The organism is Streptomyces tateyamensis, assembly GCF_003205575.1.
Classification (GTDB): domain Bacteria; phylum Actinomycetota; class Actinomycetes; order Streptomycetales; family Streptomycetaceae; genus Kitasatospora; species Kitasatospora tateyamensis.
In genome coordinates, this window is the sequence record NZ_PYBW01000025.1 from 55,044 (window position 1) to 100,184 (window position 45,141).

Below are 45,141 nucleotides of genomic sequence, written 5' to 3' on the forward strand. Positions count from 1 at the left end.
GAGCTGCGCGAGGTGGCGCTGGGCTCCTTCCGCCGCCGCGTCGGCCCGGTGGACGCCGACACCTGGGCCCGCACCGAACGAGCGGTGCGGGCCCGGGACTGAGGGGGCTGAGGCGGGGTCAGGCCCAGAGCTGACCCTGCAGCAGCTCGACCGCCGCCTCGGTGCTGTCCGCGGTGTAGATGCCGGTGGACAGGTACTTCCACCCGGCGTCCGGCACCACGAAGACGATGTCGGCCCGCTCGCCGGCCTTGGCCGCGCGGCGGCCGACGCCGATCGCCGCGTGCAGGATGGCGCCGGTCGACACGCCCGCGAAGATGCCCTCCTCGGCGAGGAGTTCGCGGGTGCGCCGGACCGAGTCGGCGGAGCCGACGCTGAACCGGGTGGTGAGCACCTCGGCGTCGTACAGCTCGGGCACGAAACCCTCGTCCAGGTTGCGCAGGCCGTAGACCAGGTCGTCGTAGCGCGGCTCGGCCGCCACGATCTGCACGCCCGGCACCTTCTCGCGCAGGAACCGGCCGACCCCCATCAGGGTGCCGGTGGTGCCCAGGCCCGCCACGAAGTGGGTCACGGTGGGCAGGTCGGCGAGGATCTCGGGGCCGGTGCCGGCGTAGTGCGCACCCGCGTTGTCCGGGTTGCCGTACTGGTAGAGCATCACCCAGTCCGGGTGCTCGGCGGCCAGTTCCTTGGCCACCCGCACCGCGGTGTTGGAGCCGCCGGCGGCCGGCGAGGGGATGATCTGCGCGCCCCACATCCGCAGCAGCTCGCGCCGCTCCTCGCTGGTGTTCTCCGGCATCACGCAGACCATCCGGTAGCCCTTGAGCTTGGCCGCCATGGCCAGCGAGATGCCGGTGTTGCCGCTGGTGGGCTCCAGCACGGTGCAGCCGGGGGTGAGCCGGCCGTCCGCCTCGGCCCGCTCGATCATGTGCAGCGCGGGGCGGTCCTTGATCGAGCCGGTCGGGTTGCGGTCCTCCAGCTTGGCCCAGAGCGTGACCAGCCCGTCCTCGTTGCCGGGGACCTGGGCGGAGAGCCGGGGCAGCCGCACCAACGGGGTGTTGCCGACCGCCTCCAGCGGGGAGTCGTACCGCATCAGCGCGAGCCGCCGGCCACGGCGGGCAGGATGGTGACGCTGTCCCCGTCGGCGACGGCGGTGGAGATGCCCTCGAGGAAGCGGACGTCCTCGTCGTTCAGGTACACGTTGACGAAGCGGCGCAGCTCGCCGTTGTCCAGCAGGCGGTCGGCGATGCCCGGGTGGCGGACGTTGAGGTCGGCGATGAGCTCCCCGAGGGTGGCGCCGGTGCCGTCGACGGCCTTGGCGCCGTCGGTGTAGCTGCGGAGGATGGTCGGGATGCGGACCTCGGTGGCCATGGCTGTGCTCCTGGGCAGTGGTGGTGGGCCGCAGGGCGCGGCGGGGACTGGCGGTACGAAGGTGCTCGGCGGAACTGTGCTCGTCACAGTGGGCGCTGGTGCACTCGCCGACCCGGACGGGTCGGCGGGTTCAGGCGTCGGGACAGATCGCCGCGGCGTGCCGGCACAGGTCGATGTGCAGGCGCGCCACGAGGCGGATGCCCGGGGCCTGATTGCTCACATCGACGGAACGCATGGGCTCATCGTATAGATTCCCGCCCCGGTTCCTCCATGCCCATCTCGCGCCTCGGATGATTTCGTGTCGCATGCTGGGATCCACCGGGAGTGCGAGAGCCCGCCACCGGGGTGGCGGGCCCTCCGGTCAGGCGTCCACCACCTGCACGTCTTCCTCGGTGATCACACCATCCACGATGCGGAACGAGCGGAACTGGAACGGGTCCGCCGCGCCGTTGCCCTCGGCGGTGGAGACCAGCACGTAGTGCGCGTTCGGCTCGGAGGCGTAGCTCACGTCGGTGCGCGAGGGGTAGGCCTCGGTCGCGGTGTGCGAGTGGTAGACGACCACCGGCTCCTCGTCCCGGTCGTCCAGGTCGCGGTAGAGCTTGAGCAGGTCGGCCGAGTCGAACTCGTAGAAGGTGGGCGAGCGGGCCGCGTTGAGCATCGGCACGAAGCGCTCGGGGCGGTCGGTGCCGGCCGGGCCGGCGACGATCCCGCAGGCCTCGTCCGGGTGGTCGGCGCGGGCGTGGGCGACGATCGCGTCGTGCAGCTCTCGGGAGATGGTCAGCATGCGGCCAGGATAGGCGCCGGCACCCACCGCCCGGCCCAGCCGTCCGTCAGCCGGTCATCGCCTCCAGCAGCGACTCCTGCATCGCGCCAAGCCACAGGTAGGCCATCACCAGCGGCTTGCGCTCGTCGGAGTCCGGCAGGTCGTAAAGGCCCTGCTCGTCCTCCTCGGTGACGTCCAGTCGGGCGCCCAGGGTCAGCCGCAGGTCGTTGAGCGCGCCGAGCCAGCGCGGGCACTCCTCGACCCCCGGCCGCAGCACGCCGGGCCCGCCGCCCAGGGTGTCCAGCGCGCGCACCACCGCGAGCGCGTCCTCGCGCTTCCTGGCCCGCAGGTCGAGTTCGGTGTAGCGGCGGAACTCACCGGCGAAGGCCTTGGTCTGCGCGTCCACCGGCTGCCCGGGCTCGCCGTAGGCATCCGGGAAGAGCCTGGCCAGCGCCGGGTCGCTGGGCGCCTCGGTCGGGCCCTCGGCGAACAGCGCGGCCAGCGGGTCCGCGCTCTCACCGCCCGGGCCGGGGCCGATCAGCTCCAGCATCTGGACCTCCAGCGAGCGCAGGATCGCCGCCTCGACCTCCTCCAGCGCGATCGCCGCACCGCCGTCGCCGGTCCGCTCGAACAACCCAGCCATAGTTCTGACAACCGTCCCGGTTCGCGTGTCTGTCGATCGGTCAGGCGCGCCGCGACCCGTTGCCGCGGCGGCGCGGGTGCAGCTCAGTCGTGCTGCAGGGTGGCCCACAGGCCGTAGCCGTGCATCGCCTGGACGTCCCGCTCCATCTCCTCACGGGTGCCGCTGGAGACCACCGCCCGGCCGCGGGTGTGCACGTCCATCATCAGCTTGCGGGCCTTCTCCTTCGGGTAGCCGAAGTAGGCCTGGAACACGTAGAGGACGTAACTCATGAGATTGACCGGATCGTTGTGCACGATGGTCACCCACGGAGTGTCCGGCTCCGCCACCGGAAGGCTCTCGGCCTCGGGGCGTTCGATCTCGGCCGGCGCGACACTCACGGCTGGCTCTCCTCACGGCGGTGCTCGACTGATCCTCTGACCTCCCATGCTGCCATCCGGGGGACCTCGGAGCGATTCCGACCCGGCCGTCGACACGGAAATCGTCAAACTGACGCTAAGTGGTAGTACCATCCTTCTTATGGACGCCCAGGCATTCGTGGCGGCGAAGTCCGCCCTGCCCACCTCGCCGGCAGCGGCTTCGACCGCGCTGCTCACCGACCGCTACGAGTTGACCATGCTGCAGGCCGCGCTGCGCAGCGGGGCGGCGCACCGCCGCTCGGTCTTCGAGGTCTTCACCCGACGGCTGCCCGAAGGTCGCCGCTACGGGGTGCTGGCCGGCACCGGCCGGGTACTCGACGCGGTGCAGAACTTCCGCTTCGACGCCGCCCAGTTGGACTGGCTGGCCGACCAGCGGGTGGTGGACGAGGCCACCCTCGCCTACCTGGCCGACTACCGCTTCGGCGGCGACATCCACGGCTACCCGGAGGGCCAGGTCTACTTCCCCGGCTCGCCGCTGCTCACCGTGGAGGGCAGCTTCGCCGAGGCCGTGCTGCTGGAGACGGTGATCCTGTCCATCCTCAACTACGACTCCGCGATCGCCGCCGCGGCCTCCCGGATGACGGCCGCCGCCGGGGAGCGGCCGTGCATCGAGATGGGCGCCCGGCGGGCCCACGAGACCGCGGCGGTGGCCGCCGCCCGGGCCGCCTACGTGGCCGGCTTCGCCGCCACCTCCGACCTTCAGGCCGGCTTCGCGCACGGGATCCCGACCACCGGCACCGCCGCGCACGCCTTCACCCTGCTGCACGACAGCGAGCGGGACGCCTTCACCGCCCAGCTGGCCTCGATGGGCACCGGCACCACGCTGCTGGTGGACACCTACGACCTGGCCGAGGCGGTGCGCACCGCCGTCGAGGTGGCCGGCCCGGGCCTGGGCGCGGTGCGGATCGACTCCGGCGACCTGACCCTGCTGGCCCACCGGGTGCGCCGCCAGCTCGACGAGTTGGGCGCCCGGGAGACCCGGATCATCGTCACCTCGGACCTCGACGAGTACGCCATCGCCGCGCTGGCCGCCGCCCCGGTGGACGGCTACGGGGTGGGCACCAGCCTGGTCACCGGCAGCGGCCACCCGACCTGCGCGATGGTCTACAAGCTGGTCGCCCGGGCCGGGTCGACCGAGGCCGACGCCCCGCTGGTGCCGGTGGCCAAGCGCTCGGCCGGCGCCAAGAGCAGCGTCGGCGGCCGCAAGTGGGCCGCCCGCCGCCCGGACGCCGACGGGGTGGCCGAGGCCGAGGTGGTCGGGACCGGCCCGCTGCCGGCCGAGCTCGCGCCGTTCGCGCTGCAGGTGCCGCTGGTCAAGGGCGGCGAGGTGGTCGGCCGCGAACCGCTGGCCGCGGCCCGGGCCCGGCACCTGCGCGCACGGGCCGAGCTGCCGCTGTCGGCCACCCAGTTGTCCAAGGGCGAGCCGGTCCTCGGCACCGAGCTGCGGCTGGGGTAGCCGGGGTGCCCGGCACTCCCTAGAGTGGCCCCACTCCCACCGAGAACCCGTTCCACCCAGACCAGCGAGGAAGCAAGCCATGCGCCGGGCCCTGATCGTCATCGATGTGCAGAACGACTTCTGCGAGGGCGGGTCGCTCCCGGTGGCCGGGGGCGCGGAGGTGGCCGCGGCGATCACCGAGCACATCGCCACCCACCGGCCGGAGTACGACCACGTGCTGGCCACCCGGGACCACCACCTGGACCCGGGCGCGCACTTCTCGGCCGAGCCGGACTACGTCGACAGCTGGCCGCCGCACTGCGTGGCGGGCACCGAGGGGGTGGGCTTCCATCCCAACTTCGCGCCCTCGGTGACCTCCGGCGCGATCGAGGCGGTGTTCGAGAAGGGGGCGCACGCCGCGGCGTACAGCGGGTTCGAGGGCTTCGACGAGCACGGCGGGCGACTGGCCGACTGGCTGCGCGAGCGGGAGGTCACGCAGCTGGACCTGGTGGGCCTGGCCACCGACCACTGCGTGCGGGCCACCGCGCTGGACGCGGTGCGGGAGGGGTTCGCGGTGCGGGTGCTGCTGGAACTGACGGCGGGGGTGGCCGCCGGGACCACCGCGGCCGCGCTGGAACAGCTGCGGGCGGCGGGGGTGGAGCTGACCGGCGAGCCGGTGCTGGGCTGAAGGCGGGGGCTGGGCTGAAGGCGGGGCGTGGGGGCGCGGGCCGGCGGGGGGGGGGGGGCGGCTCACTCGTGCGGGGTCAGCAGCTCCACCACGTCCTGGCCGCCCGCCAGGTGCGCCGCGTGCAGCTCGGCCGCCACGGCGCCCGGCTCGGCGGCCAGCCGCTCGCCGGCGACGTACACCACCCGCACCCCCAGGTACTCCATCCGGTGCTGTCCGGCCCGGGTCCAGGCCGCCTCGCCCTCGCTGACGCAGCGCAGCGCCGAGTCCACCTCGACCGCCACCGCCGCCCCGGGCCAGTACAGGTCAGGCACCGCAACGAAGGTGCCGCCGCGCATCCGCAGCTCGGGCTGGACCAGCGGCACCGGCAGCAGTTCCCCCGCTGCCAGTTCGAGCAGCTGACCCAGGACGAACTGGCGCTCGACAGCCAGCAGTTCGTCCATCGCCGCGCGGATCCGGGGGATCTCCACCAGGCACGCCTCGCGCAGTTCGGCGATCAGCTCGGTCGGGGTGCAGGCCCGCCGCCCGTCCGGGCCGGTGGCCGCCACCGCCTCGCGCAGCACCGAGCGCAGCAGCCGCGGGCCCAGCGCGCCGCTCTCCAGCGCCCCGTCCTCGGTCCACTCGCGCAGCGCGTCCGCCACCGCCCGGCCGACCGGCGCGCAGGCCAGTCCGTGCACCTCGCGGGCCTGGAGCTCGCGCGCGGTGCGCTGGATCCGCACCTCCCCCACGTCCCGCAGCCGGCGCTGCCGGGGCACCAGCACCTGCACCCCGGTGACCGCGGGCAGCCGCGGCACGGCGGCGAAGCCGTACAGCGCCAGCGCGGCCGCACCGGTGATCACCGCACCCTCGCGGTGGCCCTCCTGGCGCCCGTTCTGCGCCGCGTACAGCAGCGCCGCCCACATCCGCTGTTCGGGGGTAGGCGTGCCGGTCTGCAGCAGGTAGACCCGGGGCAGCAGGCGCTGCCAGGGGCCGCCGCGGCGGCAGTGCTCGCTCACCACCCGGGTCGGAACTCCGCGCGCCCGCAGCTGACTTGCCGTGATCACGTTCTGCTGCCGCCGGGCCAGCTCTTCGAGCGAGGGGGCGGCGGAGGGGATCTGGTAGCTCATGCGACAACCCTCCCCCGTCACCCGGTCGCCACAGCCCCAACCTGACGCACCGTTACGCAACCGTCGTCAAACCGGGACAGGCCCGCACTAAAGTCGCCATACCCTCACCCATTTGGAGTAATTGGGAGCAAAGTCATTGCAGATACGGTCAGCTGATGGTCGTTCTGGACCGCGCAGGTGGACGGCCATGACATTCGTCATGCGGCAATGGTGACCAGCCCCCACTGCCGGCCGGCCGATCCAGCAGGCATCATCGTGTTCACCGGGTGGGGCGAGGGGCCGCACCGGGATGATCGGGGGACATCGAAATGAGCACTGCCACGGGCGTCACCGCCTCGGATGCCGCTGCCACCGGCGGCACTGCCACCGAGACCGCCGCCGAGGCCCAGGACGCGGTCGGGCCGGCAGCGGAGGCCACCGGGGCGAAGGAGTCGCGCCAGGCCCGCCGGGAGCGCCGCCGCAACCGGCCCAAGGGGCTGGCCGCGGTCACCGAGCCGATCGAGGAGCTGCGGCTGCCGGTCTGGTACTTCGGCTTCGAGGCGGTCTTCGCCTCCGCCTTCGACCTGATCAAGGCCTACCCCGCCTGCTGGCCGGTGCTGGCGCTGCTGGTCCCGGTGAACCTGGCGGTCTCCTTCACCCTGCTGCGCAAGCGTCTGCGGCTGGCCGGGGCGCTGTGGCGCGGCAAGGAGACCCGCAAGCTCGCCATCGCCCTGCTGGGGCTGCGCGTGGGCAGCCACTTCGCGCTGAGCGCGGTCGGCGTCACGGTCACCGGCCGACTGGGCCACCTGGTCTTCGCGGTGGCGATGGGCGCGATCACCGTCTCCCTGCTCGCCTACACCCAGCGGACCGCTCTGCGGGCACTGGAGGCCTCCCGAGCCGCCGAGCAGCACTGACCGGGGCCGCCCGCGGGGGCGGGGTCCCTCGGCCCAACTCCCCTGCGAGCATTGCCTACCATCAGCACATGCCATATGACGAAACATCAGGTCTGAGCGCAGCACAGCTGCGCCTGGGCCGGCTGCCCGGCTACGTCCGGCGCCCAGACCCCGCCCGCCGGGCCGGCGAGCGGGGTTCGGCGTACAAGAAGGGCTGGGAGGTCCGCTTCACCGCCCGCAGCGAGGCGGAGATAGCCGAGATCCGCGAACTGCTCGTCGCAGCCGGATTCGTACCCGCCCGTCCGTTCTTCAAGGGTCAGCAACTCATTCAGCCGGTCTACGGCATGGCCGTGGTGCGCACCTACCTGGAGGCCCGCGAACTGGGCGTCTGACCGCCGACCGCCGACCGCCCACCGGTCGGCCCGTGGTCGTTGGCCGAGGAACGGTCTCGGTCAACGACCAGGGGCGGAGGGTGGGCGGTCACCCCTGGTGCGGCTCCAGGAACTCCAGGCGGTTGCCCAGCTTGTCGAAGGCGTAGCAACGATCGTGCCCCGGGAACTCCCCGTCCCACTGCACCGGGTGCCCGTGCGCCTCCAGCCGCTCCGCCAACGCGCGCAGCCCCCGCACCAGGATCCCCGGGTGCGCCTTGCGGGCCGGCACGAAGTCCTCCTCCACCCCCAGGTGCACCTCCAGGCCGCCACCCCGGAACCAGCAGCCCCCACGGGCCGCCAGTACCGGCGGCTTCTCCAGTTCGGTCATCCCCAGTACGCCGCCCCAGAACTCCCGGCACAGCGGCTCCGCCCCCGGCGGAACGGCGAGTTGGACGTGGTGCAGGCCGGAGAAGGCGATGGTGTCGTTCGTCATCCCACCCACCCTAGTGCGCCCCCGGTGCCTGCCGCCCCTTCCGCACCAGGAACCCCACCCCGGCCACCACCAGCGCGGCCACCACGCCCCCCGCCACGTAGAGCCACCCCGGCGTTCCCCCCGCCGCGCCCACCACGGGCACCGCCGAGGCCGCCACCGACTCCGGCGCCCCCTGCGACTCCACCCGGGCCAGCAGCGGATTGTCCCTGGGCCCGTCGTCCACAGCCGGATTCGCCGCCAACGACTTCGAAGGCGACGCGATCCCGTACCCGTACCGCTCGTTCGGGGTCACACTGCCGTCGGGAGGGGCAGCGGCACTGGTGATCATGCGACGGATCACCTGCCCGGCCGACAGGCTCGGGTACTTGGCCCGCACCAGCGCGGCGATGGCGGAGACGTAGGCGGTGGCGTCGGAGGTGCCGGTGGCGTAGCGGTAGTCGGTGGGGGATTTCGAACCGGCGTCCCGGATTTCCACGCCAGGTGCGACCACGGAGACCTCCGGCCCGCGGTCGGACTTCTCCCAGATGTTGCCCTTCCGATCGATCGCACCGACCGCGACCACCCCCGGAAACGCTGCGGGATAAGCAACCTCCGCACCAAGATTGCCGGATCCGGCTACCAGCACCACGTCATGAGAGAGCGCGTACTGAACTGCCGAGCGCGCATCCCGATCGGTTCGCAGTGCCGCTGCGAAGGACATGTTGACCACCTTCGCGCCACGGTCCACCGCATAACGGAGTGCCTCAGCGAACCTGAGCTCGGGCCCCGCGACCACTGTGTCTGCATCCCTGAGTCCTATCCGTACCGGAAGGATGCGAGCCTTCGGGGCAAGGCCCATAACGCCGGCCAGATCAGCGTGGCCATGGCCGGCAATCAGACTCGCCATAGCTGTGCCGTGACCCACGGCATCACGTTGGCCATTCGTGTTCTCGCCGGTGAAATCGGCACCCGGAAGTACCTGGCCAGTCAGATCCTGATGGTCTGCCAGTACCCCGGTATCCAGAACGGCGACGGTAACGCCTTCCCCCTCGCTGACCGGCCACACCTTGGTTGAGGCTTCGTAAGCTTGCAACGGCCACTGCTGATCCCTGATGTCGTCCGCGACAGCCGGGGCGGCCGCCAGCACCCACGTCAGCGCCCCGGCCGCGAGAACGGCCACGGCTCGCACCGGCCGACTGACCGCCATACCTGATGTCCCCCAACCTCGACGATCTCAGCCACTCATTCCACCACCCCTGGGCCAGGCAACTGGCCCGACACCCAGGTCCCCGAGTCCTCAACCAGGTACTCGGCCCGCACACCCTTCTTTCGCTTCCGGCGGCGCGATTCCTGGGGACTGACCGGCATCATCCCCACACCGGTCTCGGGTGACATGGCCGCACGGTCCTGCGCCAGGCGACTCCGCGCGCCGAGACCGGTGCCACCCTCGGTGAAGGCTTCAGATGTGCCACCGGCATATCGTCCGACCGGGCCAACCTCCGCACTCCCGATGGCGCCACCTGGTTGCCGCGCTCTCGGCCCTGGTCCTCGCTCGCCGCCAGTCAACTCCCGTTCGGGGAACTGTTTCCGGGGTCCGCCGCCGCGCCACCCGGCGCTGTTCCGGAACTCGGGGATCCCAGGAACAGGCTGTCCCACCGAACCGCTGAATCGCATCGGCGTGCGAACGTCAGGCAGACTCCCCGTCCCCGTCCCCGTCCCCGTTCCCGGCGACTGCGGCAGCTGAACTGACGATGGGCCAGTGGCTGCTGGCCCAGTGCCCATCCGGGTGACGCTGTCCAGTGCCGTGCCATCCGTGCCGGCTCCGAGCAACTGACTCATGTCCGTGGGGGCTGCAGGGGCGCCAACGGCCGTCGACTGGGGCAGTCTGGGCGCCGGAGCCGCGACACCACCAACGATCCCGGGCTCTCTACCAGTTGCACCGCCCGAGCCGCCGAGGCGCGCGGGCGCAGCGCGACGAGCCGCAACTGCCGGCTGCGTGGCCGGCGCCACCGCGATCGCACCACCAAGTGCTCCCAGGCCTGCGCCCATGACCAGTGCACTCATCGCAGCACCAACTGATGGGTCCGGCGGCGGAACCTCATCCTCAATCCCCGGTGGCGGTGGCGGCTTCAGCACCCTCGCCGCCACGCGGTACTTGTTCGCCAAGGTCTGCATCACCGCGACCGCCTGGGTCTTGCGTTCGTCGGCGAGGGGGATCTGGGTGCTGTCGCTGCGGTCGCCGATGGCGCTGTTCCAGGTGTCGGAGATCGCGTTGCCCATCTGGTCCCAGAAGTCGGGTTCTTCGGGCATGTCGTGCTTGGCCTGGTCCATGGCCTCGGACATCAGTTTCAGGGTGTTCGCGGCGTCGTTGGCGTAGGCGGCGGTGTTGTTGACGCTGTTGGTGAGCTTGGTCATCGCCTCGTAGAAGGCGTCGCTGCTGGCGCCCTCCCAGGAGTCCACGGCTGCTCCGGAGGCCGCGCCGAGGGCGGCGCGGATCTGCTTCAGGACGTCGGAGGCCCGCCGCCAGGGGTCGCTCGCGGACATGACGTCGCCCGAGTTGAGCGCCTCGGCCATGGCGCGCAGTTGGCCGTGGCTGTAGTGGTTGAAATCGGTGACCCCGCTGCTCACGATCGCCCCTCGCCCTTCCTGCCGGTCTGCTCGTCTGCCCTGCTGCCTAGCTGCGCTGACGGGTCACCAGGTGGGCAGTGCGGTCCCGCCGCTCGGCGCGCCCTTGTCCGCCGCCACCGTGCGCACCTTCGGTGGCGGGGCGGCGGGCGGGCTGGCGGGGGTGCCCAGCGACCAGCCGTCCGGACTCACCTTGAGCCGTTGAGCGGTGTGGTGCTCCTGCTCCTCGTAGCCGGTGGCGGTGAGGTCGGCCTTGCGCTGGGCCTCGTCGATGGCGGCGTGCAGGGCGGTGAGGACGTCGCGCAGGCCGTCGCGCATCATGTCGTACTGGTCGTGCAGTGCGGTCGCCTCCGCGAACTCGCCGAAGGAGCCGCGCCCGACACCCGACTTGGTGTGGGTGGCCGGACCGTCGGCGCTCTGCTGGAACTCCTCCAGCAGTCCGCGCACCTGGCCCGCGAAGGTCCGCAGGCCCGCCACCTCGACGCGGTAGCCGATGCCCGCGCCCGTCCCTGCACCCGTACCCGCGCCCCTACCCGCGCTGCTGCTCCCCTTGCCCGCCACGTCGCCGTGCCTCCCCAGCCGTCGTCAGGTCCAGATCCACGTCCAGGTGTTCAGCCTTCCCGAGGCTGCCGACCATTCAACGCAACGCCCACCCCTGCTGTCCACTACGCACCGTGCTGGTACGACCACAAGAGTGGATCTTCCTGGCACGCTTGCCGGCACGCTCGAGGCTGACGGCCGGCAACCTCAGCCAGTGGTCGGACAACCATTCCGGGCCAAGCCGTCCTGTTGCGTGCGGCCTACCTGATCACGGGCGATCCGCACCTGGCGCACGATCTCGTTCAGAGCGCCCTGGCGCCGGGCCGCTCCGGCACTCTGTCGGGCCGGCAGCTGCCCCCCGTCGCAACATTGGACGCGGCACCGAACGGCCCCGTGCGCTGCATCCTCGGACCGCGAGCTGTCGCGGCGATCCGGTTCGGCTACCGAGCGGGCCGGACGTCGAAGTCCGGATCGGGGTGGACAGCTGCCGCAATGCCCCCAAGGCAGCCGCGAGGTCAATGCCACCGCAGTCACGCTCCCGGTGCCTCCGGATGCCACCCCGACCCCGGCCTGACGCCCCGTCACTCCACCGGGTCCGCCACCGCCGCCGCCAGGGCCCGGCGGCAGAGTGAGTCGGCGCGCCGGGTGGTCTCCGGCAGGCGGAACTCGGGGGTCAGGGCCAGCAGCACCTCCACCGCCTCCGGCAGGCCGATCCGGTGGCCGACCGAGACGAAGACCGGCTTCACGCCCGCCCGGGTGCGCACCGCGCGGCCGACCTCGTCGCCGGAGGCGGGGTCGAGCAGCGGGGTCCACGCACCGCGGGCGGGGGCCGGCTCGGTGGCGGTGAAGAGGAACGGGGTCTTGGCGACACCCATGGTCGGCACGCCGGTCAGGACGCCCAGGTGGCTGGCGAGGCCGAGGCGGCGCGGGTGGGCCTGGCCGTAGCCGTCGCAGACGATCAGCGCGGGGGCCGCGGGCAGTTGGGCCAGGGCTTCCAGCACGGCGGGCACCTCGCGGAAGGCGAGCAGGCCGGGGATGTACGGGAACGGGACCCGGCCGACGGCGGTGGCCTCGGCGACGGGGGTGAGGTCGGGGTAGGAGAGCAGCACGGCGGCGGCCGCCACCACGTCGCGGTCGTCGTCGTAGGCCACGTCGACGCCGCAGACCAGTGCGCCCGAGGCCGGCCCGGGGCCGGTCAGCGAGACCAGCGGGCGCAGCCGCTCCTGTTCCGCGAGCGCGTCGGCCTCGGTGGTCGGCCATGGTGCGGTGATCGGGTCCATCGGGTCCCCCTGTGGAACGGACGGCGGTGCGGCCCACACGCTAGCGCGGGCCGCACCGCCGTCCGTCGCACCGGGCGGTCCGTCAGTTCGTGGAGACCACCACGGTCTTCGCCGCCTTGTCGTGCACGCACTGGCGGAACGGCTTGTCGAAGACGCCGAAGACGCCGTCGATCAGCCACCAGAGGCCGCAGCAGATCGCGGCCGGCAGGGTGAAGACGGCGGCCCTGGTCCAGGCTGCCGAACCGGTCGGTGCCGAGCCGTCGGCCAGCATCGCGACCCGGACGTTCATCACCTTCTTGCCGACGGTCTGACCGTCCCGCGCGAGCATCACGCCCTCGTAGACGAGGTACAGGCCGTAGTACAGCCAGACCGCGCCGGCCCACCCGTTGCGGCTGCCGAAACCGGTGAACGGCAGCACCAGGACGGCGGCGACCACCTGGATGATCACGTAGTCGATCAGCCGGGCCAGGATCCGGCTCGGCCAGCTGCCCACCGGCGGCATCCCGGCCACCGGCACGTCACCGTAGGCGGGCGGCTGGTACGGGGTGTACTGGCCCCCGTTGTGGGGGCCGGACGGGCCGGGGGCGCCGGAGGGGCCGGGGCCGCCGGTCGGGCCAGGGGTGCCGTACGGGTCCGAGCTGCCCCCGTACGTCCCCTGGTACGGCCCGGCCCCGGGCGGGGTGTCGTCGTAGGGCGAGCCGCCGCCGTGGGGCGCAGGCGGCGGGGTGTTCGCGGGCGGGACCGGCTGTGGCGGCCGCTGGTCGGAGGGGGGCTGGCCGCCCCCCTCCGGCTCAGGGCTCGAAGGGTCGTAGGTGCTCATGCCAGCAGTAGATCACCGCAAATCTTATGTTCTGCGGATATCTGACCCGTTTCGCCCAAGCTGACACGGGATCAGCAACGGTCGTGGGACTGGCAGGTGCGAGCCGGCCGGCCGATCGCGCGCCCGGCCGCCAGCCGCTCGGCCGATCACCGGCTCGGCAGGAGCCGTCGATGCGACGCAGGATCAGCCGCGCAGCACCCGGCTGCGGCCCACCCGGTCCGGCCAGGAGACCAGGGCGGGGATCCCGATCACCGTCAGCACCAGCAGTTGCCCGAGCAGCCAGCGCACCAGCGAGCGGCCGAACCCGGGCGCCCGCTGGTCGTCCACCGCCGCCACCCGCACGCCGGCCAGCCGCTTGCCCAGGGTCCGGCCCGCCCTGGCGGTGGGGAGCACCTCGAGCAGCAGGCCGGCCAGCAGCACGGTGCCGAGCAGCAGTCCGGCCCGGCCGAGCACCGTGCCGTCCACCAGCCAGACCTGGACCTCACGGCCCGTCAGGTGACTGGCCGTCCGGGCCTGGTCGAGCTTGCGCTGCAGGTAGCTGTCGGTGGCGGAGACCACCGGCACGGCCACGGCGGCGACCACGGCGGCGAGCAGCACGGTGTCCACCAGCCGGGCCAGCGCCCGCCGGCCCAGGCCCGCCCGGACCGCCGCGGGGGCGGCCGGCCGGCGGGCGGCCCGGGCCGGCTGGGGCAGCCGGGCCGAGCGGGACGGCTCGGGCGAGCGGCTCGGGCGGGAGTGCGCGGCCGAGCGGGAGTGCGCGGCCGGCCGGCGCGCGGGCACCGGCGCCGGCCGCGTCGCCACCACGGGCGCGGGCGTGGCCTTCGGCGGTGCCGCGACCTCCAGCGGTGCCACGGCCGCCGCCCGAGCCACGGCCTCCGGCGCCACCACGCCATCCGGCGGAGCCGCGGCCGCCGACGGGGCCGGAACGGCCTCCGCCGGGCCCGGAGCCGACCCCGGGCCCGGCATCGGCACCGGCTCCGGAGACCCCCAGGAGACCCGGGACACCTCCCCCGGCTCCAGCAGCCCGGGCTGCGCCCGCGGATCCGCCCAGCCCGCCCCCACCCCGCACTCCTCGCCCCGGATCAGCACCGCCCCGGCACCGGTCTCGTCCAGGAACACCGGCCCGGTCTCCGGCCCGGCGGCCACCAGCCGCGCCGGAGTCGGCTCCGGCGCCGGCGCCGACTGCGGGACGACGGCCACCGGGGGCGGGATGTACCGCCCCGCCGCGGCCGCCTGCGCCGCCCGCGCGGCGAACCGGGGCGCGACCAGCACCTCCCCGGCGGCGGGCGCCGGCCGGCTGGTCCCGGGCACCCAGGCGGTCCCGTTCCAGTAGCGGACGAAGCCCGGTACGGACGGGTCGGGGTAGTAGCCGGGCTCGGGCACCACGGCGGTGTGACCGGTCGGCAACGGCTGGTCCGGCATTGCAGATCCACTCTCCTGGGAGCCTCAGAGCCTCCGGCGGGGCGCACGCCACGTCGCCGGGCAGTCACAAAGGGTAGCTCCTCCGTCCCGCCCGCGCCGGAACTTGCGCGCGACTTCGCCGTTCCGGGGACACCGCGCCCGCGGACCCGGTTGGCTGACCCCGAGGTCTACCCGCGCACCGGCCCCCCGGCGCCCGTCGCGGCCCCTCCCCCGCCCCGCGCGCGGCCCCGCCCCGTGCGCCCCGCTCCGGCCGCGCGCAACCGTGGTGAAAGCCGATCGCGGAAACTCGCCGAAAGCCGTGTAAGAGTCGGGGCCCACCCCGCTCTCCCTGGTTGTAGCGCCCCTCACGGGCGACGACCGAACGAGAGGACTCGCCGACATGGACAGCCGCACGAGCGTGGTGGAGCACGAACTGGAGCTGAAGCTGGTGCTCTCCCCGGAGCGAAGCGTTCCGGTCCCCGCCCGGTTCTCCTACAGCAGCCACGACCCGTACGCCGTGCACATCACCTTCCACCTGGACACCGGCACCCCGGTGACCTGGGTGTTCGCCCGCGAGCTGCTGGTGGAGGGCACCTTCCGCCCGTGCGGGCAGGGGGACGTGCGGATCTGGCCCACCTGCAACGGGCGCCAGAGCGTGCTCTGCCTGGCACTCACCTCGCCGGGCGGGGACGCGCTGCTGGAGGCGCCGCTTCCGGCGGTGGCGGCCTGGCTGGAGCGCTGCCACCGGCTGGTGCCACCAGGCAGCGAACTGACCGTGCTGGACCTGGACGGTTCCCTCGCCGACCTGCTGGCCTGAGCGGGTGAGCGGCTCCCCACGGCGGTCACCCCGACCGGGCCGACCGCCTCGGCCGACCGGCTACCGAGCCGGGCCGACCGGCAACGGCTGCTCCGGCTCCCGCTGCCGCGGCACCGGCGGCAGCCCGGCCGACCGGCGCCCGGAGCGCAGCCGCACCGCGGCCACCGCCAGGAAGCAGAGCCCGATCCACGGGTACATCCCGGCCGGGACCTGCTTGAACAGGTTCATCTGCAGGTTGGTGATGCCCTTGTGCGGCACCAGCCACATCGAGAAGGAGCAGAACCCGACCACCGTCAGCCAGAACACCGTCCGCCACCGCCGCCGGCGCACCGCCGGCGGCCGGGCGCGCTCGGTTGCGGCCTCGGCGGCCAGCAGCACCAGCAGCGGCACGCACCAGACCCAGTGGTGGGTCCAGCTGATCGGGGAGATCAGCAGCGCGGTGACGGCGGCGCAGCAGATCCCCCAGGCCTCGGCCCGCGGCAGCCGGCGGGCGTTGCGGTAGGTGGCGACCGCGACCGCCAGGCCCGCCACCGCGACCAGCGCGGCGCCCACCGTGGCGGCCGTGCCGGGGTCGGCCAGGTGCAGGAAGCGGGCGAAGACGCCGCGCAGCGACTGGTTGTCGACGATCTCGGTCTTGCCGACCCGGGACGAGTCGTAGAGGTACTTGGTCCAGAAGCCCCAGGTGGCGTCCGGCAGCACCAGGGCGCCGAGCGCGAAGGTGGCCAGGAAGGTCCCGCCGGCCACCAGGGCGGCCCGGATCCGGCCGGTGAGCAGCAGGTAGACCGCGAAGAACCCGGGAGTCAGCTTCATCCCGGCCGCGATGCCGATCCCGACGCCCTTCCACTTGCGGCTGTCCGGCGTGGTCAGGTCCCAGAGCACCAGGCAGAGCAGGATCAGGTTGATCTGGCCGTAGCGCAGCGTGGTGAAGACCGGCTCCAGCCAGACGCCGAGCCCGGCCACCAGCACCACCCCGGCCGGCCGCAGCTCCCGGCGAGGCCAGCCGACCAGCTTGAACGAGAGCAGCGCGGTGAGCCCGAGCAGCACCACGTTGCCCAGCGTGATCGCGATCCGCAGGAACGGGACCGGGAACCAGGTGACCGGCACGAAGAGCATCGCGGCGAACGGCGGGTAGGTGGCCGGCAGGTTCCACTGGGTGACCCGCAGCCCGTACAGGTCGTGCCCGCCCGCCACGGCCGCGCCCTCGGCCCGGTAGACGACCATGTCGACCATCGAGGTGCCGATGAAGTGGCGCACCACCGCGTAGGCCAGCAGCGAGCCGAGCGCGATCAGCACGGCGGTGCGCAGCTGGCGGCGCGGGGCCTGGCGGACGGCCTCGCGCACCTCGCGCACGGCGGTCGTCGACCGCCGCTCCTGTTGCACCGTTGTCACTGCCTGCTCCGTCCAGCCGCCCGGTCCACCGGACTCGGCCGACCAGCCAACGACCATACCCGAGCACCGCCCGCACGGCCTGGGACCAGGACGGCTGCGGGGCCGGGCGCACCCCCGTGCCGCCCGGTCCCGCGGCCGAACCGAGGTGTCAGCCGGCGTAGGCGCCCAGCGCCTTGGTGAAGTCCAGCGGCTGCTGGACGATGCTGCTGCAGCTGGCGTCCGCGTAGCCCTTGGCGCCGCCGGCACAGGCCTTGTCCCGGGTGCCGGACCACATGGCCAGCCAGGCCAGGTGCTTGCTGGTGGCGAAGGCGGCCAGCTGCTGGGCGTCGGCCACCGTGAAGACCTCGCTGGCGACGTCGTTGACGCCGATCATCGGGGTGACCGCGACCTTCGCCCAGGCGGCCGCGTCGGTCAGCCCGAGCACGCTCTTGACCTGGGCCTGGGTGGCGGTGGCCGCGTCGATCGCGTAGCTGCCCATCTTCCCGTTCGGGTTGGGCGCCACGCCGTCGCCGAAGTCCATCGCCATGATGTTGACCGCGCCGATCTGCACGCCGGCCGCCTTGGCGCCGCTGACCAGGGTGATCCCGTCCTGGGTCAGGCCGGTGGGCAGGGCGGGCAGGGTGAAGGAGACGTCCAGGCTGCGGCCCTTGCTCGCGGCGTTCTGCTGCAGCTGGGCGATCGCCTGGTCGCGGCGGGTGTTGGCGGCGCCGTCGGCGAGCGCACCGCCCTCCACGTCGAAGTCGATCCTGGTCAGCCCGTAGGCGTCCACCACCTGCTGGTAGGCCGCGGCCAGCGCGCTCGCCGAGGAGCAGGCGCCGGCCAGCTCGGTGCCGTTGGCGCCGCCGAAGGAGACCCGGGCGTCGCCGCCGATCGCGCGCAGCGCGCCGAGCTGCCCGGCCACCGCGTCGCCCGCCAGGTCGGTGACCCCGCCCCACTTGGGCACGCAGCCGCCGCCGCTGACCACGAAGGCCAGCGTGAAGTTCTTCACGCCGCTCGCCTTGGCGGTGGCCACCAGGTCGTAGGCCGGGTAGAGCGAGGTGTCCACGTACGGGGCGAAGCCGGCCCCGGCGGCCGGGACCGGGACCGGGGTGCTGGTGCCGGTCGGGCTCGGGGCAGCGGTGGTCGGCGCCGGGGTCGGCCTGGCGCTGCTGGCGGATGCGCTGGGCCGGGCGCCGGTCGCCAAGGCGGTGGCGGACGGGGTCGCGGTGACCGGGGGCGCGGTGCTCGGGCGTCCGGACGGGACCGGGGTGGGCCCGCTGCTGGTGCGACAGGGCGCGTTGTCGATCAGGCAGTTGCCCGGCTCGGCCTGGGCGCTGCCGGCGCCCTGGACCACGAAGCCGACGTCCACGCTCTGGCCGGCGCCGATCTGCTGGTTCCAGGAGGCGGGCTTGACCACCACGTGCTGGCCGGTCGCGGTGAAGGTGCCGTTCCACAGCGAGTCGATCTTCGCGCCGTCCGGCAGGTCGAAGCTGAGCGTCCAGCCGTTGATCGTGCCCGACTCGCCGTTGCTGACCAGGTACTGGCCGGTGTAGCCGCTGTCCCAGGTGCTGGTGCGGCTGTACACGGCGCCGAGCGGGGCGGCGCTGGCGCTGGCGGCGAGCACCGCCACCGTGCCGGCCAGCACGGCCGTGGCCACTGCGCTCGCGCCGATCACGGTGCCCTTGCGGCTACGCCGGCGGTGGCCGGCCGGGCGGGTGCTCTGCTTGCTCATCGTCGTGCTCCAGGGGGGCGGGGAGGTCGGGGAGGCCGGTGCGAGTGGCTCCGGCGCCGCCGACGCTAGCTGCCTGCCGGGGCCGGAAACCGGCAGCTCAGGCAGTGGTAGCCGTCCCTTAGGCAAGCGTTAAGGAAGAGCCGGGCCCGGTTCGGCGGACCGCCGCCGGCCCCGGCCCAGCCGCCGGGCGCCCGGGGCCGGCACCGAGGGCCCGGTGCCCAGCCGCAGCCGGATCTCGGCCCCGCCCAACCCGGCCGAGCGGCCCAGCGCGAGGTCGCCGCCGGCCGCCTCGGCCAGCTTGCGCACGATGTCCAGGCCCAGGCCGGTGGACCCCTCGCCGCCGTGCCCCTCGCCCCGGCGCACGGCGGCCGAGGGGTCGGCGAAGCCCGGTCCGGCGTCGCCGACCAGCACGATCACCGCGTGCTCGGTGGCGGTGACGTCCACCGAGAAGGCGGTACCGACGGCGGTGTGCCGGAACACGTTGCCCAGCAGCGCGTCCACGGCGGCCGCCAGGTCGCCGCGCTGCACCGGTACCGGCGCCGGCACCTCCGCGCCGTGCAGCCGCCAGGTGCGCCCCTCGTCCTCGGCCAGCGCGGACCAGAAGCCGACCCGCTCGCGGATCACCTCCGCCGCGTCGCAGCCCAGCGTGACCGCCGGGGCGTCGGCGGGCGCGCGGCGGGCCGAGCGGATGATCTGGTCCACCTCGCGCTCCAGCTGGGCCACCGCGTGCCGGGTGGCGTCGGCCGCGTCGCCGTTGCCCAGCGAGGCGGCGTTCAGCCGCAGCACGGTCAGCGGGGTGCGCAGCCGGTGGGACAGGTCGGCGGCCAGCTCGCGCTCAGCAGCCAGGAGTTGCACCACCCGGTCGGCCATCGCGTTGAACGCGGTGGCAGCGTCGCGCAGTTCGGCGGGAGAACCGTCCACCTCGGCGCCCTCGACCGGGACCCGCACCGCCAGGTCACCCGTCCCCAGCGCCCGGGCGGCACCGGCCAGCCGGCCGGCCGAGCGGACGATCCGGGCGCCCATCCGGTCGGCCACCAGCACCGCGACGGCCACCAGGCCCAGCGCCACCAGCGAGAGCACCAGCCAGGCGGTGGCGACGCCGCGGGTCAGGTCCGCCTCGGCCACGTAGACCTCGACCACCGCGATCCGGCTGGTGTCCACCGCCACCGGCTGCAGCCGGGCGAAGCCGCCGGGCACCTGGACGGTGAGCACCTTGCCCTGGTCGGCCGCGGCCGTGACGTCGGCCGGGACGGCGCGGGCGGTGCCCAGCGTCGGGCCCTCGGTCTCGGCGCTGGCCTGCGGCGCGGGCAGGTGGACCGCGATCCGGCCGCGCGCGCCGGCATCGGTGCTGGCCAGCGCGCGGGCCAGCGCGTCCTGGTCGGTGGTGATCGCCAGCGCCGGGCCGAGTGCCGCGGCCTGCCGGTCGGCGGCCGCGAACGCCCGGTCCCGGGCGGTCTTCTGGACCATCAGGCCGAGCGGGATCAGGAATGCCAGCGCCACCATGGTGGTGCCGGCCACCGCCGCCTTGACCAGCTCCCGGCGCAGCGAGCCGCCGCTGCGCCCGTCGGCCCGCTCCCCCCGGGCCGCACCCCGCTTCACGGCCGCGGCTCCACCGGCTCCACCGGCACCGCCGGCGCCTCCAACCGGACTCCGACCCCGCGCACGGTGTGCAGGTATCGCGGGCTGGAAGCCGTCTCGCCGAGCTTGCGGCGCAGCCAGGACAGGTGGACGTCGATGGTCTGGTCGCCGCCGTAGGTCTGCCGCCAGACCTCGGCCAGGATCTCCTTGCGCGGCACCACCACGCCGGGCCGGGCGGCCAGGAAGGCCAGCAGGTCGAACTCACGGCGGGTCAGGTCCAGCGCCCGGCCCTCCAGCAGCGCCTCGCGCCGCTGCACGTCGATGGCGAGCGCGCCGACCCGCAGCACCGGGGAGACGGGGGCGGCGGTGCCGCCGAGCCGGCGCAGCACCGCGGCCATCCGGGCCGTCAGGTGCTCGCCGGAGAACGGCTTGACCAGGTAGTCGTCGGCACCGTCGTTGAGCAGCCGGACGATCTCGGCCTCGTCGTCGCGGGCGGTGGAGATGATCACCGGGACGTTGGTCAGCCCGCGGATCATCTTGAGCGCCTCGCTGCCGTCCAGATCGGGCAGGCCAAGGTCGAGGATGACCAGGTCGCAGCCGACCTGGGCGACCTCGCGCAGCGCCTCCAGTGCGGTGCCGACGCTGCGTACGGCGTGGCCCGACTCGGTCAGGTGGCGGATCAGGGCCGAACGGACGAACGGATCGTCCTCGACCACCAGGACTGTTGCCATGGGGCTGCACGGTACGGCATCTGGGAATTTCGCAAGAACCCTGACCATTTTCGGTCGGCGGACCAGCACCGCCCCGCCGGGTGGCGCACCCGGCCCGGGGCGCTGACCTGCTCGCGGGACGGATGCGGCAGGATGTCCGCACGATGCGAAGCGGACTGGTTCAGACGGGCGCCTGGGCGGTGGCCACCACGGCAGCGGTGCTGCTGTCCTGGCTGGGCGTCAGCTCGGTGCTCTCGGACGCCGCCTTCGATCCGCCCGCCACCCTGGCACTGCCCGGCTCGGCCACCCCGGCGGCCTCGGGCGGGGTCGGGACCAGCTCGCCGGACGCGACGCTGCCCGACCCGCCGAGCGACCCGCCGAGCGGCACCGCGCCCAGCCCGAGCACCCCGCCCCGTTCGGCCTCCCCCGCCCGGCGCACCACCGGGCCGACCGGCGGTGCGGCCCAGCCGCAGCAGCCGGCCCAGCCGCAGGCGAGCACCGTGCACAGCTACCTGGTGCCCGGCGGGCGGGTGGCGCTGGACGAGCACCCTGACCGGGCCGACCTGGTCTCGGCCACCCCGGACGCGGGCTGGCAGATGCAGATGTGGAACGGCGACCAGTGGATGCGGATCGACTTCTCCAGGGACGGCGCGACCAACTCGGTCTTCGTCACCTGGAACGGACACGCACCGGACGTGCAGACCGTGGTCCGCTGAGCCGAGCCGCAGGCCGCGCCGCGGCGCGGGCCGTCAGAGGTTGCCGCGCTTGTCCTGCTCGCGCTCGATCGCCTCGAACAGCGCCTTGAAGTTGCCCTTGCCGAAGCCCATCGACCCGTGCCGCTCGATCATCTCGAAGAACACGGTCGGCCGGTCCTGCACCGGCTTGGTGAAGATCTGCAGCAGGTAGCCGTCCTCGTCCCGGTCGGCCAGGATCTTCAGCTCGCGCAGCTCCTCGACCGGCACCCGGGTGTCGCCGACCCACTCGCCCAGGGTGTCGTAGTAGCTGTCCGGGGTCTCCAGGAACTCCACCCCGGCCGCCCGCATCTGACGGACCGTGCGGACGATGTCGTTGGTGGCCAGCGCGATGTGCTGGACGCCCGGGCCGCCGTAGAACTCCAGGTACTCGTCGATCTGCGACTTCCTCTTGGCGACGGCCGGCTCGTTGAGCGGGAACTTCACCTTGCGGGTGCCGTCGGCGACCACCTTGGACATCAGCGCCGAGTACTCGGTGGCGATGTCGTCGCCGACGAACTCCTTCATGTTGGTGAAGCCCATCACCCGGTTGTAGAACGAGACCCACTCGTCCATCCTGCCGAGCTCGACGTTGCCCACGCAGTGGTCGATCGCCTGGAAGTTGCGCTCGGCCACCGGCTCGACGATCGGGCCGCGGGCCTGGTACCCGGGCAGGTACGGGCCGCTGTAGCGGGACCGGTCCACCAGGGTGTGCCGGGTCTGCCCGTAGGTGGCGATCGCGGCCAGCACCACGGTGCCGTGCTCGTCGCGCAGCTCCCGCGGCTCGGCCAGCGCGGTGGCGCCGTGCCCGACCGCGTAGGCGAAGGCGGCCGGCACGTCCGGCACCTCGATGGCCAGGTCCACCACGCCGTCGCCGTGCTCGGCCACGTGCCGCTCCAGGAAGGCGCCGCGCTCGGTGCTCGCCTTGACCACCGAGGTGAAGACGAACCGGGCGCCGCCGGACTCCAGCACGTAGCCGGCGGTCTCCCGCGAGCCGGTCTCCGGGCCGCGGTAGGCGGTGCACGTCATGCCGAAGGCGGTCGAGTAGTAGTGCGCGGCCTGCTTGGCGTTGCCGACCGCGAACTCCACGGCGTCCATCCCCTTCACCGGGAAGGGATCGGCCTGGCCCGCGTGGGCAGGGGTGGACGTGGCGGTGGTGTCGGTCATGACGGCCTCCCTGTAGGGCGAGCGTGGCCCGGCTCACACCCTTGCGCAACAGTTCCATTGTGCGCTGGTCAACCCGCGCCGTCCGGCAGGACAATTCCGGTGTCGACTGGACACTCTGCACAGCGAAAGGGCCCCGATGCCGAACTCCCCGATCGACGCGCTGGACGGCGCCCTGATCGCGCTGCTGGCCGAGGAGCCCCGGATCGGCGTGCTGGAGTGCTCGCGCCGGCTCCAGGTGGCCCGCGGCACCGTGCAGGCCCGGCTGGACCGGTTGCGGTCCCGCGGGGTGGTCGGCGGCTTCGGCCCCGAGGTGGACCCGGCGGCGCTCGGCTACCCGGTGACCGCCTTCGCCACCCTGGAGATCTCCCAGGGCCAGGGGGCCGACGTGCGGGCCCACCTGGCCGGCGTGCCGGAGGTGCTGGAACTGCACACCATCACCGGGCAGGGCGACATGCTGTGCCGGATCGTCGCCCGGTCCAACGCCGACCTGCAGCGGGTGATCGACAAGGTGGTCGGCTTCGACGGGATCGTCCGGGCCGCCACCGCGATCGCGCTGGAGAACCCGGTGCCGTACCGGGTGCTGCCGCTGGTGGCCCAGGCCGCCGCCGAGTAGCCGGTCAGCAGCTCGGCACCGGCTGGCCGGCCCGCAGCGCGGCCAGCGAGGTGAGCGCGTCGGTCAGCGCGCGCACCGGGATCAGCTTCAGCTGGGACGGGGTGTTCACCTTGGCGTCCGCGCACTCCAGCTGCGGCACCAGGAAGACGGTGGCCCCGTCCCGCGCCGCGGCCTGGGTCTTCAGCGCCACCCCGCCGACCGCGCCGATGGTGCCCTGGTCGTCGATGGTGCCGGTGCCGGCGATGTTGCGCCCGCCGGTCAGGTCGCCGCCGTGGCCGTCCCCGGCCAGCTTGTCGATGATCGCCAGGCTCAGCATCTGCCCGCCGCTGGGACCGCCGATGTCGCCCAGGTCCACCGTGACCTTGACCTGGTCCGGGGAGAGGTGCAGGTAGTTCAGGGCGACCGTGGTGGCGCTGTCCTGAGCCTGGGTCATCTGGTGCTGGGCCTCGGTCAGGTTGCCCTGCGGGTAGACGCTGTCCCGCGGCAGCACCGCGACCTTCGGGTCCAGCCAGCCGCGGACCGCCTGCTCCAGGGTGACCGACTCGTCGGGCCCGGTGGCCAGGATCGTGGTGACCCGCAGCGACCCGCTGGTCTGCCGCTCCGGCGCCCCGGCCACGGTGACCACCTGGTGGCCCTGGTAGCTGCCCAGCGCGTCGGCGGTGGCCCCCGGCCAGGTCCTGGTGAACGGCAGCGGGGCCAGCCAGGAGACCGCGAGCAGCACGGCCGCCACCAGGGCGCAGAGCAGCAGGGCCCGGCGGCGCGGGGTCAGCCGGGCAGCGGGCTTGGCGGCGGCGGGCGCCGTGGGATCAGCGGACACAGGGGGAATCCAAACACACCCCGGTTCAGCGCAGCGCGTCCGCCACCTCGGTGGCCGCCTCCACCACCCGCGGGCCGACCCGCTCGGGCACCAGGCCGTTGAGCATCACCACGCCCACGCTGCCCTCGATCCCGCTCAGCCCGATCAGCGCGGCGGCCGCGCCGCTGGCGCCGGACTGCTCCTCCGCCCGGGTGATCACGAAGCCCTGCTCGGGGCGGCGCTGGCCGGGGAACTTGCGGGCCTCCAGGATCGCCCGGCCGGCCGCGCTCTCGTCCAGCGGGTGGCGCAGGCCGGTCCGGTAGGCGACGTGGAAGTCGGTCCAGCTGGGCTCGACCACGGCGACCGCGAGCGCCTCGGTGCCGTCCACCAGGGTCAGGTGCGCGGTGGCGCCCAGGTCCTCGGCCAGGCTGCGCAGCGCGGGCAGGGCCGCCTCGCGCAGCAGCGGGTGCACCCGCTGGGACAGCCGCAGCACGCCCAGGCCCACCCGGGCCCGGCCGCCGATGTCGCGGCGGACCAGTCCGTGTTGCTCGAGGGTGGCCAGCAGGCGGTAGACCACGGTGCGGTTGACGGCGAGCCGGGCGGCCAGCTCGGTCACCGTCAGGCCGCGCTCGGAGTCGGCCAGCAGCTTCAGTACCCGGATACCGCGATCCAGGGTCTGGGAGGTCTCGGCGGTCACGACGCTTTCCTTTCCGCGGCGGTCGTCCGGGCCGGCATGGCCGACCCGGGGGGAGGTGACGCGCGCAGGGGTGATGGACGCGGCTGGGCCGGCTGCGTCGCCATCGGCACGCCGGCCATGCGCGCTCCGGTCGGAGGTCGTACCTACGAGAAGAGAGCGTGCAGGAAAACTAGTAACTGTTTCGGCGCTGCGGAAGTGGTTGTCCAAAATTCGGTCATGATCAATTTTTTTGATCCGGACCAATCCGGGCATTGACTACCATTTCGCAGGAGTACGAAGGATCGAACTCCGCCTCCGACTCCGGGTAGCGGACACTGACGGCCCGCAGCTGACGACCGGTCAGCGGGCCCACTCGCGGACCTTGGCGATCCGCGCCTTGAGCTGGTTCACGGTGGCCTGGGCGGTCAGCGGGCCGCCGCACTGGCGGCGCAGCTCGTTGTGGATCGTGCCGTGCGGCTGGTTGGTCCGGTGGTGCCAGGCGGCGACCAGCCCGTTCAGCTCCTTGCGCAGGTCGCGCAGCTCCTGGTGGGTCACCACCGGGCGCTGTTCGGCGGGCAGCTCCAGCAGGTCGGCCTGCTCGGCCGGCTTGGCCTTGGAGCGCTGGATCTGCCGGGTCTGCCGCTTCTGCAGCAGCAGGTGCACCTGGTCCGGCTCCAGCAGGCCGGGGATGCCGAGGTACTCCTCTTCCTCCTCCGAGCCCGGGTGCGCCTGCATGCCGAACTCCATGGCGTTGTACAGCACCCGGTCGAAGACCGCGTCCGAGCCCAGCGCCTCGTAGGAGAGCTCCTCGCCCCCGGCCCCGTCCGGGCCGTCGTCGGCCCGCTCGGCCTCGGCGAGCAGCCGGTCCTCCTCGTCGAAGAGCCCCTCGCCCTCCTTCTTCGGCCGGTCCAGCACGTGGTCGCGCTGCAGTTCCATCTCGTTGGCGAAGCCGAGCAGCATCGGCACCGAGGGCAGGAAGACCGAGGCGGTCTCGCCGCGCTTGCGGGCGCGCACGAAGCGGCCGACCGCCTGGGCGAAGAAGAGCGGGGTGGAGATCGAGGTGGCGTACACGCCGACCGCCAGGCGCGGGACGTCCACGCCCTCGGAGACCATCCGGACCGCGACCATCCAGCGGTCGTCGCCGGCCGCGAAGTCGGAGATCCGCTGGGACGCCTCGGCCTCGTCGGAGAGCACCAGGACGGCCTTGTGGCCGGTGATCTCACGGATCATCTTGGCGTAGGCGCGGGCCGCGTTCTGGTCGCTGGCGATCACCAGGGCGCCGGCGTCCGGGATCGCCTTGCGCACCTCGGTCAGCCGCTTGTCGGCGGCCCGCAGCACGTTCGGCATCCACTCGCCCTGCGGGGCCAGCGCGGTGCGCCAGGCCTGGGCGATCAGGTCCTTGGTCATCGGCTCGCCGAGCCGGGCCTCCAGCTCGTCGCCGGACTTGGTCCGCCAGCGCATATTGCCGCTGTACGACAGGAAGATCACCGGGCGCACCACGTGGTCGGCCAGCGCGTGGCCGTAGCCGTAGGTGTAGTCGGCCACCGACTTGCGCAGGCCGTCGGTGTCCTGCGCGTACTGGACGAACGGGATCGGGTTGGTGTCCGAGCGGAACGGGGTGCCGGTCAGCGCGAGCCGCCGGGCGGCCGGCTCGAAGGCCTCGAAGCAGGCCTCGCCCCAGGACTTGGAGTCACCCGCGTGGTGGATCTCGTCCATGATCACCAGGGTCTTGCGCGACTCGGTCCGGTTGCGGTGCAGCATCGGGTTGACGCCCACGCCCGCGTAGGTGACCACGATGCCGTGGTACTCCTTCGACAGCGGACCCGAGGAGTAGGCCGGGTCCAGCTTGATCCCTATCCGCGCGGCCGCCTCCGCCCACTGCTTCTTCAGGTGCTCGGTCGGCGCGACCACGGTGATCTGCTGCACCAGGTGGTTGTGCAGCAGGTAGGAGGCCAGGGTCAGCGCGAAGGTGGTCTTGCCGGCGCCCGGGGTGGCGACCGCCATGAAGTCCCTGGGCTGCTTCTCGATGTACCGGTCCAGCGCTGCCTGCTGCCAGGCCCGCAGCTTGCCCGCGGTCCCCCAGGGCGCCCGCCCCGGGAAGGCGGGCGACAGGTGCGCGGCGGCCGAGGTGCCGGCTGCTCGGGCCGCGTGGTGCTGCTCGGCGGCGTCGGAGAAGAGCGGCGACATGTCGGAAGAGGCGGCAGTACTCACGGTCTCCGAGGGGGGATCGTCGCAGGTCAGGGCGATCGTGCAGCCCCGTCCCACGGGAGGGTGGGCGGTCGGACAACCCGCCTAGCCTACCGGGCCGCGGCGGCGGGCGAGGGCCGACACGAAGGGGCGCCGGCGGCCGCCGGGCGCCCGACCAGGCAGGTTGGCGGGACGCCGCCCGGCTGTGAGCGGGATCACCCGTTTGCCGCGGTAAGCGGTGGCCCGCGGACCGCTCTCCCTCCATGTCCGCACCACCAGCGAGGGAGTCCACCATGCGCAGCGCCGTCGTCGAGCAGATCGTCCGGGCCCGGCTGATCCTGTCCGGCCAGGTCTCCACGGGGCTGCTGGTGGCCCTGCGCTACCGGGCGGCGGACCCGCTGGCGGTCCAGCTGGTCTTCCCCCGTGAGTACTCGCTGGACGAGCCGACCGGGCCGGGCGAGGTGGTGTGGACCTTCGCCCGCCAACTGCTGGCCGAGGGGCTGGAGACGCCGGCCGGCCTCGGCGACGTGCACATCCGCCCGGGCCGCGGGCCGCACACCATGGTGGAGCTGCGGGCCGCCGAGGGCGTCGCGCTGCTCGCCTTCGAGGCGGGCGAGCTGCGCCGCTTCCTGCGGGCCGGCTACCGGCTGGTGCCCGAGGGCCGCGAGCACCTGCACCTGGACGCCGACCGGGCGCTGGCCGAGCTGCTCGGCTGACCCGGCGGGCGCGGCTGGGCCGGCCTCAGGTCGACAACCGCCGCATCAGCCGCATCCCCTCACCCGCCGTCAGGTGCGGCAGGTAGGCCTTGCCGATCGCCCGGGTGATGCTGGGCAGCGCGGCCGGGTCCGGGTAGACCATGTACATCGGCCGGTACTCGGGCTGGAACTTGGCCTTGAAGGCGAGCAGCGAACGGAACCCGTAGACCGGCTCCAGGGTCTTGCCCATCCAGTCCAGCATCCGCTGCAGTGTGGTCGGCTCCTGCCCGCGGTCGGACCGGGCCAGCGGCGCGCCGGAGAGCGAGAGGAACTGCGCGCCCTCCTCCTGGAAGCCGAGGGCGGCGGAGGCGATCAGGAACTCCATCACGCCGCGGAACGGGGCGGGGGCGCCGGCGCCGCGGGCCTCACTGCGCCGCCGCATGAAGTCCAGCGTCCAGCCCACCGGCGCGCCGTCCCGGTACACCGGCATCCAGCTGGTCAGCCCGTGCACCGTGCGGTCCCGGTCGACGGCGATCAGCACCCGCACCGCCGGGTCGGCCAGCTCGTCCAGCCCGCCCAGGGTGAAGCCCATCTCCGGCAGCCCCTTGTCGGCCACCCACTCCTCGGAGATCGACCGGATCTGGTCCCGGACCTCCAGCGGCGCCTGCTGCCAGGTCCACCACTCGGCGGTGATGCCCTCCTTCTTCGCCTTGTTCAGCGCGGTCCTGACGTCCTGCCACTTCTTGCCGGTGAAGGCCAGCTCCGGCAGCGGCACCACGGTGTCCTCGGCCACCTGGACCGAGCGCCAGCCGAGCGCCCGGCCGGCCGCCTCGGTGGCCGGGGTGACGCTGTAGAAGCACGGCGTCCAGCCGCGCCGGTCGCAGTACCGGGCGAAGCCGGCCACCGCCCGCTCCCGCGCCTTCGGCTCGCCGAACGGGTCCCCGCAGGTCAGCGCGACCGCCGTGATCCCGACCGAGCCGAGCAGCCGGTACGGCACCGCCGCCTCGCCGTGCTCGTCGAACCAGTAGTGGTTGCCGTCCCAGGTGGCGATGTAGGAGAGCGTCGAGCCGCCGTACCGGACCAGCAGCTCGCGGGCCCGGGCCGCGGCGGCGGCGTCCTCGTGCACCCACGGGCGGCGGAAGGCGATCAGCAGCGCGATCAGCGCGACCGCCCAGAACAGCAGCCCGCAGTAGGTCTCCAACGCCTGCGCGGTGCCGCCGGCCGCCACCGGGTAGGTGGGCACCAGATCGTTGTAGGCCGGCGGCAGGAACTCCGAGGGCAGCCCCTTGAGCAGGGCCGGCAACGTGGTGTCCGGCTCGTACTGGTCGCGCACCAGGTAGCCGATCCCGACGTAGGCCAGGCAGGCCGCCAGCAGGGTGCCGCCGACCACCGCGGCCAGCCGCCGCACCACCCGGACCGGCAGCCGCAGCCCGAACTGCCTGCGGGTGGCCACCAGCAGCGCCAGCACCAGCACCGGCAGCGCCCAGGCCTCGCCGACCAGCTGCCACACCACGGTGCTCCCGCCGAGGTCGGCCGCCTGGTCCAGCAGCAGCCGCAGCAGCCAGCCCAGCAGCGCGATCCACAGCAGCTGCACCACCACGACCGACCACCAGGCCAGCCGCAGGCCGCGGCGCAGGCCGCGGCGCAGGCCTTCGGCCAGCACCAGCAGCAGGATCGGGATCACCGCGGCCATCAGCCGCCCGGGCGAGTCGAAGAAGTGCAGCGCCGACTTGAGGTGGGCGCAGTCGTCGGCCGAGATCGAGCACGCGTAGTCGACGTCCTCCCGGGTCGGCGGGCGTGAGAAGTAGAGGTCGCTGAAGGTGTTGAACGGACCGAAGGCGTCCTGGTAGAGCGAGGCGATCAGCGGGCCGATCGCCGAGGAGGCCACGCAGAGCGCGACCAGCACCCGGGTCTCGGTGTGCGAGGCGCGGCGCGGCCGCAGCGGCTGGTCGCCGCGCAGCCACAGTGCGCCGACCAGCAGCCCGAAGGCGGCGCCGGCCACCCGCTGCACGCTCTGCAGATGCCCGATGTAGAGCATCATCACCAGCGGCACCAGCACCACGAGCAGTTGCAGCCGGCGGCGCCACAGCGCGCTGAGCCTGAAGCTCAGCGCGCCGGCCAGCGCGAAGATGCCGGTGGTGGGACCCAGCCCGTACTGGTCCCCCAGGCCCTCGGTCCAGGTCTCGCCGACCGCGATGCCCAGGCGCACCAGCGCGGTGCCCAGCAGGGTGCCGACCAGCTGCCCGGCGAGCACCAGGCCCACCGCGCGCAGCCGCCCCAGCCGCCGGGCCGCCACCGGCCCGAGCACCACCAGCATCGCGGTGTTGACCACGTAGGAGGCGATGCCCGAGCACCAGAGCAGCGAGCTGAACGGGGTCCACCAGTAGCCGGCCGCCAGGCTCTGGATGCCCACCCCGACGTGCGCCAGCAGAACCGGCCCCGGCCCGTGGCCCAGGCTGTGGGTGAGCCCGCCCAGGATCCACAGGGTGAGGATGAGCACCACCGTCATCGGCGCCTGACGCAGCGCCAGCAGCGGCAGCACCGTGGTGTGCAGCGCCCGCTGGAGCGGCCCGGGCCTGACCGGGGTGACCGGGGCGTCGGAGAGCTCGGTGCGCGCGCTCACCGGGTCAGCCCCGTCGCGGTGGCCAGCCAGGGCAGCTGGGTGCTCAGGCCGGCCCGGAACACGGTCCAGTCGTGGCCGCCGGGGACGGTGGCCCAGGTCGCCTTCATGCCCGCGGCGACCGCGGCCTGGTACACCTTCTGGTTCTGCGGCCCGTACTCCCCGTCGCTCTTGCCGGCCACGAAGACCGCGCTGGTGTCGGGGAACTTCCGGCGGGCCATCACGTGCAGCGGGTCGACCGCGTCGAAGGCCGCCTCGTCGCCGCCGAAGGCCTTGTCCACCGTCTCCTGGTGGCTGCCCAGGGTGGGCTCGTCCTGGCCGGAGATGTCCAGCAGGCTGCCGAAAACCTGGGGGGCGTTGACGCCCAGCTGGATCGCGCAGGTGCCGCCGTAGGAGATCCCGCCGATCGCGGTGGCGCCGCGCCCGGTGGCGGTCTGCAGGTTGGCGTGGACCCAGTCCGGCACGTCCTGGGCCAGGTAGGTCTGGGCCTTGGCGAGCTTGGAGTCCATGCAGAGCGTGTTGCCCCACAGCGAGCCGCTCGGGTCGGCCGCCACCACGATCGGCGCCAGGCCCTGGTGCTGGGCCGCGAACCCGTCCATGATCCCGGCCAGGTCGCCGGAGTTCACCCAGTCGTCCGGGCCGCCCGGCTGGCCCGACAGCAGCACCAGCACCGGCAGCAGCGGGCGCGGGTCGGCCTGGTAGGCGGGCGGCAGGTAGACGTAGGCGTCCCGGCCCTGGAAGCCGGACTTCACCCCGGGGATCGGGCTCTTGGCGACCGTGCCCTTGGTCGGCAGCCCGGCCGGCGCCCGCCACACCTCGGCCAGTGCCTTGCCCGGCGGCACCACCACGGTGGCCTTGGCCCGGCCGACGGCCAGCTTCGGGGTGTGCTGCAGCCAGGGGGCCAGCAGCACCCGCAGGGTCGGGTACTGGTCGTAGACCCGGTTGATCTGGGAGCCGGACATCAGCAGCACCAGCAGCGCCGCGCCGGCCGCCGCGAACCGGCCGCGCCAGCGCAGCGGCGGCATCCGGAAGACGGCGAGCAGCACGCCTAGCGCGCCGATGCCGATCCAGAACAGCACCTTGCGCGGCAGCGGGTCGGGGAACGGCTGCCACCAGTCCTCCACCCAGAACCGGATCAGCACGGTGACCGCGGCCGCCAGCACCACCGCGCAGGGAAACCGCCGGCTCCACCAGTGGCTGCTGGCCGAGACCGCCAGGCCGAGCAGCGCGACCAGGCCCGCCACCAGCACCAGCACCGGGAGCACGCCGTGGGTGACCGGCCAGTCCAGCGGTCCCTCGATGGCCAGGTTCATGTCCGCTCCCGATGCCCCGTCAGATGGGCGAAGACCACCAGGTTGCCCTGATAGCCCTTGCCCTTGGTGTACTGGCCGCCGCAGGTGATCAGTCGCAGCTGCGGGTCCGGCGCCTGCCCGTAGACCTTGCGGTCCGGGAACGCGGCCCGGTCGTAGACGGCCACCGCGTCGACCACGAACCACGCGGTGCTGCGGTCGGCCCGCTCGACGTCGATCCGGTCGCCGCGGTGCAGCGAGCCCAGGCCGTAGAAGACCGCCGGGCCGCCCGCGGTGTCCACGTGGCCGGCCAGCAGCGCGGTGCCGCGCTGCCCCGGGGTGATCCCCGCGCGGTACCAGCCGGCCAGGTTGCGGTCGGTCTCGACCGGGGTGGCCAGGTGGCCGTCGCGGTCCAGCCCGACCCCGGTGACCGGGGCGTCCACCCCGATCGCCGGGATCCGCAGCCGGACCGGATCGGCGGCGGCCATCGGGGTGCCGCTGAGCGCGGCGGCCGGCACCGTGTCGTCCGGCGCCTGGTCGACGGCGGGCGCCGGCGGGTGGTGCGCCGTCGTGCCGTCGTGCACCAGCCAGGCGCCCAGCAGCACGGCGGCAGCCAGCACCACCGCCCCCGACCAGGGACTCTTGTGCCCGCCCACGTCTGTCCCGCTTCCCGGTTCCGTTGTCGAACGGTTCACTGCACCCGTCCAGCCAAACCGGACGCGGGCGCGGTCGCATCGGTTGCGCCGCCACCGGGGTGAGTCGTGCCACGCCGCTCCGCCCGGCCGACGCCGAGCAGCCGCGGCCGGACCAGGAAACCCTCCGCCAGCCCGTTGGCCACCGCGATCACCGGCAGCTCGGAGGACTTCTCGTAGAGCACGAACCGCGGCTCCCAGGCCGGCTGGTACTTGGCGTTGGCCCGGTACAGCGACTCCAGCTGCCACCAGCGGGACAGGAAGCGCAGCACCGCGCGGCACAGCCGAAGCACCGGTCCGGCGCCGAGCTTTCCGCCGGCCTCGAAGACGTAGCGGAACATCGCGAAGTTGAGCGAGACCCGGGTCAGCGCCAGGTCGCCGGCCGCCGCGCGCAGCAGCAGCTCGGTGACCAGGAACTCCACCAGCCCGTTCTCGGACTCCCGGTCACGGCGCATCAGGTCCAGCGAGAGGCCGTGCGCGCCCCAGGGCACGAAGCTGAGCAGGGCGCAGGTGCGGTCGTTCTCGTCCCGGCACTCGACCAGCAGGCAGTCGCCGTCCGCCGGGTCGCCCAGCCGGCCCAGCGCCATGGTGTAACCGCGCTCGGTGCGCCCGTGCCGCCAGGCGTCGGCCAGGTGCACCAGCTCGGCCAGCTCCCCGGCGGGGATGTCGCGGTGACGGCGGATCACCGCCCGGTAGCCGGCCTTGCGGACCCGGCTGTGGGCCTGGCGCAGGGTGCGCATCGAGCGGCCCTCCAGGCTGAAGTCGGCCACCTCGACGATCGCCTCGTCGCCGAACTCCAGTGCCCGCAGCCCGCTGCGCCGGTAGGCGGTGGCACCCTGCTCGCCGGCCCCGGTGACGGCCGGCACCCAGGCGCTGGCCCGGGCCAGCTCGCGCCAGCGCTCGATCGCCCCCGGCCAGGCCTCGGGGTCCCCGATCGGATCGCCGGAGGCCAGCGCGACCCCGTTGACCACCCGGTAGAGCACCGCCGCCTTGCCGGACGGCGACCAGCAGACCGCCTTGTCCCGGCGCAGTGCGAAGTAGCCGAGCGAGTCGCGGGCGCCGTGGCGATCCAGCAGTGCGCGCAGCTGCTGCTCGTCGGCGGGCTGCAGCAGCACCCGCCCACGCGGGGAGCGGAAGAAGACCCGCAGCACGATCAGGAACAGCGCGGCGCCCAGCACGTTGATCGCCAGGTCCGCCCAGCGGGCCACCGTCACGCTCGGCACCAGTTCACCGAAGCCCGAGGTGGTGAACAGCCGGATCGCGGCGTAGCGCACGCTGTCGTCCCAGTCCGGCGCGGGCGGCGAGGAGGTGGCCCGGATCAGCACCGCACCCAGGCCGATCACCAGCGCCCCGCCGAGCGCCGCGGTGGCCAGGCCGACCGTCACGTTGCCGGACGCGCCGCGCACCTGGTAGGCCCGCCGGCTGAGCAGCAGTGCGATCAGCACGGCCGCGGTGAGGGTGGCCGAGACCCAGTTGAACGGGTGCTCGCGGTCCTCCGGGAGCACCGCCAGGGCCAGCCCGAACAGCACCGCGTAAGCCGCCACCACCGTGGTCGCCACGATCCAGGCGGCCCGCTTGCGGCGGCGCAGCATCACCGCGAGCAGGGCGGCGAAGAGCGCGGCGGTGAAGCCGGCGGTCATCAGCACCGGGGTGAAGAAGTCGCCGCTGTTGGCCTGGTGCACCCGCTCACGGAACGGTGCGATCAGGCCGGCCAGCAGGTTGAGCGCGGCGGCGATCCGCAGGTACCACTGGGCGAAGCCGCCGAGCCGGCGGCGCCAGGCGGGCAGCGGCGGCGCGGGTGCCGGCACGGCCGGCGCGGCCGGCGCGGCGGTCGCGACCGGTCCGGCCGGTGCGGCGGTGACGGCGGCCTCGGCGCCGACGTCCGGGGCGCCGGCCAGCAGGTTGTAGGCGACCAGCTTGGCGGCGGTGACCCGCCGGTGCAGCAGCGCCTCGCGCCGCTCGGCCCTGGCCATCCGGCGCGGCCGGCTGCGGTAGCGCCAGCGTGCCCAGGGGCTGCCGGGGCGGGCCAGCCGGATCGCGCCGAACACCGCGAGCACCGGCAGCATGACCCCGATCAGGCCGGTCCACAGCTTGCCCTTGAGCAGCGTGACGGTGACCAGGAGCAGCAGCACCGCGGCCCCCACCGACTGGCCGACCGAGGGCCGGCCCGCCAGGAAGCCGCCCAGCGGCAACTGGCCGACCAGCAGCAGGGCGATCAGTGCGACGGCCAGGATCACCGCGTCGACCGACGTGCGGCCCTGCTCCTTCCAGTAGACGTCCTTCAGGTGCAGCACCAGGGCGAACTCGTCCAGCACCAGGCCGCAGCCGGCCCCGAAGCAGAACGCCATCAGCTCGCGGGTGTGGCTGGTCAGCCCGTGCACGGTGAACCCGCCCACTCCGGCCACCAGCATCAGGGTCTGTCCGAAGACCACGTGGTGGATGTGCAGGCCGCCCGGCGTGACGTTGCCGGGCCACCAGGACGTGCCGCGGCGGATCATCCGGGTGCTGAACCGGATGAACACGAAGGCCGTGATCAGCCCGACCAGCAGCAGGAAGAGCGGCTGACGGCCGGGTTCCACGATGCGCGAGTGGTAGGCGTCCACCACCGACTGCCACATTGCTGCGCGCTCCTCCCGATCCTGTCGTCCAATCAGATGATCTATGGGTCCTGCCCGCGAATCGACACGCCGATCGGCTGGTTCTTACGGGCGGAAGGTCACCGAGCTGCCGCCACGGGCGCGGTCCCCGTGCGATCCTGATGACAAATCGCCCATAACGGACAATTAGCCGACAGTTCGCCACCCGTCTTGCCAGCTCGCGCCGTTCGGGCCCACCGTCGCGCTCATCCCCGCGCTGACGCCCACTCGGAGTCTGGAGAGCCCGCCTTGACCGACGCCCTGTCCCGCCGCGCCCTGCTCGGCGCCGGCGCGGCCACCGCCGCCGCCGTGGCCGCCGGCTGCGCCCCGCGCGCCACCACCGCCGTCAACAAGGCCGACGCCGCCGGCGCGGTCCCGCTGTCCACCGCCACCGCCTCGCCCACCCCGGCCAAACCGCCCGCCACCATGATCGGCGACGGCTCCACCTCGGACACCGGCTCGCAGCCGCACCAGCCGGTGCCGGTGCCGCTGGAGCCGGGCCAGCGGCCGCCGCAGTTCGTGGTCTTCTCCTGGGACGGCGCCGGCGAGCTGGACAACAAGCTGTTCTCCCGGTTCCGCACCCTGGCCAAGGAGCACAACGCCTCGATGACCTTCTTCCTGAGCGGCATCTACACCCTGCCCGAGGGCAAGAAGGACCTCTACCGCCCGCCGCAGCACCGGATCGGCGCCTCCGACATCGGCTACCTCCAGGACGGCCACATCCGCGAGACGCTGACCCAGATCGGCGCCGCCTGGCTGGACGGCCACGAGATCGGCACCCACTTCAACGGGCACTTCTGCGGACCCAGCGGCGGCGGGCGCTGGTCCCCGGAGGAGTGGGACAGCGAGATCCAGCAGGCGATGGACTTCGTGATGAACTGGCGCACCAACACCGGGTTCACCGACCTGCCGCCGCTGCCCTTCGACTACCGCAAGGAGCTGATCGGCGGCCGCACCCCCTGCCTGGAGGGCCAGCGCGCGCTGCTGCCCACCGCCGCCGCCCGCGGCTGGAAGTACGACAGCAGCGGGCCCGGCGGACTGCAGGTGTGGCCGCAGAAGTTCCAGAACGGCGCCCTGTGGGACATGCCGCTGCAGTCCATCCCGTTCCCCGGGCACTCCTTCCAGGTGCTCTCGATGGACTACAACATCATGTACAACCAGTCCGGCGACAACACCAAGGGCAACCCGGTGCTGCAGGACTCCTGGCAGCGACAGGCCCGGGACGCCTACCTGGCCGGCTTCGACCGCGCCTACTCCACCAACCGCGCGCCGATGTACATCGGCAACCACTTCGAGCAGTGGAACGGCGGCATCTACATGAACGCGGTGGAGGAGGTGCTGCGCACCATCGCGGACAAGCCCGAGGTGCGCCTGGTCTCGTTCCGCCAACTGGTCCAGTGGCTGGAGGTGCAGGACCCGGCGGTGCTGCGCAAGCTGCAGACCCTCGGTCCCGGCGAGGCGCCGGCCGGCGGTTGGTCCGCCTTCCTGGGGACCGGCGCGGGGCGCTGACCCCCGTTCGGCGCTACCGGGTGTGAGGAGGCATCACCCCAGGTAGCGGGCGGTTTTCCGGGTCCGGGCCGGGCGTCCTGCGGGTGCGGGCCCGGCCCGCGGGCCGTCCCCTGGTTCCCAGGACGCGGTTTCGCCTATTCCTTCGCACGGGGACGACCCCGTGGCCGCGCCCCGTGGAGTCCCCCCATGCGCGCTCGTCACTTCGCCGCCGGCAGCCTGCTCGCCCTGGCCCTGGGCCTGGCCGCGGCCGCCCCCGCCGCCGCCAACCCAGTCGTCATCGAACCGGACCCGGTCACCCCCGGCAGCCAGTTCGCGGTCTTCGACGGCGGAAACTGCGACAGCGCCGGCGGCACCGCCACCTTCCGCTCCCGCGAGCAGGGCGGCGGCACCGAGGACATCCCGGCGGTCAAGCTGGGCTCGCTGCGCGGACTGGTGGGCGCCATCGCCACCGTCCCCGAGCACGCCCGGCCCGGTGTCTACGACGTCACGGTGCAGTGCACCACGGTCACCAAGAGCCAGGTGACCACGACCTTCACGGTGCACGGCGACCCCGGGCGCGGCGACCACGAGGAGGCGGGCCACCTGGCGCCGCAGGGCCCCAGCCACGCGGGCCTGGGCGGCGGCAGCGGGGTCGACCTGCCCGAGGCGCTGGCCGGGGTCACCCTGCTGGGCACCGCCACCGCGGCCGTGGTGCACCACCACCGGCGCCGGCGCGACGTCTGACTCCGGCCGAGTCCCTGACGGGGGCTCAGCCGGCGGTGGCCGGGCGGACCCGCCCGGCCACCGCGGCGCCCAGCAGTGCCACCGCCGTCAGCATGGCGAAGATCGCGGCGAACGCCGCCCGGGCGCCGCTGTCGGGCGTCGCGGCGGCCACCGAACCGCCGCCCAGCCCGGCGAAGAGCACCCCGGCCAACGCCACCAGCAGCACGTTGCCCAGCGCGTCGGACATCTGCAGCGAGGCCGAGTTGGCACCGGCCGCCTCGGGCGGCGAGAGCCGGAGCATCAGCACGCTGATGCTGGCGACCGAGATCCCCATGCCGAGCCCGCCGACCGTCCAGGCCGCCGCCGTGGCCCAGGTCGGCGCGGCCGGCCAGAGCACCAGCGCGGCCCCCGCGATCGCCACCGAGGTGAGCACGAAGCCCAGCCGGCTCAGCCCCTCGCGGTACCGCTCGGCGGCCGGCCGGCCCTGCAGCCAGGAGCCGAACGCCCAGGAGAGCCCGCCGCCGGTCAGCGTCAGGCCGGCCAGGGTCGGCGACAGCCCGCGCTCGGTCACCATCATCAGCGGGATGAACGATTCGGCAGCGATGAAGGCGCCCGCCGCCACGCCGCGCAGCAGGATCACGGTGGGCAGCCCGCGCCCGGCGCGCAGCGTGCCGGGCGGCAGCAGCCGCAGGACCGCGGGCCCCAGCAGCGCCGCGCCCGCGACCAGCGGCAGCAGCCCGAGCAGGTCCCGGCGCTCCCCCGCGTACTGCAACAGCCCCGCCCCGAGCGCGGCCATCGCGGCCAGCGCGATCCGGTGGCGGTCCAGCGCCCCGCCCGGGGCGGGCGGCTGGGCCCGCTCGGCCCGGCGCAGCGCCGGGCCCATCACCGCCAGCGGCAGCACCACCAGGGCCGGCACCGCCAGGAACACCCAGCGCCAGCCCAGCTGCTGGGTCACCGTGCCGGAGACCAGCGGCCCCAGGATCGAGGGCAGCACCCAGGCCGCCGCGAAGGCCGCGAACACCGCCGGCCGCAGCCGCTCCGGGTAGGCCCGCCCCACCACCACGTACAGCGCGACGATCACCAGTCCGCCGCCCAGGCCCTGGACGGCCCGGCCGCCGACGAAGGTCCACATCCGGTCCGCCGTGCCGGCCACCACCAGCCCCGCCGCGAACACCCCGATCCCGCCGAACAGCGGCGCCATCGGCCCGCGCCGGTCGCACCACTCCCCCGCGAGGACCATGGCGAACAGCGTGGTGGTGAAGTACCCGGAGAAGGCGAACGCGTACAGCCCCACTCCGTGCAGCTCGCGCGCGGCCACCGGCATCGCGGTGTTCACCGCGGTCGCCTCGAAGGCCAGCAGCAGCACCACCGACACGATCCCCAGCGTCAGCGCCCGGTACCGCGCCCCCAGCACCCCGTCCTCCCCCACGGGCGCGGACGGCAGCAACTGGGCGGTGTCGGTGGTGGTCATGGCTCACATCGTAAGACCCAACACCCCGTTTGACTCCTGACCTTTGGTCCTAGGACCCCACCGTACGAGTTCATGCAGCCGTCACACTCAGCCGTTGACCTGCCCCCGCCGCTGGACCAGAATCATTCTCGAAAGCACGGCGAATTCCCGCCCCACCCGACCTGGAGAGGAGCCCGTGCCATGCCCCGCACCGCCTTCTCCTGTTGTCGTCGCACGCACTGACGCACCGTCAATGGCCGTGTGCCCGAGTGGTTCAGGGAACCGTCTGCAAAACGGTTTACACGGGTTCGATTCCCGTCATGGCCTCCACTGCAATTCCGCGCAATTCACTCGCTCGGGTGAATCCCGTCGACTCCCCCGTCGCCGACCGCGTCGGCCACCTACGGTCGGCGCCATGTCGGACCGGTACAGCATCGAGGTGGAACCCGAAGTCGAGAAGTGGCTCGACACCCTGACCCGCGAGCACTACCGCGCCGTGGAGTTCCAGGTCGACCGGGCATGAGTCGCGGTGACCACACCCGGTGGACCATCCCTGCCGAGCACCGCGCCGACCCGGCGTACGTGGAGGCGGCGGCAGCCGCAGCCCGGGTCGCGTTCAACCCGACCGGCAGCCGGGCCGCCTGATCGCGGTCTAACCCACCACCGCGTCCTGCGCCTGGATCGGCAGTCGGCCCACCGGCAGGCCGGTGGCCGCCCGGACCGCGGCCGCGACCGCGGCGGGAGCGACGGCGGCCGGCACCGCGCTGACCGCCTTGGCGCCGAAGGTGGCGACCACGTCGCGCTCCTCCAGCAGGGCGGCGACCCGCACCTCGGGGGTGTCCAGGGCGGTGGGCAGCCGGTAGCCGGTGAGCGAGGGGTTGAGCAGCACGCCGCCGGCGGTGCGCAGGTCCTCCAGCAGCGCGGCGCCGATGCCCTGGGCCACGCCGGCCTCGATCCGGTCCTCGATCTGACCCGGGTTCAGCGCCCGGCCCACGTCCTGGGCCACCGTCACGTCCACCACCCGGACCGCGCCGAGCTCGATGTCCACGTCGACCACCGCACGCATCGCGCAGAAGGCGATCGACACGAAGGCGTCGCCCTGCCCGGCCTCGTCCAGCGGCTCGGTGGGGTGCGGGCGGCACTGCGCGGTGGCCCACAGCTCCTTGCCCTCCAGCGCCTCGGCCACCGGCATGCCCAGCACGCCGTCGTAGGAGGTGATCTTGCCGTCGGCGATCGAGAGCAGCTCCACCGACATGCCGAAGTCCGCCGCGATCGGCGCGAGCAGCTGGTGGCGGACCATCAGCGCGGCCTTCTCCACCGCACCGCCGGAGACCCAGGTGTGCCGCCCGCGGGCCGCGGGGCCGGCGATCGACTGGTCGCTGTCCACCGGCGCGACGTACACCTCGCCCACCCCGAGCACCGACTGCACGATCTGCCGGGCCAGCGTGGCGAAGCCCTGGCCCGCGTCCACCGCCGCGCAGATCACCGTGGCGCTCCCGCTGCTGACCCGCACCGTGGCGGTGGAGACCTCGTCCGTCCCCTCGGCGCCGAGCATGTGGCACATGCCCACCGCGTAGCCGATCCCGCGCCGCACCGCGGCCGGGTCGCCGGCCCCGCCCGGGCCGCCGGGCAGCAGCCAGTCGGTGTCCGGCTCGTCGAGCGGCAGCGCGGGCAGCGGCACCTCGGCCACCGCGTCCAGCAGCGCGGCCACCGGGGCCGGGCAGGTGACGGCCTGTCCGGTGGGCAGCGTGTCGCCGGTGGCCAGCACGTTGCGGCGGCGCACCTCCAGCGGGTCCAGGCCCAGCTGGGCGGCCAGCAGGTCCAGCTGCGACTCGTGCGCGAAGCAGGACTGCAGTGCGCCCTCGCCGCGCATCCGGCCGGCCGGCGGGTTGTTGGTGCGCACCGCCCAGGCGTCCACCGCCACGTTCGGACAGACGTAGGGGCCGACCGCGAAGGCGGTGGCGGCGGCCAGCGCCTCGGCCGAGACCTCGGCGTAGGCGCCGCCGTCCAGCAGGATCTGCGCCTCGACCTTGACCAGCTTGCCCTGCGCGTCGGCGTGGTGACGGTAGCGCAGCAGCGCGGGGTGCCGGGCGGCGTGCGCGTGGAAGGACTCCTCGCGGGTCAGCGTCATCTTCACCGGCCGACCGGTGCGCAGGGCCAGCAGCGCCAGGGTGACCTGGAAGGAGAGGTTCTCGCGGTCGCCGGTGGCGCCGGGCACGCCGGTGACCACCAGCCGGACCCGGTCCGTCTCCAGGCCCAGCCGGGCCGCCACCGCGTCGCGGTCGCCGTGCGGGTCGGTGGAGGACAGGTGCAGCTCGACCCCGCCGTCGGGGCGCGGCACCGCGAGGCCGGCCTCGGCGCCGATCGGCGCCGGGTCCTGCCGGCCGACCTGGTAGAGACCCTCGACCACCACCTCGCCTACCACCTCCTGGTCGCCGTGGCGCAGCGGCAGGTGGCGCAGCAGGTTGCCGTTGGGGTGCAGCGGCGGGCCGGTGAACGCCTGTTCGGGGTCGACCAGCGGCTCCAGCGGCTCGTAGTCGACCACGATCGCGGCGGCCGCCAGCCGGGCGGTGTCCGGGTGGTCGGCGGCCACCGCGGCGAGCGGCTCGCCGTGGTGGCGGACCACCTCGGCCGCCAGGACCGGGCGCTCGCCGTCGGCCGCCGCGGTCGGCAGGTCGGCGGCGGTGACCACCGCGTGCACCCCGGGCACGGCCAGCGCGGCCGAGGTGTCGATCGAGCGGATCCGGGCGTGCGGGTGCGGCGAGCGCAGCACCGCGCCCCACAGCAGGCCCTCCGCCCACAGGTCGGCGGCGTAGGGGTAGATGCCGAGCGCCTTGGGCAGCGCGTCGGTGCGCAGCGGGGAGGTGCCCAGGCCGAACGGTGCGGCGGCGGGCGCCTCGGGCGCGGGTGCGGGGGCGGGTGCTTCGGTGGTCATGCGTGGTCGTCCTCGGCCGGGCTGGGGGTGGTCTCGTAGACCGTGCCGTCGAAGGGGGTGGGCTGCGCCGGGACGCCGTGGGCGGGCGTGCCGGGGTAGCCGATGCCGTCGTAGGGCGCGCCCGGGTACGGGGCCTGGGCGTACGGGCCGGCGGTGTACGGCGGGGCGGCCGGGTAGGCGGTGCCGTGACTGGGGGTGCCCTGGTGGGCGGTGCCGTGCGCGGGGGTCGGCTCGTACGGGGTGCCCTGCGCGGGGGTGCCCTCGTACGGGGCGCTGGTGGCGTGCGCCGGGGTGGGTTCGTAGCCGGCGCCGTCGTAGGCGGTGCCGGGGCCGTAGCCGTAGGCGGTCGGGTCGTAGCCCTGCGCGGGGATCACGCCCAGGCCGGTGCCCGCGGCGGTGGCGCCCGGGTGCTCCTCGGCACTGATCCAGCCCTCGTCGAACAGCGGCACCTCGCCGACCGTGGCGGTCTGGGTCCAGGCGTCCTGGTAGACCGGCGGCTCCTGGGCCGCCGTGTCCTCGGGCTCCGGTGCGGCGGCCGCGGGCGAGGCCTCGGCCCCGGCGGCCTCGGCGGCCGCCTGCTGCGCCGCCTCCTCGGCCGCCAGCAGCGCGGCCGCCCGTTGGTCGGCCACCGACTGGACGGCGGCGAGCGCGCTGCGGTAGCCGGTGCACCGGCACAGGTTGCCGCACAGCGCCTGCCGGGCCTCCACCTCGCTGGGCCGGTGGTTGCGCTGCAGCAGGTCGTGCACCGCCATCGCCATGCCGGGCGTGCAGTAGCCGCACTGCACCGCCCCGGACTCGGCCAGCGCCTGCTGCACGTCACTGGCCGCGCCGGCGGCCGACAGGCCCTCCACGGTGCTGACCTCGCAGTCCGCCGCGAGCGCCGCCGGGACCAGGCAGCCGGCCACCAGCTGCCCGTCCACCTGCACCGAGCAGGCCCCGCACTCGCCCTGCTCGCAGCCGTTCTTGGCGCCGGCCAGTCCGAGCCGCTCGCGCAGCACGTACAGCAGGCTCTCGCCGATCCAGGCGTCGGCGACCGGCCGCTCGAAGCCGTTCACCCGCAGGACGTACGAGGTGGTCGGACGCGGGTCCCCCGCCGGAGCGGGGTGGTTCATCGACGCGGTCGTCAGGTCCGCGATCTGCTCGGCCGTCACTTCAGTGCCCTTCCCAGTGCCCGGCGGGCCAGCACCGCCACCGTACGCCGTAGTGCCACGGCCGCCGCCGTCGGCCCCTCGCCGGCGGTGCCCGCGGCCGGGTCGGCGCCGTAGCCGTCCGGCACGCAGGCGCTCGCCACGTACTCGCCGAACGCGGCGGCGGCGGCCGGATCGATGGTGCGCGCCCCTTCCTCGCCGCGGGCCGACCAGTCGATGCATCCCGCCACCCAGGCCTCGGCCTCCAGCGGGCGCAGCGGCACCGGCGCGACCGCGCCGACCGCGCAGCGCACCCCGCGCCGGGCCGGGTCGAGCACCAGGGCGACCGAGGCGGTGGCGCGGGACGGGCCGCTGCGCCCGGTGGCCTTGAGGAAGACCTGCGGCGCGTGCAGCAGCGGCACCCGGACCCAGGTGAGCAGTTCGCCCGCCCGCATGGGGTCGTGACCGGTGAGCAGGTGACTGACCGGCACCTCGCGGGTGGCGCCGGCCCGGGCCAGGGTGACCACGGCCTCCAGGGCGGCCAGCACCGGCAGCGTGTCGCCGGTGGCGGCGTTGGTCGCGATGTTGCCGCCCAGCGTGCCGACGTTGCGGGTCTGCGGGGGGCCGGCGGTGCGGGCGGCGTCGGCCAGCGCCGGGATCAGCGCGGCGAAGTCGGGGCGGTCCATCCGAGCCAGGGTCAGTCCGGCGCCGAGCACGGCGGTGCCACCGTCCTCGTAGCGCCAGCCGCGCAGTTCGGTGATCCGCCCCAGGCCGAGCAGCGCGGCCGGGCGCAGCCGGCCGGCGTTGACCGCCTCCATCAGGTCGGTGCCGCCGGCCACCGGGACCGCGGCGGGCGAGGCCCCGAGCGCCTCCACGGCCTCGTCGAGGGAGGTCGGCAGCATGATCGTCCGGTTCACCTGGATCCCACCGTGCTCCACTCTCCTGGGCCGTGCTCAGCCGTCTCGGCCGGCTGCCGGGCCGGCCAGGTCCGTCGGCACCGCGGACTCGCGGCACCGCCCGTAGCGTACGGGCGATGGGCGGCCGAACAGAAGCAGCCCATCGGGTCGGGCAACTCTGGCACACCGCGCACCGTGATCGCCGTCCGGGTACAGGACGATCCGGTCACTTTTTGGGCACAACGCCCCGTAAATTGACCGGATATTCACCTGTTCTTGACGCCTGCGCCGCGCGAAAGGTTCCGGAACGATCAACCGGCCGGGCCGACGCGCCGTCAGGCCGCCCTCAGACCGCCGGCGGCGGCCCGTCCAGCGGGCGGCCGACCACGCCGGGGCGGCGCTGCCAGGGGTGCGGGCCGGCCGGCGGGCGGTAGGCCACCCCGAGCGCGTCCAGCCGGGCGAAGTGGCCGGCCATCCGCTGCGCGAAGCCGGCCCAGTCGCGCGCGGCGGGGTCGGCGGGCAGCGCGGACCAGGCCACCTCGGCGAACGCGGCCAGCCGCGGGAAGGCCCGGTAGTCCACGTCCCGGGCGTCGTCCATGAACTCGGTCCACAGGTTGGCCTGGGTGCCGATCACCTGACGGGCGCTCACCGGATCCAGCGCCGCCGACACCGGCTCGAACCGGTAGACGTCCTCCAGGGTGCGCACGAAGCCGACCGGGATCGGCTCGTCGGGCCCGTCGGCCTGCCGGTGGTCCAGGTAGACGTGCTGCTCGGGGCACATCACCACCTGGTGCCCGGCCCGGGCCGCCGCGATCCCGCCGGCGAAGCCGCGCCAGGAGGAGACCGCCGCGCCCTTGGCCAGCCCGCCCTCCAGGATCTCGTCCCAGCCGATCAGCCGGCGCCCTCGGTCGGCCAGCCACTGGTCGAAGTGCTTGATGATCCAGCTCTGCAGCTCGTCCTCGCCGGCCAGCGCCAGCTCCCCGATCCGGGCCTGGGCGGCGGCGCTGGCCCGCCACTGCTCCTTGGGGCACTCGTCGCCGCCCAGGTGGACGAACTCCGAGGGGAAGACCGCCAGCAGCTCCTCCAGCACCCCCTCGAAGAAGGCCAGCGTGGCGTCGGAGGCGTTGAGCACGTTCGGGCTCACCCCCCAGTCGGTCCACACGCCCAGCGCCGCGGTGTCCACCACGTCGGTGTTGCCCAGCTCGGGGTAGGCGGCGATGGCGGCCTGGGTGTGGCCCGGAAGGTCGATCTCGGGAACCACGGTGATCCCGCGCTCGGCCGCGTAGGCGACCAGCTCGCGCAGGTCCTCCTGGGTGTAGTAGCCGCCGTGCGGGCGGTCGTCGCGGCGCCCGGCGGCCCGGTAGCCGACCATCGAGCGCTCCCGCCAGCTGCCCACCTCGGTCAGCCGCGGGTAGCGCTTG

43 protein-coding genes and 1 tRNA gene (1 of these 44 cut by a window edge) are annotated in these 45,141 nt (G+C 73.9%); 13 read left to right on the forward strand and 31 right to left on the reverse strand.

Annotation, left to right across the window (positions count from 1 at the left end; all coding sequences use genetic code 11):
- Positions 1-102, forward strand: partial view of a type II toxin-antitoxin system PemK/MazF family toxin gene (locus C7C46_RS07840; protein WP_110667151.1) — the 3' end only. Its footprint begins 354 nt before the window's first position; the window shows 102 of its 456 coding nt (coding positions 355-456); the start codon falls outside the window, past its left edge; the stop codon is at positions 100-102.
- A gap of 16 nt (positions 103-118) precedes the next feature.
- On the opposite strand, the gene C7C46_RS07845 is transcribed toward C7C46_RS07840, so the two are convergent.
- The 6 genes from C7C46_RS07845 to clpS all read right to left on the reverse strand — a co-directional run bounded on the left by C7C46_RS07845 (position 119) and on the right by clpS (position 3,148).
- Positions 119-1,087: a PLP-dependent cysteine synthase family protein gene (locus tag C7C46_RS07845; protein ID WP_110667153.1), complete on the reverse strand. Its 969-nt coding sequence runs from the start codon at positions 1,085-1,087 to the stop codon at positions 119-121.
- Complete coding sequence (locus C7C46_RS07850; RefSeq protein WP_110667155.1) at positions 1,087-1,365, reverse strand: MoaD/ThiS family protein; 279 nt, start codon at positions 1,363-1,365, stop codon at positions 1,087-1,089. Before C7C46_RS07850 ends, C7C46_RS07845 begins: the two co-directional genes overlap by 1 nt.
- 130 nt (positions 1,366-1,495) lie before the next feature.
- A complete protein-coding gene (locus tag C7C46_RS37530; protein WP_324606693.1) occupies positions 1,496-1,600 on the reverse strand; it encodes a putative leader peptide in 105 nt (34 codons plus the stop codon).
- Positions 1,601-1,726: 126 nt separating this feature from the next.
- Positions 1,727-2,149, reverse strand: a complete 423-nt coding sequence (locus C7C46_RS07855) for a M67 family metallopeptidase (protein WP_110667157.1) — start codon at positions 2,147-2,149, stop codon at positions 1,727-1,729.
- 46 nt (positions 2,150-2,195) lie between these two features.
- A complete protein-coding gene (locus C7C46_RS07860) occupies positions 2,196-2,771 on the reverse strand; it encodes a DUF2017 domain-containing protein (RefSeq protein ID WP_110667159.1) in 576 nt (191 codons plus the stop codon).
- Positions 2,772-2,854: 83 nt separating this feature from the next.
- Positions 2,855-3,148: an ATP-dependent Clp protease adapter ClpS gene (gene clpS, locus C7C46_RS07865; protein WP_035848862.1), complete on the reverse strand. Its 294-nt coding sequence runs from the start codon at positions 3,146-3,148 to the stop codon at positions 2,855-2,857.
- A 139-nt stretch (positions 3,149-3,287) separates the two neighbouring features.
- Between clpS and C7C46_RS07870 the strand changes: the two genes are divergently transcribed.
- Both C7C46_RS07870 and C7C46_RS07875 read left to right on the forward strand, forming a co-directional pair.
- A complete protein-coding gene (locus tag C7C46_RS07870; protein ID WP_110667161.1) occupies positions 3,288-4,643 on the forward strand; it encodes a nicotinate phosphoribosyltransferase in 1,356 nt (451 codons plus the stop codon).
- A 79-nt stretch (positions 4,644-4,722) separates the two neighbouring features.
- Positions 4,723-5,310, forward strand: coding sequence for an isochorismatase family protein (locus C7C46_RS07875; RefSeq protein ID WP_110667163.1), 588 nt, complete (start codon positions 4,723-4,725; stop codon positions 5,308-5,310).
- A 62-nt stretch (positions 5,311-5,372) separates the two neighbouring features.
- On the opposite strand, the gene C7C46_RS07880 is transcribed toward C7C46_RS07875, so the two are convergent.
- Complete coding sequence (locus C7C46_RS07880; protein ID WP_110667164.1) at positions 5,373-6,413, reverse strand: acetolactate synthase large subunit family protein; 1,041 nt, start codon at positions 6,411-6,413, stop codon at positions 5,373-5,375.
- A gap of 308 nt (positions 6,414-6,721) precedes the next feature.
- Here C7C46_RS07880 and C7C46_RS07885 point away from each other — a divergent pair, with 308 nt between their 5' ends.
- The gene (locus tag C7C46_RS07885; RefSeq protein WP_110667166.1) at positions 6,722-7,306 is read left to right on the forward strand and encodes a hypothetical protein; all 585 of its coding nucleotides are present in this window, start codon (positions 6,722-6,724) and stop codon (positions 7,304-7,306) included.
- Between the two features lie 68 nt (positions 7,307-7,374).
- The gene (locus tag C7C46_RS07890; protein ID WP_110667168.1) at positions 7,375-7,677 is read left to right on the forward strand and encodes a hypothetical protein; all 303 of its coding nucleotides are present in this window, start codon (positions 7,375-7,377) and stop codon (positions 7,675-7,677) included.
- 88 nt (positions 7,678-7,765) lie between these two features.
- Here C7C46_RS07890 and C7C46_RS07895 read toward each other — a convergent pair whose 3' ends face one another.
- The 7 genes from C7C46_RS07895 to C7C46_RS07925 form a co-directional block, all read right to left on the reverse strand.
- Entirely contained in the window at positions 7,766-8,149 is a 384-nt protein-coding gene (locus C7C46_RS07895) for a VOC family protein (RefSeq protein ID WP_110667170.1), read from the reverse strand.
- A gap of 10 nt (positions 8,150-8,159) precedes the next feature.
- Entirely contained in the window at positions 8,160-9,308 is a 1,149-nt protein-coding gene (locus C7C46_RS07900) for a S8 family serine peptidase (RefSeq protein WP_181442246.1), read from the reverse strand.
- A gap of 62 nt (positions 9,309-9,370) precedes the next feature.
- Entirely contained in the window at positions 9,371-10,756 is a 1,386-nt protein-coding gene (locus tag C7C46_RS07905; protein WP_110667174.1) for a PPE domain-containing protein, read from the reverse strand.
- Positions 10,757-10,819: 63 nt separating this feature from the next.
- Complete coding sequence (locus C7C46_RS34855; RefSeq protein ID WP_181442247.1) at positions 10,820-11,314, reverse strand: hypothetical protein; 495 nt, start codon at positions 11,312-11,314, stop codon at positions 10,820-10,822.
- 560 nt (positions 11,315-11,874) lie between these two features.
- The gene (locus tag C7C46_RS07915; RefSeq protein ID WP_110667177.1) at positions 11,875-12,573 is read right to left on the reverse strand and encodes an endonuclease V; all 699 of its coding nucleotides are present in this window, start codon (positions 12,571-12,573) and stop codon (positions 11,875-11,877) included.
- Positions 12,574-12,655: 82 nt separating this feature from the next.
- Positions 12,656-13,393 (reverse strand): RDD family protein, encoded by a 738-nt coding sequence (locus C7C46_RS37245; RefSeq protein WP_110667179.1) that lies wholly within the window; start codon positions 13,391-13,393, stop codon positions 12,656-12,658.
- Positions 13,394-13,576: 183 nt separating this feature from the next.
- Positions 13,577-14,815 carry an RDD family protein gene (locus C7C46_RS07925; RefSeq protein WP_110667181.1) on the reverse strand — a complete coding sequence of 413 codons (1,239 nt, stop codon included), beginning with the start codon at positions 14,813-14,815 and terminating at the stop codon, positions 13,577-13,579.
- A 379-nt stretch (positions 14,816-15,194) separates the two neighbouring features.
- Between C7C46_RS07925 and C7C46_RS07930 the strand changes: the two genes are divergently transcribed.
- Positions 15,195-15,611 (forward strand): SsgA family sporulation/cell division regulator, encoded by a 417-nt coding sequence (locus tag C7C46_RS07930; protein WP_110667183.1) that lies wholly within the window; start codon positions 15,195-15,197, stop codon positions 15,609-15,611.
- 60 nt (positions 15,612-15,671) lie between these two features.
- On the opposite strand, the gene C7C46_RS07935 is transcribed toward C7C46_RS07930, so the two are convergent.
- The 4 genes from C7C46_RS07935 to C7C46_RS07950 form a co-directional block, all read right to left on the reverse strand.
- Positions 15,672-17,000 carry a glycosyltransferase 87 family protein gene (locus tag C7C46_RS07935; protein ID WP_245984283.1) on the reverse strand — a complete coding sequence of 443 codons (1,329 nt, stop codon included), beginning with the start codon at positions 16,998-17,000 and terminating at the stop codon, positions 15,672-15,674.
- Positions 17,001-17,148: 148 nt separating this feature from the next.
- Complete coding sequence (locus C7C46_RS07940; protein WP_110667186.1) at positions 17,149-18,711, reverse strand: glycoside hydrolase family 18 protein; 1,563 nt, start codon at positions 18,709-18,711, stop codon at positions 17,149-17,151.
- A gap of 129 nt (positions 18,712-18,840) precedes the next feature.
- Positions 18,841-20,256 carry a sensor histidine kinase gene (locus tag C7C46_RS07945; RefSeq protein ID WP_110667230.1) on the reverse strand — a complete coding sequence of 472 codons (1,416 nt, stop codon included), beginning with the start codon at positions 20,254-20,256 and terminating at the stop codon, positions 18,841-18,843.
- Between the two features lie 50 nt (positions 20,257-20,306).
- Positions 20,307-21,020 carry a response regulator transcription factor gene (locus C7C46_RS07950; protein ID WP_110667188.1) on the reverse strand — a complete coding sequence of 238 codons (714 nt, stop codon included), beginning with the start codon at positions 21,018-21,020 and terminating at the stop codon, positions 20,307-20,309.
- A gap of 143 nt (positions 21,021-21,163) precedes the next feature.
- On the opposite strand from C7C46_RS07950, the gene C7C46_RS07955 reads away from it, so the two are divergent.
- The gene (locus C7C46_RS07955) at positions 21,164-21,715 is read left to right on the forward strand and encodes a hypothetical protein (protein WP_110667189.1); all 552 of its coding nucleotides are present in this window, start codon (positions 21,164-21,166) and stop codon (positions 21,713-21,715) included.
- Between the two features lie 33 nt (positions 21,716-21,748).
- Here the strand turns inward: C7C46_RS07955 and hppD are convergent, their stop codons facing one another.
- Entirely contained in the window at positions 21,749-22,897 is a 1,149-nt protein-coding gene (hppD, locus tag C7C46_RS07960) for a 4-hydroxyphenylpyruvate dioxygenase (protein WP_110667191.1), read from the reverse strand.
- Positions 22,898-23,033: 136 nt separating this feature from the next.
- Between hppD and C7C46_RS07965 the strand changes: the two genes are divergently transcribed.
- Positions 23,034-23,510, forward strand: a complete 477-nt coding sequence (locus tag C7C46_RS07965; protein ID WP_110667192.1) for an Lrp/AsnC family transcriptional regulator — start codon at positions 23,034-23,036, stop codon at positions 23,508-23,510.
- Positions 23,511-23,514: 4 nt separating this feature from the next.
- Here the strand turns inward: C7C46_RS07965 and C7C46_RS07970 are convergent, their stop codons facing one another.
- The 3 genes from C7C46_RS07970 to C7C46_RS07980 form a co-directional block, all read right to left on the reverse strand.
- Positions 23,515-24,327 (reverse strand): S16 family serine protease, encoded by an 813-nt coding sequence (locus C7C46_RS07970; protein WP_245984284.1) that lies wholly within the window; start codon positions 24,325-24,327, stop codon positions 23,515-23,517.
- A gap of 25 nt (positions 24,328-24,352) precedes the next feature.
- A complete protein-coding gene (locus tag C7C46_RS07975; protein WP_110667195.1) occupies positions 24,353-25,003 on the reverse strand; it encodes an IclR family transcriptional regulator in 651 nt (216 codons plus the stop codon).
- 339 nt (positions 25,004-25,342) lie between these two features.
- On the reverse strand, positions 25,343-27,169 hold the full coding sequence (locus tag C7C46_RS07980) for a DEAD/DEAH box helicase (RefSeq protein WP_110667197.1): 1,827 nt from the start codon (positions 27,167-27,169) through the stop codon (positions 25,343-25,345).
- Between the two features lie 293 nt (positions 27,170-27,462).
- Between C7C46_RS07980 and C7C46_RS07985 the strand changes: the two genes are divergently transcribed.
- Positions 27,463-27,885 (forward strand): SsgA family sporulation/cell division regulator, encoded by a 423-nt coding sequence (locus C7C46_RS07985; RefSeq protein ID WP_110667198.1) that lies wholly within the window; start codon positions 27,463-27,465, stop codon positions 27,883-27,885.
- A 25-nt stretch (positions 27,886-27,910) separates the two neighbouring features.
- Here the strand turns inward: C7C46_RS07985 and C7C46_RS07990 are convergent, their stop codons facing one another.
- The 4 genes from C7C46_RS07990 to C7C46_RS08005 are packed head-to-tail and all read right to left on the reverse strand — an operon-like array spanning position 27,911 to position 35,083.
- On the reverse strand, positions 27,911-30,487 hold the full coding sequence (locus tag C7C46_RS07990; RefSeq protein ID WP_110667200.1) for a rhomboid family intramembrane serine protease: 2,577 nt from the start codon (positions 30,485-30,487) through the stop codon (positions 27,911-27,913).
- Positions 30,484-31,797, reverse strand: coding sequence for an alpha/beta hydrolase (locus C7C46_RS07995; RefSeq protein ID WP_110667202.1), 1,314 nt, complete (start codon positions 31,795-31,797; stop codon positions 30,484-30,486). The genes C7C46_RS07990 and C7C46_RS07995 overlap by 4 nt, the downstream gene beginning before the upstream one ends.
- Complete coding sequence (locus C7C46_RS08000) at positions 31,794-32,429, reverse strand: class F sortase (protein WP_181442248.1); 636 nt, start codon at positions 32,427-32,429, stop codon at positions 31,794-31,796. Before C7C46_RS08000 ends, C7C46_RS07995 begins: the two co-directional genes overlap by 4 nt.
- 35 nt (positions 32,430-32,464) lie before the next feature.
- On the reverse strand, positions 32,465-35,083 hold the full coding sequence (locus C7C46_RS08005) for a phosphatidylglycerol lysyltransferase domain-containing protein (protein WP_110667204.1): 2,619 nt from the start codon (positions 35,081-35,083) through the stop codon (positions 32,465-32,467).
- Positions 35,084-35,350: 267 nt separating this feature from the next.
- Here C7C46_RS08005 and C7C46_RS08010 point away from each other — a divergent pair, with 267 nt between their 5' ends.
- Both C7C46_RS08010 and C7C46_RS08015 read left to right on the forward strand, forming a co-directional pair.
- A complete protein-coding gene (locus C7C46_RS08010; protein ID WP_110667206.1) occupies positions 35,351-36,610 on the forward strand; it encodes a polysaccharide deacetylase family protein in 1,260 nt (419 codons plus the stop codon).
- Between the two features lie 186 nt (positions 36,611-36,796).
- Entirely contained in the window at positions 36,797-37,333 is a 537-nt protein-coding gene (locus tag C7C46_RS08015; RefSeq protein WP_110667207.1) for a hypothetical protein, read from the forward strand.
- Positions 37,334-37,358: 25 nt separating this feature from the next.
- On the opposite strand, the gene C7C46_RS08020 is transcribed toward C7C46_RS08015, so the two are convergent.
- Positions 37,359-38,783: an MFS transporter gene (locus C7C46_RS08020; protein WP_110667209.1), complete on the reverse strand. Its 1,425-nt coding sequence runs from the start codon at positions 38,781-38,783 to the stop codon at positions 37,359-37,361.
- A gap of 234 nt (positions 38,784-39,017) precedes the next feature.
- Here C7C46_RS08020 and C7C46_RS08025 point away from each other — a divergent pair.
- Both C7C46_RS08025 and C7C46_RS37250 read left to right on the forward strand, forming a co-directional pair.
- Positions 39,018-39,092 (forward strand) — tRNA-Cys (locus C7C46_RS08025).
- 189 nt (positions 39,093-39,281) lie between these two features.
- A complete protein-coding gene (locus C7C46_RS37250; RefSeq protein ID WP_281278529.1) occupies positions 39,282-39,407 on the forward strand; it encodes a hypothetical protein in 126 nt (41 codons plus the stop codon).
- A gap of 7 nt (positions 39,408-39,414) precedes the next feature.
- Here the strand turns inward: C7C46_RS37250 and C7C46_RS08030 are convergent, their stop codons facing one another.
- The 4 genes from C7C46_RS08030 to C7C46_RS08045 form a co-directional block, all read right to left on the reverse strand.
- Complete coding sequence (locus C7C46_RS08030; protein ID WP_110667211.1) at positions 39,415-41,697, reverse strand: xanthine dehydrogenase family protein molybdopterin-binding subunit; 2,283 nt, start codon at positions 41,695-41,697, stop codon at positions 39,415-39,417.
- Positions 41,694-42,848 carry a (2Fe-2S)-binding protein gene (locus C7C46_RS37700; RefSeq protein WP_425470036.1) on the reverse strand — a complete coding sequence of 385 codons (1,155 nt, stop codon included), beginning with the start codon at positions 42,846-42,848 and terminating at the stop codon, positions 41,694-41,696. Before C7C46_RS37700 ends, C7C46_RS08030 begins: the two co-directional genes overlap by 4 nt.
- Entirely contained in the window at positions 42,845-43,726 is an 882-nt protein-coding gene (locus C7C46_RS08040; protein ID WP_110667236.1) for an FAD binding domain-containing protein, read from the reverse strand. The genes C7C46_RS37700 and C7C46_RS08040 overlap by 4 nt, the downstream gene beginning before the upstream one ends.
- A 340-nt stretch (positions 43,727-44,066) precedes the next feature.
- On the reverse strand, positions 44,067-45,141 hold a 1,075-nt coding region (locus tag C7C46_RS08045), incomplete at its 5' end, for a beta-N-acetylhexosaminidase (protein WP_146259011.1).

Excerpts from the sequence above, each read along its gene's own strand:
- C7C46_RS07855 (WP_110667157.1), bottom strand. The coding sequence starts at position 2,149 with ATGCTGACCATCTCCCGAGAGCTGCACGACGCGATCGTCGCCCACGCC.
- C7C46_RS07930 (WP_110667183.1), top strand. The coding sequence starts at position 15,195 with ATGGACAGCCGCACGAGCGTGGTGGAGCACGAACTGGAGCTGAAGCTG.
- C7C46_RS08020 (WP_110667209.1), bottom strand. The coding sequence starts at position 38,783 with ATGACCACCACCGACACCGCCCAGTTGCTGCCGTCCGCGCCCGTGGGG.
- C7C46_RS07850 (WP_110667155.1), bottom strand. The coding sequence starts at position 1,365 with ATGGCCACCGAGGTCCGCATCCCGACCATCCTCCGCAGCTACACCGAC.
- C7C46_RS07965 (WP_110667192.1), top strand. The coding sequence starts at position 23,034 with ATGCCGAACTCCCCGATCGACGCGCTGGACGGCGCCCTGATCGCGCTG.
- C7C46_RS07890 (WP_110667168.1), top strand. The coding sequence starts at position 7,375 with ATGCCATATGACGAAACATCAGGTCTGAGCGCAGCACAGCTGCGCCTG.
- C7C46_RS07915 (WP_110667177.1), bottom strand. The coding sequence starts at position 12,573 with ATGGACCCGATCACCGCACCATGGCCGACCACCGAGGCCGACGCGCTC.
- C7C46_RS08040 (WP_110667236.1), bottom strand. The coding sequence starts at position 43,726 with ATGCTGCCGACCTCCCTCGACGAGGCCGTGGAGGCGCTCGGGGCCTCG.
- C7C46_RS08005 (WP_110667204.1), bottom strand. The coding sequence starts at position 35,083 with ATGTGGCAGTCGGTGGTGGACGCCTACCACTCGCGCATCGTGGAACCC.
- C7C46_RS07885 (WP_110667166.1), top strand. The coding sequence starts at position 6,722 with ATGAGCACTGCCACGGGCGTCACCGCCTCGGATGCCGCTGCCACCGGC.
- C7C46_RS07995 (WP_110667202.1), bottom strand. The coding sequence starts at position 31,797 with ATGAACCTGGCCATCGAGGGACCGCTGGACTGGCCGGTCACCCACGGC.
- C7C46_RS07895 (WP_110667170.1), bottom strand. The coding sequence starts at position 8,149 with ATGACGAACGACACCATCGCCTTCTCCGGCCTGCACCACGTCCAACTC.
- C7C46_RS37250 (WP_281278529.1), top strand. The coding sequence starts at position 39,282 with ATGAGTCGCGGTGACCACACCCGGTGGACCATCCCTGCCGAGCACCGC.
- C7C46_RS07880 (WP_110667164.1), bottom strand. The coding sequence starts at position 6,413 with ATGAGCTACCAGATCCCCTCCGCCGCCCCCTCGCTCGAAGAGCTGGCC.
- C7C46_RS07955 (WP_110667189.1), top strand. The coding sequence starts at position 21,164 with ATGCGAAGCGGACTGGTTCAGACGGGCGCCTGGGCGGTGGCCACCACG.
- C7C46_RS07860 (WP_110667159.1), bottom strand. The coding sequence starts at position 2,771 with ATGGCTGGGTTGTTCGAGCGGACCGGCGACGGCGGTGCGGCGATCGCG.
- C7C46_RS08030 (WP_110667211.1), bottom strand. The coding sequence starts at position 41,697 with ATGACCACCGAAGCACCCGCCCCCGCACCCGCGCCCGAGGCGCCCGCC.
- hppD (WP_110667191.1), bottom strand. The coding sequence starts at position 22,897 with ATGACCGACACCACCGCCACGTCCACCCCTGCCCACGCGGGCCAGGCC.
- C7C46_RS07845 (WP_110667153.1), bottom strand. The coding sequence starts at position 1,087 with ATGCGGTACGACTCCCCGCTGGAGGCGGTCGGCAACACCCCGTTGGTG.
- C7C46_RS07870 (WP_110667161.1), top strand. The coding sequence starts at position 3,288 with ATGGACGCCCAGGCATTCGTGGCGGCGAAGTCCGCCCTGCCCACCTCG.
- C7C46_RS37530 (WP_324606693.1), bottom strand. The coding sequence starts at position 1,600 with ATGCGTTCCGTCGATGTGAGCAATCAGGCCCCGGGCATCCGCCTCGTG.
- C7C46_RS07985 (WP_110667198.1), top strand. The coding sequence starts at position 27,463 with ATGCGCAGCGCCGTCGTCGAGCAGATCGTCCGGGCCCGGCTGATCCTG.
- C7C46_RS08015 (WP_110667207.1), top strand. The coding sequence starts at position 36,797 with ATGCGCGCTCGTCACTTCGCCGCCGGCAGCCTGCTCGCCCTGGCCCTG.
- C7C46_RS07950 (WP_110667188.1), bottom strand. The coding sequence starts at position 21,020 with ATGGCAACAGTCCTGGTGGTCGAGGACGATCCGTTCGTCCGTTCGGCC.
- C7C46_RS37245 (WP_110667179.1), bottom strand. The coding sequence starts at position 13,393 with ATGAGCACCTACGACCCTTCGAGCCCTGAGCCGGAGGGGGGCGGCCAG.
- C7C46_RS07940 (WP_110667186.1), bottom strand. The coding sequence starts at position 18,711 with ATGAGCAAGCAGAGCACCCGCCCGGCCGGCCACCGCCGGCGTAGCCGC.
- C7C46_RS07875 (WP_110667163.1), top strand. The coding sequence starts at position 4,723 with ATGCGCCGGGCCCTGATCGTCATCGATGTGCAGAACGACTTCTGCGAG.
- C7C46_RS07980 (WP_110667197.1), bottom strand. The coding sequence starts at position 27,169 with ATGTCGCCGCTCTTCTCCGACGCCGCCGAGCAGCACCACGCGGCCCGA.
- C7C46_RS07925 (WP_110667181.1), bottom strand. The coding sequence starts at position 14,815 with ATGCCGGACCAGCCGTTGCCGACCGGTCACACCGCCGTGGTGCCCGAG.